The sequence below is a fragment of the Xenorhabdus miraniensis genome, from assembly GCF_002632615.1.
In genome coordinates this window covers 1-57,671 of sequence record NZ_NITZ01000015.1, presented here as the reverse complement: position 1 = coordinate 57,671, position 57,671 = coordinate 1, and the positions used below count along the sequence as shown (strand labels likewise).

The 57,671-nt window shown below is 43.2% G+C and carries 51 protein-coding genes, 1 tRNA gene and 1 other RNA gene (1 of these 53 running past the window's edge); 24 read left to right on the top strand and 29 right to left on the bottom strand.

Annotated elements, in window-relative coordinates:
• The 3 genes from Xmir_RS14385 to amtB form a co-directional block, all read left to right on the top strand.
• A protein-coding gene (locus Xmir_RS14385; RefSeq protein WP_099114907.1) for a SmdB family multidrug efflux ABC transporter permease/ATP-binding protein crosses the window boundary here: on the top strand, positions 1 to 1,589 show its 3' portion. 190 nt of this gene lie to the left of the window's left edge; only the last 1,589 of its 1,779 coding nucleotides appear in the window; the start codon falls outside the window, past its left edge; the stop codon is at positions 1,587 to 1,589.
• Between the two features lie 165 nt (positions 1,590 to 1,754).
• Entirely contained in the window at positions 1,755 to 2,093 is a 339-nt protein-coding gene (glnK, locus tag Xmir_RS14380) for a P-II family nitrogen regulator (RefSeq protein WP_099114906.1), read from the top strand.
• 14 nt (positions 2,094 to 2,107) lie between these two features.
• Complete coding sequence (gene amtB, locus Xmir_RS14375; protein WP_099114905.1) at positions 2,108 to 3,388, top strand: ammonium transporter AmtB; 1,281 nt, start codon at positions 2,108 to 2,110, stop codon at positions 3,386 to 3,388.
• A gap of 108 nt (positions 3,389 to 3,496) precedes the next feature.
• Here amtB and tesB read toward each other — a convergent pair whose 3' ends face one another.
• A complete protein-coding gene (gene tesB, locus Xmir_RS14370) occupies positions 3,497 to 4,351 on the bottom strand; it encodes an acyl-CoA thioesterase II (RefSeq protein WP_099114904.1) in 855 nt (284 codons plus the stop codon).
• Positions 4,352 to 4,861: 510 nt separating this feature from the next.
• Between tesB and ffs the strand changes: the two genes are divergently transcribed.
• An RNA gene (gene ffs / locus Xmir_RS14365) (signal recognition particle sRNA small type) lies at positions 4,862 to 4,958 on the top strand.
• Between the two features lie 92 nt (positions 4,959 to 5,050).
• On the opposite strand, the gene Xmir_RS14360 is transcribed toward ffs, so the two are convergent.
• The 4 genes from Xmir_RS14360 to Xmir_RS14345 form a co-directional block, all read right to left on the bottom strand.
• A complete protein-coding gene (locus tag Xmir_RS14360; protein ID WP_010845060.1) occupies positions 5,051 to 5,254 on the bottom strand; it encodes an HHA domain-containing protein in 204 nt (67 codons plus the stop codon).
• 47 nt (positions 5,255 to 5,301) lie between these two features.
• On the bottom strand, positions 5,302 to 5,670 hold the full coding sequence (gene tomB / locus Xmir_RS14355; RefSeq protein WP_099114903.1) for an Hha toxicity modulator TomB: 369 nt from the start codon (positions 5,668 to 5,670) through the stop codon (positions 5,302 to 5,304).
• Between the two features lie 641 nt (positions 5,671 to 6,311).
• A complete protein-coding gene (locus Xmir_RS14350) occupies positions 6,312 to 9,461 on the bottom strand; it encodes an efflux RND transporter permease subunit (RefSeq protein ID WP_099114902.1) in 3,150 nt (1,049 codons plus the stop codon).
• A gap of 14 nt (positions 9,462 to 9,475) precedes the next feature.
• Entirely contained in the window at positions 9,476 to 10,675 is a 1,200-nt protein-coding gene (locus tag Xmir_RS14345; protein ID WP_099114901.1) for an efflux RND transporter periplasmic adaptor subunit, read from the bottom strand.
• A gap of 141 nt (positions 10,676 to 10,816) precedes the next feature.
• Between Xmir_RS14345 and acrR the strand changes: the two genes are divergently transcribed.
• The 3 genes from acrR to mscK all read left to right on the top strand — a co-directional run bounded on the left by acrR (position 10,817) and on the right by mscK (position 15,406).
• Positions 10,817 to 11,467, top strand: a complete 651-nt coding sequence (acrR, locus tag Xmir_RS14340; RefSeq protein ID WP_099114900.1) for a multidrug efflux transporter transcriptional repressor AcrR — start codon at positions 10,817 to 10,819, stop codon at positions 11,465 to 11,467.
• 27 nt (positions 11,468 to 11,494) lie between these two features.
• On the top strand, positions 11,495 to 11,848 hold the full coding sequence (locus Xmir_RS14335) for a DsrE/DsrF/TusD sulfur relay family protein (RefSeq protein WP_099114975.1): 354 nt from the start codon (positions 11,495 to 11,497) through the stop codon (positions 11,846 to 11,848).
• A 192-nt stretch (positions 11,849 to 12,040) separates the two neighbouring features.
• Complete coding sequence (gene mscK, locus Xmir_RS14330) at positions 12,041 to 15,406, top strand: mechanosensitive channel MscK (protein WP_208620444.1); 3,366 nt, start codon at positions 12,041 to 12,043, stop codon at positions 15,404 to 15,406.
• A 76-nt stretch (positions 15,407 to 15,482) separates the two neighbouring features.
• On the opposite strand, the gene rsmS is transcribed toward mscK, so the two are convergent.
• The gene (rsmS, locus tag Xmir_RS14325) at positions 15,483 to 15,647 is read right to left on the bottom strand and encodes a pleiotropic regulatory protein RsmS (protein WP_099114898.1); all 165 of its coding nucleotides are present in this window, start codon (positions 15,645 to 15,647) and stop codon (positions 15,483 to 15,485) included.
• Between the two features lie 21 nt (positions 15,648 to 15,668).
• Positions 15,669 to 16,211, bottom strand: a complete 543-nt coding sequence (gene priC / locus Xmir_RS14320; protein WP_099114897.1) for a primosomal replication protein PriC — start codon at positions 16,209 to 16,211, stop codon at positions 15,669 to 15,671.
• A gap of 209 nt (positions 16,212 to 16,420) precedes the next feature.
• Between priC and apt the strand changes: the two genes are divergently transcribed.
• The 9 genes from apt to Xmir_RS14275 all read left to right on the top strand — a co-directional run bounded on the left by apt (position 16,421) and on the right by Xmir_RS14275 (position 26,865).
• Complete coding sequence (gene apt / locus Xmir_RS14315; RefSeq protein WP_099114896.1) at positions 16,421 to 16,972, top strand: adenine phosphoribosyltransferase; 552 nt, start codon at positions 16,421 to 16,423, stop codon at positions 16,970 to 16,972.
• 97 nt (positions 16,973 to 17,069) lie between these two features.
• Entirely contained in the window at positions 17,070 to 19,028 is a 1,959-nt protein-coding gene (gene dnaX / locus Xmir_RS14310; protein ID WP_099114895.1) for a DNA polymerase III subunit gamma/tau, read from the top strand.
• Between the two features lie 50 nt (positions 19,029 to 19,078).
• Positions 19,079 to 19,408 carry a YbaB/EbfC family nucleoid-associated protein gene (locus tag Xmir_RS14305; RefSeq protein ID WP_099114894.1) on the top strand — a complete coding sequence of 110 codons (330 nt, stop codon included), beginning with the start codon at positions 19,079 to 19,081 and terminating at the stop codon, positions 19,406 to 19,408.
• Complete coding sequence (recR, locus tag Xmir_RS14300) at positions 19,408 to 20,016, top strand: recombination mediator RecR (protein WP_099114893.1); 609 nt, start codon at positions 19,408 to 19,410, stop codon at positions 20,014 to 20,016. Before Xmir_RS14305 ends, recR begins: the two co-directional genes overlap by 1 nt.
• A 205-nt stretch (positions 20,017 to 20,221) precedes the next feature.
• Entirely contained in the window at positions 20,222 to 22,111 is a 1,890-nt protein-coding gene (gene htpG / locus Xmir_RS14295) for a molecular chaperone HtpG (RefSeq protein WP_167385994.1), read from the top strand.
• 172 nt (positions 22,112 to 22,283) lie between these two features.
• A complete protein-coding gene (adk, locus tag Xmir_RS14290) occupies positions 22,284 to 22,931 on the top strand; it encodes an adenylate kinase (protein WP_099114891.1) in 648 nt (215 codons plus the stop codon).
• Positions 22,932 to 23,092: 161 nt separating this feature from the next.
• Positions 23,093 to 24,070, top strand: a complete 978-nt coding sequence (hemH, locus tag Xmir_RS14285; protein WP_099114890.1) for a ferrochelatase — start codon at positions 23,093 to 23,095, stop codon at positions 24,068 to 24,070.
• A gap of 165 nt (positions 24,071 to 24,235) precedes the next feature.
• The gene (gene wzz(fepE) / locus Xmir_RS14280) at positions 24,236 to 25,339 is read left to right on the top strand and encodes an LPS O-antigen length regulator Wzz(fepE) (RefSeq protein WP_099114889.1); all 1,104 of its coding nucleotides are present in this window, start codon (positions 24,236 to 24,238) and stop codon (positions 25,337 to 25,339) included.
• Between the two features lie 215 nt (positions 25,340 to 25,554).
• Positions 25,555 to 26,865, top strand: coding sequence for an inosine/guanosine kinase (locus Xmir_RS14275; RefSeq protein WP_099114888.1), 1,311 nt, complete (start codon positions 25,555 to 25,557; stop codon positions 26,863 to 26,865).
• Between the two features lie 54 nt (positions 26,866 to 26,919).
• On the opposite strand, the gene ybaL is transcribed toward Xmir_RS14275, so the two are convergent.
• On the bottom strand, positions 26,920 to 28,635 hold the full coding sequence (ybaL, locus tag Xmir_RS14270; RefSeq protein WP_099114887.1) for a YbaL family putative K(+) efflux transporter: 1,716 nt from the start codon (positions 28,633 to 28,635) through the stop codon (positions 26,920 to 26,922).
• Between the two features lie 238 nt (positions 28,636 to 28,873).
• Positions 28,874 to 30,091: an MFS transporter gene (locus Xmir_RS14265; RefSeq protein WP_099114886.1), complete on the bottom strand. Its 1,218-nt coding sequence runs from the start codon at positions 30,089 to 30,091 to the stop codon at positions 28,874 to 28,876.
• 309 nt (positions 30,092 to 30,400) lie between these two features.
• On the opposite strand from Xmir_RS14265, the gene ushA reads away from it, so the two are divergent.
• Positions 30,401 to 32,062 carry a bifunctional UDP-sugar hydrolase/5'-nucleotidase UshA gene (gene ushA, locus Xmir_RS14260; RefSeq protein WP_099114885.1) on the top strand — a complete coding sequence of 554 codons (1,662 nt, stop codon included), beginning with the start codon at positions 30,401 to 30,403 and terminating at the stop codon, positions 32,060 to 32,062.
• A gap of 132 nt (positions 32,063 to 32,194) precedes the next feature.
• Here the strand turns inward: ushA and Xmir_RS29310 are convergent, their stop codons facing one another.
• From Xmir_RS29310 to copA, 5 genes are all read right to left on the bottom strand, one after another.
• The gene (locus Xmir_RS29310; protein ID WP_244170938.1) at positions 32,195 to 32,485 is read right to left on the bottom strand and encodes a hypothetical protein; all 291 of its coding nucleotides are present in this window, start codon (positions 32,483 to 32,485) and stop codon (positions 32,195 to 32,197) included.
• Between the two features lie 233 nt (positions 32,486 to 32,718).
• Complete coding sequence (locus Xmir_RS25665; RefSeq protein WP_167385992.1) at positions 32,719 to 32,886, bottom strand: hypothetical protein; 168 nt, start codon at positions 32,884 to 32,886, stop codon at positions 32,719 to 32,721.
• Between the two features lie 160 nt (positions 32,887 to 33,046).
• Positions 33,047 to 33,523, bottom strand: a complete 477-nt coding sequence (ybaK, locus tag Xmir_RS14250) for a Cys-tRNA(Pro)/Cys-tRNA(Cys) deacylase YbaK (protein WP_099114883.1) — start codon at positions 33,521 to 33,523, stop codon at positions 33,047 to 33,049.
• 66 nt (positions 33,524 to 33,589) lie between these two features.
• On the bottom strand, positions 33,590 to 34,402 hold the full coding sequence (locus tag Xmir_RS14245; RefSeq protein WP_099114882.1) for a TraB/GumN family protein: 813 nt from the start codon (positions 34,400 to 34,402) through the stop codon (positions 33,590 to 33,592).
• Between the two features lie 140 nt (positions 34,403 to 34,542).
• Positions 34,543 to 37,332 carry a copper-exporting P-type ATPase CopA gene (copA, locus tag Xmir_RS14240; protein WP_099114881.1) on the bottom strand — a complete coding sequence of 930 codons (2,790 nt, stop codon included), beginning with the start codon at positions 37,330 to 37,332 and terminating at the stop codon, positions 34,543 to 34,545.
• A 79-nt stretch (positions 37,333 to 37,411) separates the two neighbouring features.
• On the opposite strand from copA, the gene cueR reads away from it, so the two are divergent.
• Positions 37,412 to 37,816 (top strand): Cu(I)-responsive transcriptional regulator, encoded by a 405-nt coding sequence (gene cueR, locus Xmir_RS14235; protein WP_099114880.1) that lies wholly within the window; start codon positions 37,412 to 37,414, stop codon positions 37,814 to 37,816.
• On the opposite strand, the gene Xmir_RS14230 is transcribed toward cueR, so the two are convergent.
• The 5 genes from Xmir_RS14230 to tesA form a co-directional block, all read right to left on the bottom strand.
• Complete coding sequence (locus Xmir_RS14230) at positions 37,813 to 38,268, bottom strand: NfeD family protein (RefSeq protein WP_099114879.1); 456 nt, start codon at positions 38,266 to 38,268, stop codon at positions 37,813 to 37,815. The two genes, cueR and Xmir_RS14230, sit on opposite strands and share 4 nt — an antisense overlap.
• A gap of 2 nt (positions 38,269 to 38,270) precedes the next feature.
• Entirely contained in the window at positions 38,271 to 39,200 is a 930-nt protein-coding gene (locus Xmir_RS14225; RefSeq protein WP_047964242.1) for an SPFH domain-containing protein, read from the bottom strand.
• A gap of 47 nt (positions 39,201 to 39,247) precedes the next feature.
• Complete coding sequence (locus tag Xmir_RS14220; RefSeq protein WP_099114878.1) at positions 39,248 to 40,126, bottom strand: co-chaperone YbbN; 879 nt, start codon at positions 40,124 to 40,126, stop codon at positions 39,248 to 39,250.
• A gap of 91 nt (positions 40,127 to 40,217) precedes the next feature.
• Positions 40,218 to 40,994 carry an SDR family oxidoreductase gene (locus Xmir_RS14215; RefSeq protein ID WP_099114877.1) on the bottom strand — a complete coding sequence of 259 codons (777 nt, stop codon included), beginning with the start codon at positions 40,992 to 40,994 and terminating at the stop codon, positions 40,218 to 40,220.
• Positions 40,995 to 41,156: 162 nt separating this feature from the next.
• Entirely contained in the window at positions 41,157 to 41,789 is a 633-nt protein-coding gene (tesA, locus tag Xmir_RS14210) for a multifunctional acyl-CoA thioesterase I/protease I/lysophospholipase L1 (RefSeq protein WP_208620443.1), read from the bottom strand.
• On the opposite strand from tesA, the gene ybbA reads away from it, so the two are divergent.
• A complete protein-coding gene (gene ybbA / locus Xmir_RS14205) occupies positions 41,760 to 42,446 on the top strand; it encodes a putative ABC transporter ATP-binding protein YbbA (RefSeq protein WP_099114875.1) in 687 nt (228 codons plus the stop codon). The genes tesA and ybbA overlap by 30 nt on opposite strands.
• The gene (ybbP, locus tag Xmir_RS14200; RefSeq protein WP_099114874.1) at positions 42,443 to 44,875 is read left to right on the top strand and encodes a putative ABC transporter permease subunit YbbP; all 2,433 of its coding nucleotides are present in this window, start codon (positions 42,443 to 42,445) and stop codon (positions 44,873 to 44,875) included. Before ybbA ends, ybbP begins: the two co-directional genes overlap by 4 nt.
• A gap of 89 nt (positions 44,876 to 44,964) precedes the next feature.
• Here the strand turns inward: ybbP and Xmir_RS14195 are convergent, their stop codons facing one another.
• From Xmir_RS14195 to Xmir_RS14185, 3 genes are read right to left on the bottom strand one after another with little or no spacing between them, the layout of a single operon-like run.
• On the bottom strand, positions 44,965 to 46,020 hold the full coding sequence (locus Xmir_RS14195) for an LLM class flavin-dependent oxidoreductase (protein WP_099114873.1): 1,056 nt from the start codon (positions 46,018 to 46,020) through the stop codon (positions 44,965 to 44,967).
• 41 nt (positions 46,021 to 46,061) lie between these two features.
• Complete coding sequence (locus Xmir_RS14190) at positions 46,062 to 47,339, bottom strand: MFS transporter (RefSeq protein ID WP_208620442.1); 1,278 nt, start codon at positions 47,337 to 47,339, stop codon at positions 46,062 to 46,064.
• Positions 47,340 to 47,393: 54 nt separating this feature from the next.
• Positions 47,394 to 48,182, bottom strand: a complete 789-nt coding sequence (locus Xmir_RS14185) for an outer membrane protein OmpK (protein WP_244170937.1) — start codon at positions 48,180 to 48,182, stop codon at positions 47,394 to 47,396.
• 336 nt (positions 48,183 to 48,518) lie between these two features.
• Here Xmir_RS14185 and Xmir_RS14180 point away from each other — a divergent pair, with 336 nt between their 5' ends.
• On the top strand, positions 48,519 to 49,130 hold the full coding sequence (locus Xmir_RS14180) for a riboflavin synthase subunit alpha (protein ID WP_099114871.1): 612 nt from the start codon (positions 48,519 to 48,521) through the stop codon (positions 49,128 to 49,130).
• A gap of 94 nt (positions 49,131 to 49,224) precedes the next feature.
• Here Xmir_RS14180 and purK read toward each other — a convergent pair whose 3' ends face one another.
• The 4 genes from purK to ppiB all read right to left on the bottom strand — a co-directional run bounded on the left by purK (position 49,225) and on the right by ppiB (position 52,241).
• Positions 49,225 to 50,292 carry a 5-(carboxyamino)imidazole ribonucleotide synthase gene (gene purK / locus Xmir_RS14175; protein WP_099114870.1) on the bottom strand — a complete coding sequence of 356 codons (1,068 nt, stop codon included), beginning with the start codon at positions 50,290 to 50,292 and terminating at the stop codon, positions 49,225 to 49,227.
• Entirely contained in the window at positions 50,289 to 50,813 is a 525-nt protein-coding gene (gene purE, locus Xmir_RS14170; RefSeq protein ID WP_244170941.1) for a 5-(carboxyamino)imidazole ribonucleotide mutase, read from the bottom strand. Before purE ends, purK begins: the two co-directional genes overlap by 4 nt.
• A 165-nt stretch (positions 50,814 to 50,978) precedes the next feature.
• On the bottom strand, positions 50,979 to 51,701 hold the full coding sequence (locus Xmir_RS14165) for a UDP-2,3-diacylglucosamine diphosphatase (protein ID WP_099114868.1): 723 nt from the start codon (positions 51,699 to 51,701) through the stop codon (positions 50,979 to 50,981).
• A gap of 45 nt (positions 51,702 to 51,746) precedes the next feature.
• Positions 51,747 to 52,241, bottom strand: coding sequence for a peptidylprolyl isomerase B (gene ppiB / locus Xmir_RS14160; protein WP_099114867.1), 495 nt, complete (start codon positions 52,239 to 52,241; stop codon positions 51,747 to 51,749).
• 291 nt (positions 52,242 to 52,532) lie between these two features.
• Here ppiB and cysS point away from each other — a divergent pair, with 291 nt between their 5' ends.
• The gene (gene cysS / locus Xmir_RS14155; RefSeq protein WP_099114973.1) at positions 52,533 to 53,915 is read left to right on the top strand and encodes a cysteine--tRNA ligase; all 1,383 of its coding nucleotides are present in this window, start codon (positions 52,533 to 52,535) and stop codon (positions 53,913 to 53,915) included.
• Between the two features lie 132 nt (positions 53,916 to 54,047).
• Here the strand turns inward: cysS and sra are convergent, their stop codons facing one another.
• From sra to folD, 3 genes are all read right to left on the bottom strand, one after another.
• A complete protein-coding gene (gene sra / locus Xmir_RS14150; protein WP_099114866.1) occupies positions 54,048 to 54,284 on the bottom strand; it encodes a stationary-phase-induced ribosome-associated protein in 237 nt (78 codons plus the stop codon).
• A gap of 534 nt (positions 54,285 to 54,818) precedes the next feature.
• Complete coding sequence (gene ybcJ / locus Xmir_RS14145; RefSeq protein ID WP_099114865.1) at positions 54,819 to 55,031, bottom strand: ribosome-associated protein YbcJ; 213 nt, start codon at positions 55,029 to 55,031, stop codon at positions 54,819 to 54,821.
• A complete protein-coding gene (gene folD, locus Xmir_RS14140; RefSeq protein ID WP_099114864.1) occupies positions 55,031 to 55,906 on the bottom strand; it encodes a bifunctional methylenetetrahydrofolate dehydrogenase/methenyltetrahydrofolate cyclohydrolase FolD in 876 nt (291 codons plus the stop codon). Before folD ends, ybcJ begins: the two co-directional genes overlap by 1 nt.
• A 193-nt stretch (positions 55,907 to 56,099) precedes the next feature.
• On the opposite strand from folD, the gene Xmir_RS14135 reads away from it, so the two are divergent.
• Both Xmir_RS14135 and Xmir_RS14130 read left to right on the top strand, forming a co-directional pair.
• Positions 56,100 to 56,176 (top strand) — tRNA-Arg (locus tag Xmir_RS14135).
• Positions 56,177 to 56,341: 165 nt separating this feature from the next.
• Positions 56,342 to 57,556 carry a tyrosine-type recombinase/integrase gene (locus Xmir_RS14130; protein WP_099114863.1) on the top strand — a complete coding sequence of 405 codons (1,215 nt, stop codon included), beginning with the start codon at positions 56,342 to 56,344 and terminating at the stop codon, positions 57,554 to 57,556.
• Positions 57,557 to 57,671: the final 115 nt, after the last annotated feature.

Genomic DNA, 57,671 nt, shown 5'->3' with positions numbered 1-57,671 from the left:
TGCCGCTGGATATAGTCATTAGTCTTGCAGCCGTATTTTTAGTCTTACAACTTGTTTCGGCTGCTTTGCATTATTATCAGACTTTATTTTTTAATCAGGCATCGGTGGGAGTAGTCCAGCAACTTCGTACTGATGTTATGAACTCGGCATTACGCCAGCCATTAAGTGCTTTCGATACTCAACCTGTGGGTCAATTGATATCTCGTGTAACAAATGATACTGAAGTTATTAATGATCTGTTTGTAAATGTGATCCCTACTGTGTTTCGCAGCATTGCATTGATTGGCGCGATGCTGATAGCTATGTTTATTCTGGATTGGCGCATGGCGTGTGTTGCAATAGTAATATTTCCGGCTGTATTGCTGGTAATGGTAATTTATCAGCGCTTCAGTACTCCAATTGTGAGAAGGGTTCGTGGCTACTTGGCTGACATTAATGATGGTTTTAATGAGGTCATTAATGGAATGACCGTCATTCAGCAATTTCGTCAGCAAGCACGTTTTGGTGAAAAAATGCTGGCTACCAACCGAGCGCATTATCAAGCTCGTATGCAGGCATTACGGTTAGATGGCATCTTATTGAGGCCATTATTGAGCTTTTTTTCTACCGCAGTATTATGCGGTTTGCTTTTTCTGTTTGGGCTGAAAGGGTCCGAAATCATCGGCGTAGGTGTATTGTACGCCTTTATCAACTACCTTGGCCGATTGAATGAACCGTTGATTGAGTTGACTGCACAACAATCAGTATTACAGCAAGCTATAGTTTCAGGAGAGCGGGTTTTTGAACTTATGGATAGTCCCCAGCAGCAGTATGGGGGTGATCTGGAAGCGTTGGCTAGCGGAAGAATTGATATTGAAAATCTGAATTTTGCCTATCGAAGTGACAAGCGTGTCTTGAGTGATATTAACCTACATGTTCCCCCACATGGATTCGTGGCTTTGGTTGGGCATACGGGAAGCGGTAAAAGTACTCTGGCAAATTTGATTATGGGGTACTATCCGTGGCAAGACGGTGAAATTTATCTTGATGGGCGTCCGGTATCTTCGCTTTCTCATACTGTATTACGTAATGGTGTGGCAATGGTACAGCAAGATCCTGTGGTTCTGGCTGCTTCATTTTTCGACAATGTCACGTTAGGGCGGGATATTAGTGAAGAGAAAATTTGGGAAGTGCTGGAAATGGTTCAATTAGCTGAATTTGTTCATAGCTTACCAGATGGTTTGAATTCAGTATTGGGAGAACAAGGAAATACCCTTTCTGCAGGGCAAAAACAGTTATTGGCAATGGCCAGGGTTCTAGTGCAAACGCCACAGATCCTTATTTTGGATGAGGCAACCGCGAATATTGATTCGGGAACGGAACAATCAGTGCAGAAAGCGTTAGGGATAATCCGTAAACAAACAACGCTGGTAGTTATTGCTCACCGTCTTTCAACCATTATTGAAGCTGATTCCATACTCGTGCTGCATCGTGGTGCAATCGTCGAACAAGGGCGGCACCAACAGCTACTGGCACAGCGTGGGCGCTACTATCAAATGTACCAACTCCAACAGGTTGGTGAGATCTTGAATGAAACTGTGCACGCTTAATGTGCATATGGGGAGCGGATATGTTTGCTGCTCCCCTTTCTTATCCCTTCCTTAGAGATACTCTTCAGTAATATGTTGATTAAATATTACTTTTAACTTTTGGCATATCCCTTGCACGCAATCCCTGTGTAAACACAGCAAATACAGCAAAAAGTGGGGGGAAATATGAAGTTAATCACCATCATCATAAAGCCATTTAAGCTGGACGAAGTGAGAGAAGCGCTTGCTGATATAGGGGTGCAAGGTATGACTATCACAGAAGTAAAAGGATTTGGACGCCAAAAAGGTCATTCTGAGCTTTATCGAGGGGCTGAATATAACGTTAACTTTTTGCCCAAAGTTAAGATTGATATTGCTATCAGTGATGAGCGGGTTGAGGAAATTGTCGATATTATTCAGCAGACTGCATTCACGGGGAAAATGGGAGACGGAAAGATTTTTATCTTTGAGTTACAGCATGCCGTTCGTATCAGGACGGGTGAAACGAATGACTCAGCACTGTAAATAGGAGGTGAAAAATGAACAAGAAACTCTTATCCATAGTTGGCCTTGCAGTCAGTTTTCCCTCATTTGCTTTTGCTGCGGAAAAAACGCTTGATAAGGCGGATACAGTATTTATGTTTATAAGTACTGTACTGGTACTTTTTATGACGATACCCGGAATTGCTCTGTTCTATGGAGGGCTATTACGCCGCAAAAATGTTTTGTCATTGATGTCACAGGTGATTGTTAGTTTTTCATTGGTTTGTGTGCTCTGGGTTGTCTACGGTTACAGCATGACTTTTGAGGCAGGTAACCGTTTTTGGGGGGGATTAGATCAAGTCATGCTGAAAAATATATCTATAACTGACCTGAATGGAGGGTTCTATAAATTAATTCATGTTGTTTTTCAGGGGGCATTTGCTTGTATCACTGTTGCTTTGGTGGTGGGAGCTTTATGCGAGAGAATCCGTTTTTCAGCATTATTGATTTTTAGCGTGTTATGGCTGACGGTATCGTATATTCCGATGGCGCATATGGTGTGGGGAGGAGGTTGGCTCGCTGAAGATGGTGCTTTGGATTTTGCTGGTGGGACGGTCGTTCATATTAATGCGGCAGCGGCAGGGCTGGTTGGCGCTTATTTACTAGGAAAGCGTTCAGGATTTGGGCGAGAGGCGTTTAAACCCCATAACTTACCAATGACGTTTATTGGAATGGCGATCCTTTATATCGGCTGGTTTGGGTTCAATGTGGGGTCTGCTGGTGCAGTAAATGCCATTGCAGCACTGGCATTCGTGAACACTGTAATAGCAACAGCGGGGGCGGTATTATCGTGGGTGATTTCTGAGTGGTTATTTCGTCAGAAACCTTCGCTTTTGGGAGCATGTTCAGGGTGTATTTCAGGCTTAGTGGTAATTACGCCTGCTGCGGCAACGGTTGGTATCGGTGGCGCACTGATTATGGGGTTGGTTGCGGGTGTCGCTGGTTTATGGGGAGTGGTCGTACTGAAACGGTGGTTACGTGCAGATGATGTCTGTGATGTTTTTGGTGTGCATGGAGTATGTGGCATTGTTGGTTGTTTGTTGACCAGTGTTTTTACCGCGTCCATTTTAGGTGGAACAGGATTCCCTGAGGGAATGACAATGTTACGGCAGTTCGGTATTCAGGTGATTAGTATATTAGTTTGTATTATTTGGTCATCGTTGGCTGCTTATATTTCATTTAAGATTGCCGATAAACTGGTTGGATTACGCATTAGTATTGAATCAGAAAGGGAAGGGTTGGATATTACTTCACATGGTGAAAGCGCTTATAACTGATCATACTTTTCTTCCTTGAACACTGTGGGCCGTGCCGTAATAACGGGGCAATTCCAATGATACAGCACTTATTTCTGTTATTACGGCTTACAGTGTGTATTTAATTCATTACAGCTTTCTGATGACTCCTTCTTGAACCGTAGAAGCGATGAGTACACCTTGACGGGTATAAATATGCCCGCGTACAAAACCACGAGCTCCTGATGCTGATGGACTCTCGATCGCATAGAGCGACCAATCATTCATACTAAAAGGGCGGTGATACCACATTGAATGATCAATTGTGGCTACTTGCATATTACGTCCCATAAATTCTACGCCATGAGGCTGTAATGATGTTGGTAGGAAATTGAAGTCTGAAGCATACCCTAGTAAGCAGCTGTGAATGAATGGGTCTTCTGGCATTTCCCCATTGCTGCGGAACCAAACATAACGAACAGGGGCTTTGGGGGAATGATTAGGTAAGATGTGAGGTTTGATTATTTTCATTTCCAGAGGAGGTATAGAAAAAGCATTTTTTAGTTTGGCGGGAAGTGAGTCAGCCATTTTTTTTGCTATTACTTCTTGGGATTCTAACTCTTCTGGAGGGGGAACGACTGGCATGGTGTTTTGGTGTTCGAAACTTTCTTCATGACTTTGGAAAGAGGCCGTCATATAGAAAATAGGGTGACCATATTGTATTGCACTGACACGACGAGCACTAAAACTTTTCCCATCACGCAATATTTCGACATCATAAACGATAGGCTTACTGCTATCTCCCGGGCGTAAAAAATAGCTATGGAAGGAGTGAATCATTCTATCATCAGCAACGGTTTGCTTTGCTGCATATAGCGCTTGGCCTATCACTTGTCCGCCAAAAACTTGAGGAAATCCCAAATCCTCGCTTTGCCCTCGGTAAATTCCCTCTTCTATCTTTTCCAGATGTATTAAGTTAATTAAGTTTTGTAATGCTTGGCTCATAACATGCCTTTGCCTTTTAAGTGTGTAAAAAATGGATAAACGACGATTACAGCTAATAAATTTTAAATTATTTGAAAATAAATTCATAAATTTGTAAATAAAATTTATGATTATGTTTTTTATTCTGGGGATGAATTATCACGTTTAATTTTATCAATGCTTGTCAAATAATGCGGATGATATTGTTTTTCTGGTTTATTTGTTGATTTGTATGGCTGTTTTTTGTTTTGACGGACATGAAAAGAAAGGGGATATTTTAGTTAATTTGATATTTTAAATTATTGGCTTTTTGTATGATATAAAAGTGATTTATTGAGGTTACTTAATGTATTTGTTTATTCCTTTATCTATCTGTATATAGGGAATGTGCCATATTTGTGTCTATTTGGCGATTTTCACACCCATGCGCTCAATAAATAAGCATTCAAATGAAGTTTCCTTGCTATTTCATAACGTATGAAAGATAATGTCGACCGCTTCGCAATTGGAAGCGAATATCAATGAGGGCTCTGTTGGTTCTCCCGCAACGCTAACTTGTTAACTTGGTCAGGTCTGGAAAGAAGCAGCCATAGCAAGGGATGTGTGTGCCGGGATGTCGCTGGCAGGGCCCTCACCAGTTTTAAGCCCATCATTGACTTTAATTCCCGTCAGCCGATAATCGCTACCGGCTTTGGTCACTTCCTATCTGATCACTTCAGTTTAGCGGACAAATTTCCAAACAGACGATGGAATCTTATCATAGAGTTTATTCATGGTAAGTTCGGCTAAACGGTGGTCAGCAGCGGAGTAGAACAGTTCAAGTTCATCATCCGAGAGCTCATATTTATTTTTTTCAATTACGCGTTCCAGTGTTTCAATAGAAGTGCATTTTCTCAAACGCATCAGATAGTCAGTTTTAGTCATAGTCGCCTTATCTTATTTGGTATAAAAAATAGTTAGAAATATATTTATTAGGTTTTGCTTAAAGAAGCATTCAAATCATGTAACAGAATGTTAGTTAAGTGTTCGTTTGTTTTTTGCCACTTTGTAAGTTCAAGAAAGCTTATCTTATCACTTCCAAATAAATTATATGTTTCATCCAGATACTCATCAATTAAGGTACTAAGATCGTAGTTATCTGCGTATTTAATTTTAAAGCTCCAGACGAAAGCTGCAATGTGTTCGATCAATTCGTTTAATTTTAAGCTTTTTTCGGAACTTAGATCATGAATCCAATGATTGTCAGTACGATTCAGGACTGAAAGTGCCTCATGAATTAAATTTTCACATAAATATTTTAATTCAGCAATATCGTATCTTCTTGGTGAATATTCATCCATAATCACCTCCGTAAACAAGGCGCAGCTTATTTGAACTAAGGCTTATACATGCTATTTATTATAGTCATTCTTTTAGAATAGAGCCTATCAAAACATGATTATTATTTATTAATATTAAAGCCCTATATTGCGTATCTGACCAACTAGGGTTTTTAAAGAAGACTAATTTACGCTTAATTATGACAAAAATGCTTAGTTCTAGCAAAGCCTGATTTCGGACTATAGCTTAACAGTCTACTATAAAGGATAGTCATATCTGCATATGCTGTTAAATATATTGAAATAAGCTAATACAGTAGATGCTGTAGCAATAGCACAGAAGTCATTATAGGCGATTGTGTTGCGACTTTCAAAATCAATATAGCGCCATTATTACATATGTCACCATCGAGATGGAACACTTTTTACCGTTAAAGGTGTTATCAGAAGAAAAACAAGCAAGGTTACCAATTTATCTTCTATTTATTATAAAAAACAAAAAGATGCCGATTTTAAACATAACTCGGATTTCATAAGTGTTTATTTTGATTAGCTTATGGGTGTGTTTTAACGTAAATATTGTAAGGTTGATGGTTTGTTGTGTGAACTGATTCAGCTTCATTTAAAAAGGCCACACAAGTGGCCTTTTAACATAGTTGAATTTAGTGATGGGTTGAGATCTGTTCAATCTCCTCACTTTTCTTTGTAAATCGACGCTTAATGACAACGAAAAATACTGGAACGAAATAGATTGCCAGCGATGTAGCTGCAATCATGCCACCCAGTACCCCGGTTCCTACGGCGTTTTGTGCTCCTGATCCTGCGCCATTGCTTAATACCAGAGGCATAACCCCAAGCATAAAGGCCAAAGATGTCATTAGGATTGGGCGCAGACGCATTCTGACAGCATCTAAAGTCGCTTCTATTAATCCCTTTCCTTCCTTCTCTATCAGATCCTTAGCGAATTCTACGATAAGGATGGCGTTCTTCGCGGATAATCCGATAGTCGTCAACAAGCCAACCTTAAAGTAAACGTCATTGCCCAGGCCACGTATTGATGTTGCTAACAATGCACCAATAATCCCGAGAGGAACGACCAGCATGACTGAGAATGGTACAGACCAGCTTTCATAAAGTGCTGCCAGACAAAGGAAGACAACAATCAATGACAGCGCATATAGAGCCGGGGCCTGATTACCAGACAAGCGTTCCTGATAAGACATTCCAGTCCAGTCATAGCCAATGCCAGGTGGTAATTGTGATGCTAGTTGCTCCATCAGAGCCATTGCGTCACCAGTACTTTTACCTGAAGCTGCTTCACCCACGATTTCCATGGAAGGGAGACCGTTATAGCGTTCCAGACGTGGAGAACCATAAACCCAAGGTTCTTTTGATGTGTCTATGAATGCAGAAAACGGCACCATTTGGCTAAGATAGTTACGGACATATAGGTTGCTGATATCACTCGGCAACATGCGGTAATGTGCGTCAGACTGGATATAGACTTTTTTGACACGACCGCGGTCAATAAAGTCATTGATATATGTACCACCAAACATCGTACTTAATGTTGTGTTGATATTTGTGGTAGATACAGCCAATGCTTCCGCTTTTTCTTTATCGATATGGATGCGGTATTGCTGCGTGTCATCCTGTCCATTAGGACGAACGCTCGTGAGCATATCTGGATGTTGTGCAACCATACCAAGTAATTGATTACGTGCTGCTGTCAGTGCCTCATGCCCCAAGTTTCCTTTGTCAATTAATTGGAAGTCAAAACCACTGGCAGAACCCAGCTCTACAATTGAAGGAATATTAAATGCAAAGACGATAGCTTCCTTGATTTGAGCAAAATTCGCGTTTGCTCGCGCCACAATAGCTGGAACCTTATCTTTTTCATCTTTACGCAGTTCCCAATCTTTTAAGCTGACAAATGCCAGACCGGTATTTTGCCCCTGACCACCGAAACCAAAGCCGTTAACTGTAAACGCAGATTTAACAACATCTTTTTCTTTGGTATAGAAATAGTCATTGATTTGATCCAATACTTTCTGCGTCTGTTCCTGAGTGGAGCCTGGTGGTAATTGAACCATTGCCAATAAGACACCTTGATCTTCTTCTGGCAGGAAGGAAGATGGCATGCGGTCAAACATCCAGGCCATACCGCCTATCAATACGACATAGATCACCAGATAACGCCCGGTAGCACGCAACATCCGACCAACACTATCGGTATAATGATGGGTGCACTTTTCAAACATGCGGTTAAACCAGCCAAAGAAACCTTTCTGAGCGCCATGGCTGCCTTTAGCAACAGGTTTGAGCATGGTAGCACATAGTGCAGGAGTCAGAATTAAGGCTACCAGCACAGATAGCACCATTGCTGAAACAATGGTGATTGAGAACTGGCGGTAAATTGCCCCTGTCGCTCCTCCGAAGAATGCCATTGGGACAAATACCGCGGACAGTACCAGTGCAATACCGACAAGTGCCCCTTGAATTTGCCCCATCGATTTTTTGGTGGCTTCTTTCGGTGATAACCCTTCTTCCTGCATCACACGTTCGACGTTTTCCACCACAACAATGGCATCATCCACGAGCAAGCCGATAGCAAGCACCATGGCAAACATGGTCAATGTATTGATGGAATAGCCAAATGCAGCAAGAATGGCAAATGTGCCAAGCAATACGACCGGAACCGCGATGGTTGGAATCAAGGTTGCGCGGAAGTTTTGCAGGAACAGATACATAACGACAAACACTAGCAAAATGGCTTCTGCCAATGTTTTTACCACTTCGAAAATAGAAATTTTAACGAATGGAGTCGTGTCATAGGGATATACAACCGTCAACCCATGTGGGAAGAAAGGCGACATCTCAGCCAGTGCTTTCTTGACAGCTTTTGAGGTATCTAATGCGTTAGCACCTGTCGCAAGTTTAATACCGATCCCTGCTGAAGGTTTGCCATTGAACCGACCAATAATACTGTAACTTTCAGCGCCCAACTCAACGGTGGCGACATCACTTAAGTTAATGTGTGAGCCATCGGGATTCACACGCAGCAAAATATTGCTGAACTCTTCCGCCGAATTCAGACGGGTTTGTGCGATGATTGAGGCATTTAAGCGCTGACCCGGAATGGCAGGAGTTCCGCCTAATTGCCCGGCTGCAACCTGATTATTCTGAGCCTTAATCGCACTAATGACATCACTGATGGTCATTTTATAGTTGAGCAATTTGTCAGGTTTGAGCCAGATGCGCATGGCATACTGTGTACCAAACAGGGTTGTTTCACCTACGCCAGTAACACGGCTCAAGGAGTCTTTGATATTGGCGCCAACATAGTCTGCAATGTCATCTTGAGTCATGGAACCATCTTCAGAGATGAAACCTGCCACCATCAAAAATGAGCTGGTGGTTTTATCAACACTGATCCCTTGTTGCTGAACTTCTTGCGGTAACAAGGGCATTGCCAATTGCAATTTATTCTGGACTTGTACTTGCGCGACATCTGGATCCGTGTTCGCTTCAAAGGTCAGCGTGATATTCATCTGACCAGCTGAATCGCTGCTGGAAGACATATACACCAGGTTATCGATGCCATTCATGTTCTGTTCAATAACCTGTGTTACAGTATTCTGCACTGTTGTCGCGTCAGCTCCGGGGTAAGACGTTGAAATAGAAATCGCAGGTGGTGCAATTGCGGGGTATTGCTCCACGGGTAATTTCATTATTGCCAGCAGGCCAGATAACATGGTGATAATTGCAATTACCCATGCAAAGATTGGCCGCTCGATAAAAAACTTAGGCATGAATCACCTACTCCTTATTGAGGCTTTTTTGCAGGCTCAGCTTGATCAGCTGTAGGTTTGGCGTTCAGATCAGTTTCTGTTGGCTTAACCGTTATGCCTGGCATTATTTTTTGTAACCCTGTAACGATTACTCTATCCCCAGCTTTCAAACCCTCTGTTACCAGCCACTTGTTACCGAGTGCCTGAGCAGCATTGATATTACGCAATTCTACTTTGTTATCTTTATCAACAACCAATGTGGTTGCCTGGCCTCGAGGTGTTCTGGCAATTGCTTGCTGAGGAACCAAAATCGCATTTTGACGCACACCTTCTTCTAGCTTGGTACGGACAAACATACCCGGGAGTAATTCTTCATTTGGGTTTGGGAAAACAGCACGCATAGTAATAGAGCCTGTTGTTTCATCAACCGTAACATCTGAAAACTCAAGGTAGCCTTCTTGGCTGTACTCTTGGCCTGCGTCAGTAATTAGGCGAATTTTGTTTTTCTTACTCTCTTTCTGAACAGTTCCTCTTGCAACTTCATTTTTAAGCCGTAGATAGTCATCACTTGATTGGGTGATATCGACGTAGATAGGATCCAATTGCTGAACGGTTGTCAAAGCGGTTGACTGCCCTGCTGAAACCAATGCCCCTTCTGTGACGGTGGATTTACCCGCGCGACCAGAAATAGGGGAAGTGACTCTGGTATATGCCAAATTGATTCTGGCATTTTCCAGTGCAGCTTGAGAGGACTGAACATCTGCGTTTGCCTGTTCGTACTCAGAAGTTGCTTTATCAAACTCCTGTTTACTCACGTATTGTGTCCCTAACAAAGACTTATAACGTTCAACGGTTAAGTGAGATACGTTCGCATTGGCTTGTGCTCTGGCCAGATTTGCTTTGGCTTTATTGTATTCTGCCTGATAGGTTGCTGGATCTATTTGGTATAACGACTCTCCAGCAGTAACATCACTTCCTTCCTTATAGTTACGTTTCAGAATGATGCCGCTGACTTGAGGCCGAACTTCTGCAACACGATAGGCTGTTGTACGGCCTGGCAACTCCGTGATGACTGTAAGAGGTTCTGCTTTCAGCGTTACGATACCCACTTCAGGAACATGCTGGCCGATAGTCCCTTGCTGTGTATTTTGATTGTCATTACATCCTGAAAGAATGAAACTGCCTGAAAGTACCAGTAATGTGGCCAGAGGCAAAACTCCCCTGTTTTTTCGCATAAGTAAACCTCAATTTTTCAATGTCGATTCTCTAATCTAATAAGTGAAATCATTACTTTATTGATTAAGGGTGCTATAGTACAAACATACATGAATGTATGTAAATCAGCTTAAGTCAAAAACAAAGTTTATGGCGTAAAAATGGCACGAAAAACTAAACAACAAGCACAACAAACTCGTCAGCAAATCATTGAAGCCGCGATAAAGATCTTTTCTGAGTGTGGTGTTTCCGGTACCTCATTATCTGATATCGCAACTGCAGCCGGCGTAACACGCGGAGCAATTTACTGGCACTTTAAAAATAAAATGGATCTACTTTCTATTGTTTGCAAAATGCCAGCGCATAAAATAGACGAGTTAGAGAAAGAGTATCAAACAAAATACCCTAATAATCCACTCCTTGCGTTGAGATCTTTATTGATTTCTATGTTAAGAATGATGATTGATGATTTCCAAATCCGTCAGTTAATGGAAATTTTTTTCCACAAATGTGAGTTCGTTGGAGAAATGTCTTTATTAGCAGAGGAGCTTAGGGAGACATGTATTTCTGATTACCAGAAGATTGAAAGAATATTGTCGGATTGCATTAAATCAGGAGAGTTGCCCTATGATCTTGATCTCAGGCGTTCTGCCATCATGTTGAGGGCATTTATGGCGGGGTTACTGGAAAACTGGTTATTCTCACCGGACAGCTTTAATATTCAAGAACAATCTGCACATTTGGTGGATAGTTTCATTGATACACTTAAACATAGTCACCATCTGCGATGCAGTGAGAAAAATACACCCTGAATACAGGAATAACAGAAGTAAATGTCAATGGAATCCATCCTGATTATTGCCAATGGGGCGGCATATGGTAATGAGTCTCTTTTTAATGCGTTGAGACTGTCTATTGCTCTGAAAGAGCACGAGCCCCGCAACGAGCTGAAATTGTTCCTGATGTCTGATGCCGTAGTTGCTGGTTTGGCCGGGCAGGCCCCCAAAGAAGGCTATAATTTAAAGCAAATGCTGGAAATTTTGACAGCACAGAATGTCGAAGTTAAATTGTGCAAAACTTGTACGGATGCCAGAGGGATCAGTGAACTGGTATTGGTTGATGGTGTAGAAATTGGTACGTTGAGTGAATTGGCTCAGTGGACATTGGCTGCATCGAAAGTGTTATCATTTTAAAATTAACGCCTCAGGAAGTGCGAAATCAGGAATACCGCCAATGTTTCTGATAGTGAGCACTATCATTCCACTATCTGCAAATGACGAGTAGATGAGTTCATGGTTTCTGTTAACCGATACTTGGGTGTTTTGCTCAATAAGGGGGGGTTGTGCAACAAACTCCCGGATTTACTATTTTTTCGCTTTCTTTTGATGGTGGCGTTACTTTTTCTCCTGTTATTGTTCTTTTCTCCGGCGAATGCGGCTTTCAGCAGTGATGTTCCAACCCGCACTGATATTCAAAATCAGCTTAATACCCTGACAGAACGTAAAGAGCATACGGTTGAGGAAAAGATATCAATAGCTGATTTGGAAAAAGCCCTCTCTTTCTTTGATAAGATAGATTGGGTGAAGCAGGAATCCAATATACTGAAAAAAAATCAGCAAGAAGCACCGCAAAAATCACGCCAGGTTATAGCTGAATTGGAAAGCCTGAGAAATAACGCTGAGCAAAATGAAAATGCGTATAAACAGGCGTTGGGAACATTATCCCTGAAACAGCTTGAATCAAAACTGAATAACACTCTGTATAGTTTGCAGCGGGCACAAGAAAATCTTGCCAACTACAATAGCCAGTTAATCGGGCTGCAAACGCAACCAGAACGTGCGCAAAACGTACTATTCCACAATGTGCAAAGATTGCAGCAAATTCGTAATCAACTTAATAACGCATTGACTGAACAGCAGGAATCAAGCCGTACTCAGACGGAATTGTTGTTGGTAGAACAGTCTTTCTTGATGCAGCAAAATGATCTTCAAAGAGCATCCTTACAGGCGAATACGCAGCTACAATCGCTTTTACAGCAGCAACGGGATCACACGACGTTTCAAATTGGGCAATTGGAACGTTATGTCCAATTCATCCAAGATGTGGTGAGTGGCAAGCGCCTGATCCTTTCTGAAGAAAAAGCCAAAGAAGCACAAACGCAAGACGGAAAAAATTTACACATTCAGGATAATCCGCTGATTCAAGAAGAAATAGATAACAACCGTGAACTCAGTGAACGGCTGGTTGCTGCAACCCGTGATAATAATCAATTGGTGCAGAAAAACATTCGTGTCAAAAATTATCTGGATAGAGTTATTCAGTCTGAAAGGAATCTCAAAGAGCAGGTCAAGGTGTTACGTGGTAGCTTGTTACTATCGCGTATTCTGTTTCAGGAGCAGTTGAAAGTACCTCAAGATGTACTGACGAAGGATTTACTGACAAAAATTGCTGATTTACGCCTGGAACAATTTGAAATCACTCAGGAACGAGAACAGCTTTATCAAGATAATTCTTATGTCGATGATTTATTGAAAGATAATCACAATAGAATAGAGAACGAATCCCCTGAGATGCTGGAAGAAGTCCATAATGCTATTAACCAAATTCTGGACGTTCGCCGTGAGCTTTTGGATCAACTCAATAATCAGTTGGGAAATCAGATTACTCATGCCATCAACTTACAGACAGATCAGCAGCAATTGTCAGATGTTACCAAATCGCTGGAACAAACGCTTGTCCAGCAAATCTTTTGGGTAAACAGCAATAAGCCGATGAATTTAGCCTGGCTGAAATCCCTGCCTGAGCAGGTTCAAGGAGAGCTGAGCAACCTGAATATTCATTTGACGTTGAGTGACCTGATTATAGGTTTGAAGAACTCCATTCATTTTGTTATTCCGCTTTTGCTGGTGGGTTTGTTTTTGCGTTGGCAAACTAAAGGCATTAATGAGCAATTACAGAAAATCGCTGATGAAGTGGGGCAGTTTCGTCGTGATAGCCAGTTACATACTCCACTGGCACTGATCTTGACGCTGATAAAAACATTACCGCTTGCTTTTATTGTGCTGGCGGTGGGTTATTGGTATTCGAAATCAGGTGATGATTTAGGTGATTTGATTTGGGAGTTTTCCCGTCAATTGGCGCTATTTTGGATTATGTTCAGTTGTAGTTACCAAATTCTGGCTAAAGGTGGGATTGGAGAGCAACATTTTTCTTTGAACAGAGCTGATTGCACGTTATTCCGCAAAAATCTTGCACGCTTGTCAATTGCTGTGTTGCCTATTTTGTTCTGGATAACACTGGGCGTCAAACATCCCCTTCGGCTGTCTGATGATGTTATCGGCCAATGCACTGTATTGATCTGTCTGTTTTTTGTCTTTCTTTTTATCTTTCCATTCTGCCGTCAGGTATGGCGTGAAAAAAGTGTGCACATGATTCGCACCATAGTGGTGACAACATTAACGTTTGCGCCGTTGATTTTGATGGTGTTGATGGCATTTGGCTATTTCTACACAACCTTGCGTTTGGCAGAACGTTGGCTCTATAGCTTGTATCTGCTGTTCCTCTGGCATATCAGTTATCAGGCTTGTTTACGGGGATTGGGCATTGCCGCCCGCGGCATTGCCTATCGACGTGCAGTTGCCCGACGTCAATCTTTGGCAAAAGAAGGGACTGAAGGGGAAGTCATTGAAGAACCACCAATGGCCTTGGATCGCATTAACCAGCAATCATTGCGTTTGACCAGTATGGTGCTGTTTTTGATCTTTTTAGGTGCATTTTATTGGATTTGGTCTGATCTGGTGACAGTATTTTCTTACCTTGATGGGGTCAATCTGTGGCAGTACAGCACAACAACAGAGTTGGGCAATGTACTGAAATATGTGACCTTGAAGGATTTAGCATTGTCGATAGCCATGTTAGTGATTGCATGGGTCATGATGAGAAACTTGCCCGGATTATTAGAAGTGTTGGTACTATCCCGATTGCAGTTACAGCAAGGTTCTTCATATGCCATTAAGACGACACTCACTTATCTGATCATTGGGGTTGGGGGGATAACTGCACTAGGAACACTGGGCGTTTCCTGGAATAAATTGCAATGGTTGGCAGCGGCTCTTTCGGTCGGGTTAGGCTTTGGTTTACAGGAAATCTTTGCCAACTTTGTCTCAGGTTTGATCATTTTGTTCGAACGCCCTGTCCGTATTGGAGATACGGTAACAATAGGAACTTACTCTGGATCAGTCAGTAAGATCCGTATCCGTGCAACGACGATTACAGATTTTGACCGCAAAGAAGTGATCATTCCTAATCGGGCATTTGTGACAGAGCGTCTTATCAACTGGACACTTTCTGATACCGTTACGCGAATTATCATTAAGGTTGGCGTTGCATATGGCTCTGATCTGGATAAAGTGAAAGAAGTTTTGTTAAAAGCGGCGAATGATAATTCACGCGTGATGAGCGAGCCAGGGCCGCAAGTCTACTTTATGAGTTTCGGTGCCAGTACCCTGGATCATGAATTAAGGCTCTATGTACGAGAATTAGGTGATCGCAGCCGTACTGTGGATGAAGTTAATCGCAGCATTGATAAATTATGTCGGGAAAACGATATCAATATTGCGTTTAACCAGTTAGAAGTTTATTTACATAATAGGCAGGGTGAGAGTCTGCAAGAAGTCGACAAGCAACTGAACATCGGGAACCATCATTCAGATGGAAAACCTTCTTCTGGAGACAAACCACTCCTACCTTAATTTATTTTCTGGTTAAGCCATTCTTTTTAAAAATGGGGCCTGATGGAATAAAAAATGGAATCAGTATTAACCCTGCTTACTCTTCAGGCCGTTGAGATTGTTTTTCCAGTTTTCCCTGAAAGTCGCGTTTGACGATCTCCAAGGCAGCGAGAGCGATATCTGGAGGAATTTCATTGCATTCAAGCAAATAAATGAGATCGACAGCAAGTTGTACTTCAGATGATGCTTGTTCGAGAGTCATAAATGGATATTCCCTTTGTGGCTAATCTGAATTTTCCTGTTTTTCGATTGATTTTTCGATGCGCATCAAGGCTTGGCGACAGCGGGCTAATCTTCCCGCCAGAGCCGCGATTTCTTTTTGTAGTTTATACTTATCGGTAAGCGTGTTTTGCTTATTTAACTGTAATTCTCGGTCATCAATCATTGCGATTAAGCGGCGCTCATAATCTTGATGTTCAGCCAGGCGTTGATAAAGATCCTGTTCTTGTGATCTACGCTCAAACTTATCTTCTTGTTTTCGTAGTGATTGGGTTGATATTTCGCGTTTTAATGCTTCGATTTGTGTCACTAAACGTTCAGAAAGAAATTTAACTTGCTCAATACGACTATCGTTTACGCAGGTTTTTAATTGTTCCATATTCTGTTTGATTTCTTGCATATAGCCACCAAGTTTACTGCTGTGATGATGGAATAGCGCTTGATCAAAACGAGGAATGGAAAAAGGGGTATCAGACAGTAAGGTGAGATCTTTTTCCAGCATACTGATTTGTTTTTCAAGTGCACTTAATAAATTTTGTATGCCCATCAGCACCCCGTTATTGTTAATAATCTACTAGTAAAAGTCGATGTAACATCGGCCTATCGTTTTGGGTAGTAATAACATCTAATGCGATAAATGCAAAGCTTGACCTACATCAACAAAATATAGGCTGTCATTTGCTTTGCAGTTGCTTTTTCCCAGTAGTTTGAATAGATTTTACCGTTTTCGTTTTTTATAACTGGCTGGCATCGATTATGACCGCTAACGCACAACAACTCCAATTTATTAAAGATAGTATCGAAACGATCCCTGATTACCCAAAAGCAGGCATACTTTTTCGTGACATTACCACATTGCTGGATAATCCTGCCGCGTACCAAGCTACGATAGATCTGTTGGTGGAGCGTTATCAGGGAAAAGGCATCACGAAAATTGTTGGTACTGAAGCTCGTGGTTTCTTATTTGGTGCTCCTGTCGCACTGCGTCTGGGCGTCGGTTTTGTTCCTGTCCGCAAAAAAGGCAAATTACCGCGTGAGACGTTAAGTGAAACTTACGATCTGGAATATGGTACCGATACATTGGAAATTCATAAAAGCAGCATCCATGAAGGAGACAAAGTTCTGGTTGTTGATGATCTTCTTGCAACGGGTGGCACCATTGAAGCAACTGTAAGCCTGATCCGCCGTTTGGGTGGTAAAGTGTCTGAAGCTGCCTTTATCATTGGGTTACCAGACTTAGGTGGCATTGAGCGTTTGAAAAAGCAGGGCGTTGATAGCTACGCGATTATTGAATTCTCTGGCCACTGATTGCTCCGATTTTTGCATTATTGGTACATCAGCCTCGCCGTTCATGGTGAGGCTGTGCTAGCATGATAGACAGTCATGTTCAATTTCTCCGGTATTCATGAGCTATCAGGTACTTGCCCGTAAGTGGCGCCCACAAATATTTTCTGATGTAGTTGGTCAGCAACATGTGCTGACTGCACTGGCGAATGGTCTTGAGCACCAGCGCCTCCATCACGCTTATCTTTTTTCCGGCACTCGAGGTGTAGGTAAAACCACAATCGCACGTCTGTTGGCAAAAGGACTGAATTGCGAAACGGGTATTACAAAGACTCCGTGCGGTCAGTGTGCTAACTGTCTTGAAATTGAACAGGGGCGATTTGTCGATCTGATTGAAATCGATGCGGCTTCCCGAACAAAAGTAGAAGATACCCGCGAGTTGCTGGACAATGTTCAGTATGCCCCTGCCCGAGGTCGTTTCAAGGTTTACCTTATTGACGAAGTTCACATGCTTTCCCGTCATAGCTTCAATGCCCTGCTGAAGACGTTGGAAGAGCCGCCTGAACATGTGAAATTCCTTTTGGCAACGACAGATCCACAGAAATTGCCTGTGACTATTCTTTCACGCTGCTTGCAATTCCATCTGAAAGCGCTCGATGTAAACCAGATTAGTCGCCAGTTAGAACACGTCCTGCATGAAGAGCAGATAGAGAGTGATACCCGCGCCCGTCAGCTTCTTGCACGAGCGGCAGATGGCAGCCTGCGTGATGCCCTGAGTTTAACCGATCAGGCCATTGCTCTTGGGGGTGGAAAACTGACATCAGATATCGTCAGCCAGATGCTAGGAACTCTGAATGATGATCAACCGTTAGCGATAATTGAATCGCTCATTCGTGCTGATGGGCAACAAGTGATGGCTTTGGTTGAACAAGTGGCATCTCGTGGTGTGGATTGGGAGAATTTGCTGATCGAAATGTTGGCACAGTTGCACCACATTGCCATGCTCCAGTTATTGCCCCAGCAACCTGAAAGTGAATCCTCTTCAACGGAAGGGCGCTTGCGTCTGCTGGCAAGGTCAATTTCTCCGACTGATTTGCAGCTTTATTATCAGGCAATACTGGTGGGGCGCAAAGAGCTCCCTTATGCGCCAGAGCGTCGGATGGGGGTTGAAATGGCACTATTGCGGGCTTTGGCATTCCATCCTAAGGCTATCATTGATGAAACACCATCATCTACTGTGGAAATCCCTGTATTGCCAACAGGAGTTGCACCAGCAGCACCGCTTGTAGCCCAGTTTTCTCCCAAAAATGAGGGAAATGGACGAGACGAACAGAGATCGCCTCAATTAACAGGCACGGCACCCACAACGAACAGCCCAACAGCAAAATTATTGCAAGCAAGGGATTCGCTGACTCGCCAGGGAAAGATCCCACCAAAAAAGCCTGAGCCGGCAGAGTCTGCAAGGGCAAAGCCGGCAAGTTCGGCGCTGGAACGCTTGGTGGCCGTTGCTGAACAACGGCCTCAATCTTATATCCCTAAAGTGCAAGAGACTAAACCGGTAAAGAAAGAGGCATATCGTTGGCGGGCAACTAATGTTGAAGAAAAGCAGCAGTCAGTCACGACGCCAAAAGCGATAAAAGCAGCGTTAGAACATGAGAAGACCGCAGAATTAGCAGAGAAGTTGGCTATTGAATCGAAAGAGAGGGATTCATGGGCCGCGGAAATTGATAAACTGCATATTCCTAAGTTGGTTCAGCAGGTAGCGCTGAATGCGTTTAAAGAACAGATTGGTGAAAATCGACTCTGTCTGCATTTACGTTCAAAACAGCGCCATCTTAATTCGGCGTCAGCACAGAAATCGTTGAGCGAGGCATTAAGTGAGTTACATGGAAAACCTATTGAACTCAGTATCGTTGAAGATGATAATCCTGCGGTAAAAACGCCTTTGGAGTGGCGACAAGCCATTTATGAAGAAAAATTGGCACAAGCACGCCAATCCATTATTTCGGATAGAACGATTCAAACACTTCAGCAATTATTCGATGCAGAATTGGATGAAGAAAGTATCCGGCCTGTTTAACCGCCACAGTGTACCTTATTATGCTGTGGCTATAGCGAAGAGAGAGAATTATGTTTGGTAAAGGTGGTTTGGGCAATTTGATGAAACAGGCCCAGCAGATGCAAGAAAAAATGCAGAAAATGCAGGAAGAAATTGCAAGTCTGGAAGTGACGGGTGAATCTGGCGCGGGTCTGGTTAAAGTGACTATTAATGGTGCACACAACTGCCGCCGTATTGAAATCGATCCAAGCCTGATGGACGATGACAAAGATATGCTGGAAGATCTGATTGCTGCTGCTTTCAATGATGCGGCTCGCCGTATTGAAGAAACCCAGAAAGAAAAAATGGCAAGTGTTTCCAGCGGAATGCAATTACCGCCTGGCTTTAAGATGCCATTCTAATGCAAACCAGCCCTCTTCTTGAATCGCTGATGGAAGCACTACGCTGTTTACCCGGCGTAGGCCCTAAGTCTGCGCAGCGGATGGCATTTCATCTATTACAGCGGGAACGCAGTGGTGGAATGCGGCTGGCGCAGGCATTGACGCGAGCGATGTCTGAAATTGGTCACTGTCAGGATTGCCGGACATTCACTGAACAGGAACAATGCGCTATTTGTGCCAATCCCCGCCGTCAGCAGAATGGGCAGATTTGTGTGGTAGAAAGCCCGGCTGATATTCATGCCATTGAGCAGACAGGTCAGTTTGCAGGGCGTTACTTTGTCCTGATGGGGCACTTATCGCCTCTGGATGGCATCGGGCCAATGGATATTGGTTTGGATCGTTTAGAAGAACGATTACCTTCTGAAACATTGTCAGAAATTATTTTGGCAACGAATCCAACGGTCGAAGGAGAGGCGACAGCAAACTATATTGCAGAAATGTGTTCGCAGTATGGCGTGACAGCCAGCCGAATCGCCCACGGTGTTCCTGTTGGTGGTGAGCTTGAAATGGTGGATGGTACAACGCTATCCCATTCGCTGGCTGGCCGCCAAAAAATCACTCAAGTGTGATTTCTTGCCTAAGTTTTTGTAGTAAATTCAAATGGATGGTGTTGCGGAACATGCCGCCATCCATAATAAATTTACACGTTGACTGGACTAATTTTACATTATTCTTGTTGTTCTAACTTGAAACCCTCCGGATCTATCCCCATTTGATTACCATCGTCCGATTTTACATATCTGAACTGGATTTAGATTGAGGTAATAAATGAACATGAAAGATCAGGAAACCCGTGGATTTCAGTCTGAAGTCAAACAGCTGTTGCAGTTGATGATCCATTCTCTCTATTCCAACAAAGAAATTTTTCTCCGTGAATTGATTTCAAACGCATCTGATGCGGCAGACAAATTACGTTTCCGTGCATTATCCGCGCCTGAACTGTATGAAAATGATGGTGAATTACGTGTGCGTCTGGCTGTTGATAAAGAGCAAAAAACTATCACCATCAGTGATAATGGTATCGGTATGTCCCGCGATGAAGTGATTGATAATCTTGGAACAATTGCAAAATCCGGTACTAAAGCATTTCTTGAATCCATCGGTTCTGATCAGGCAAAAGACAGCCAATTGATTGGTCAATTTGGCGTAGGTTTCTACTCTGCGTTCATCGTTGCGGATAAAGTGACTGTACGTACCCGTGCAGCGGGTGCGGCGGCTGAACAAGGTGTGTTCTGGGAGTCCACCGGTGAAGGTGATTACACCGTTGCAGATATTGAAAAAGCAGGACGTGGCACAGAAATCACCCTGCATTTGCGTGATGGGGAAAGTGAATTCCTCAATGACTGGCGTCTGCGTTCAATCATCGGTAAATATTCTGATCACATTGCCTTACCGGTTGAAATCGAAACACAAACTAAAAACGAAGAAGACGATTCGGTCACCGTTACATGGGAAAAAATCAACAAAGCTCAAGCTTTGTGGACCCGCGGTAAAGCAGAAATCAGTGACGAGGAATACCAAGAGTTTTATAAACACATTTCCCATGATTTTACCGATTCTCTGATCTGGAGCCATAACCGCGTTGAAGGTAAGCAGGAATATACCAGCCTGTTATATATTCCTTCCCAGGCACCATGGGATATGTGGAACCGTGAACATAAACATGGCCTGAAACTGTATGTACAGCGTGTATTCATCATGGATGAAGCTGATCAGTTCATGCCAAACTATCTGCGTTTTGTTTGTGGCCTGATCGACTCCAACGATCTGCCGTTGAATGTTTCTCGTGAAATACTGCAAGACAGCACAATCACTCGCAACTTACGCAGCGCGTTGACTAAACGTGTATTGCAGATGCTGGATAAACTGGCAAAAGACGATGCAGAAAAATATCAGACTTTCTGGCAGCAATTTGGATTAGTGCTGAAAGAAGGGCCTGCTGAAGATAGCTCAAACAAAGAGGCTATCGCCAAATTGCTGCGTTTTGCGACAACGCACGATGATGGTTCAGCACAAACCGTTTCTCTGGAAGAGTACATCGGCCGCATGGCAGAAGGGCAGGAGAAAATTTATTACATTACTGCGGATAGCTACGCTGCGGCGAAGAATAGCCCACATCTGGAGTTGTTCCGCAAGAAAGGTATTGAAGTTCTGCTGCTGTCTGACCGTATCGATGAATGGATGATGAGTTATCTGACTGAATTCGACGGTAAATCATTCCAATCTGTTAGCAAAGCTGATGAGTCTCTTGACAAATTGGCGGATGAAAACAAATCTGAGCAGGAAGAAGCAGATAAAAAACTGGAACCATTTGTTGAACGTGTTAAAACATTGCTGGGTGAGCGTGTGAAGGAAGTGAAGTTAACTCATCGCCTGACAGATACACCAGCAATCGTAACAACCGATGCGAATGGAATGAGCACCCAAATGGCGAAGTTGTTTGCTGCTGCTGGTCAATCTATGCCAGAAGTAAGCTATAATTTTGAGCTGAATCCAGAACACAACTTGGTTAAAAAAGCGGCTGATATTGAAGATGAGATGCAGTTTGCTGATTGGATAGAATTGCTGCTGGATCAAGCACTGTTTGCGGAACGTGGCACATTGGATGATCCAAACCAATTCATTCGTAGAATGAATCAATTATTATTAGCTGAAAAAGCTTAATCTCGTCGAGATTATGATAAAAAACCACGCTTCAGCGGAAAATGGAGCGTGGTTTATTTTTTTATAATGCGAAAACGTTTACCTGTTTTCTTGAGCCATGCCCTATTCAAATGTTATGGTGGTACGTTTTCTTTAAAAAATACGAAAAGCAAATAGCAAGGGGATTTACGCAATGCGTATTATTCTGCTGGGCGCACCAGGCGCCGGTAAGGGGACTCAGGCGCAATTTATCATGGAGAAATATGGGATCCCTCAGATTTCGACAGGTGATATGCTGCGTGCCGCAGTTAAAGCTGGCACAGAGTTGGGTTTGAAAGCAAAAGAATTGATGGATAATGGCAAGCTGGTCACTGATGAACTGGTTATTGCCTTGGTTGAAGAGCGCATCAAACAAGATGACTGCCGTAATGGCTTCTTGTTGGATGGGTTCCCACGTACCATTCCACAGGCTGATGCCATGAAAGAAGCGGGTATCAAGATTGATTCTGTTCTGGAATTTGATGTTCCTGACGAAATCATTGTTGAACGTATTATTGGCCGCCGTGTACACGCGCCATCGGGCCGCGTTTACCATATCAGATTCAACCCACCAAAAGTGGAAAACAAAGATGACGTGACTGGTGAAGAACTGACCATTCGTAAAGATGATCAGGAAGACACTGTCCGCAAACGTCTGGTTGAATATCATGCGCAAACTGCACCTCTGGTTTCTTACTACCAAAAAGAAGCGCAGGCAGGTAACACAGAATACTTTAAACTTGATGGTACTCGTCAGGTATCTGAAGTCAGCGCAGAATTGACCAAAATTCTGGGCGAGTGATTTAGTGTATTTTTGAATTGTTGGAACAGGCGGTATTTATGCCGCCTGACTTTTTTGCACTCTACCGCACTCTATGAGAAATTCACTCCATGAAATGTTATATGTGACTATAACTCATGTTTTATACTGGATTGTCAGTCAATTAAATGGGGTACTGAGGAATGAGTAGCAAGAAGTATGGTGTTTTATTGGTCAATCTTGGTACGCCGGATGCACCAACGCCAGCAGCGATAAGGCGTTATCTGGCTCAGTTTCTGAGTGACAGAAGGGTGGTTGATATTCCCCCACTGATTTGGAAGCCGATACTGCACGGGCTCATTCTTCCTTTCCGTTCTTCTCGTGTTGCCAAACTTTACCAAGAAATTTGGATGGAAGAGGGTTCTCCTCTGTTAGTTTACGGTCTCCGTCAGCAGAAATTGCTGAGTGAAAAATTGGCGGATAATCCCGTTGTTTTGGGAATGACCTACGGCTCACCTTCTTTATCTCAGGCAGTAGATAGTTTGTTGCAACAAAATATTGATGATTTAATTATATTGCCGCTTTATCCTCAATATTCCAGCACAACATCAGCAGCGGTATTTGATAGCATTAGTAAGATATTGAAGGGATATCGTACAATCCCCACACTGCATTTTATCCGTAGCTACGCATCACATCCTGCTTATATTGCAGCATTAAGGGAATCCATTGAAGAGAGTTTTACAAAACATGGTCAGCCTGATCGTCTAATCCTTTCTTATCATGGTATTCCCGAGCGTCTGGCAACAATGGGAGATGTTTATCCGCAGGATTGCAAAGTGACGACTCAACTCTTAGTTCAAACCTTAGCTCAAACATTGGACTATCCGGCAGATAAAATCATGATGACGTATCAGTCTCGTTTTGGTCGCTTACCGTGGTTATCACCCTATACAGACAAAACAATGGCATCATTGCCAGAACAAGGCGTGGAGCATGTTCAAGTGATATGTCCGGGATTTTCAGCCGATTGTTTGGAAACATTGGAAGAAATTAAGCAACAGAATAAGACTATCTTTTTGAATGCGGGTGGGAAAAAGTTTGAATATATCTCCGCACTTAATGATAATGAGCGCCATATTTCGTTGTTCGAAAATTTAGTAAATAATATCATTCAATAAGTTGCAATTGCTTGTTATAGGGGAATAACTCACAGGGTGAGTGGCAAGCATTGTTGGTTGTATAATTTTTAAGAATACTGTTTTTAATCAATGAGTACTGTGAGCAAGAGAGAAGCTCGCGTATCATCAAGAAAAGCAAAACTATTTGGATTGGATATAGAGATAATGAGTGACAAACCTATTAAACACCCCGATTTTTATGAAGAACATTCAAATTATTACCATCCTGCGCAGGAAGATGAAATCGATTTGTTTGAGCTATTTTCCGTACTCTTCCAATCAAAATATTTGATAATTGCAGTTTCGTTTGTTTTTGCGGTTGTTGGTTTCGGTGTTGCATCATTTATGCCACAGAAATGGACCAGTACCGCTGCGGTGGTTAAACCGGGGTTGGAAGAGTTTCAGCCATTGAAAAATGCGTTGACAGGGTTGCACGTTCTGAACCTTGAGCCAAAAGTGACAGAAGAGTCCCTATATCAGCGTTTTATTGAAAACTATAACTCGCGTGTATTGCGAGAAGAGTATTTGGTCAATACCGATTACTTTAAGGCCTTGCTTGCCAGGAATGATGATATTTCTGAGCAGGAAAAAAGAAGGCTAATCGAGAAAATTGTCAATAAAAGCATCTCTGCATCATTGCCTAAGAAAGATGATGAAGATAATGAGTCCACGCTCTCTTTCAGTGCAGATAACTCAAAGGATGCTTACAATCTGTTGACGGGCTATATCAGATTTGTCTCTTCAGTTGTTCGTGATCAAATAAAAGATGAACTCACTGACATGGTTCATCAGAAACTGGAATATTCGCAGAAGCTTTATGCTATCGACTTGGAACGTATTGCCAATATGCGAAGTGTAAATATTGAGCGATTGAAATATGCGATTTCTATTGCTGACTCGGCAGGTGTTAAAAAGCCCGTATCCAATGGTGGGGCAATGATCAAGGATGACCCAGATTATTCGATTGCATTAGGCTCTGATGCTTTGCAACGTAAACTGCAAGTTACTGAAGAAATTACCGATCCAACAAAAATTGATGCTGATTTGCGTAACCGTCAGCTATATATCAAAAATCTGGAAAAAATAAATGTCAACACGGTTAATTTTGAACCATTCAAATTTATGCAGGAACCTTATGAACCGACATCAAAAGACTCACCTAAGCGTTTATTGATCCTGATTGGTGCGGGTTTTATAGGATTTATTCTTTCTGTTATGTTTGTTTTGCTGAGTCACATGGTACGTAGTCGCCAGAAACAAGCAGCTTAACATGATAATCTATTCAATAGATTTCAAGTTGCAGCACAGCCAATAAAGCAGTTGCTTGAAAGCTAAATAATATCGCTAATATCCGGCAGCCAATGTTATTGCAACATTGGCTGTCTGTATTTTTTGTCGTGTTGTTTTTTGTTCTGTCCCAGTATTGTGTCACACCATATTGTGCTAACATGCCGCATGTTTTGGCTCTATAACAGCAATTAATTATGAAATTCCCTGGTAAACGTAAATCTAAACATTACTTTCCTGTCAGCTTAAGAGATCCTCTTCTCCAGCCCATCAAAGAAATGATGGACACTGAAAATAACCGAGCCTATATCGTCGGCATTGACCAAACACTGGTGGATATTGAAGCTAAGGTTGATGAGAGTTTTATCCAACGTTACAACTTGAGCCAGGGGCATTCGTTAGTTATTGAAGATCATGTTGCCGAGGCTCTCTATAGGGAACTGACAGATAATAATCTGATCAGCCATGAATTTGCCGGTGGCACTATTGGCAACACCCTGCATAATTATTCCGTTTTAGCCGACGACAAATCTGTACTGCTTGGTACTATGTGCAATAACATCCAGATAGGAAGTTATGCGTATTGTTATCTTTGTAATACATCCAGTCGCATGAATTTGAACCACTTACAGGGCGTTGATGGCCCAATTGGTCGTTGCTTTACTTTAGTGACAGAAAATGGTGAAAGAACCTTTGCTATCAGCCCGGGTTTGATGAACCAGCTTCGTCCAGAAAGCATTCCAGAACATATTATTGCGGAAGCATCAGCATTAGTGATTACCGCGTATCTGGTACGTTGCAAACCGGGTGAACCCATGCCGGAAGCAACGATGAAAGCCATTGAATATGCAAAAAAACATAATGTACCGGTTGTGCTGACATTAGGAACAAAATACGTCATTGCTGATGATCCTCAATGGTGGCGTGATTTCCTGGCTGAAAATGTTTCAGTGGTAGCAATGAATGAAGATGAAGCTCATGAGCTGACAGGCTTCAGTGATCCTTTACTGGCGGCAGATAAGGCGCTTGATTGGGTCGATTTGGTGTTGTGCACGGCAGGGCCTGCTGGGTTATATATGGCGGGTTATACCGAAGAAGAGTACAAGCGCCAAACATCCCATCCTTTATTACCTGGTGCAATTGCGGAATTTAACCGTTATGAATTCAGCCGCGCGATGCGCAAAGTAGATTGTCAGAATCCAATGCGAGTCTATTCCCATATTGAACCTTATATGGGCGGCCCTGAAAAAATAATGAATACCAATGGAGCAGGCGACGGCGCATTATCCGCATTGCTGCATGATATTACTGCCAACAGCTATCATCGCATGAACGTGCCTAATTCTAGCAAACATATGCGTTCTTATTTAACGTACTCTTCTTTAGCTCAAGTGTGTAAGTACGCAAATAGGGTAAGTTATCAGGTATTGAGCCAGCATGCTCCACGCCTGACACGAGGATTGCCGGAAAAAGAAGATAGTTTGGAAGAATCTTACTGGGAACGTTAATACTGGAAACTGGGAATATCCCCTTAATCAGGGGGATATTCCTTGAACAGCAAATTATGTTGTTGATGGTGGGGCTGCTGGTGAAAGGGATGATGGTGGCTCTATCGGACAACCTTCTTCATATTCAGGAAGTACATCAGCCATTGCCCTTGCTATTTCATGCTCACCAATAATGATCTGGTTAGTACCACGCTCCGTAATATAGGCAACTTCATCATCATAATGGGCGCGCACGATGATACTAATATCTGGCCTAATTTCTCTGGCATTCGCAACAATTTCACCGGCTTCGTAGCCATTAGGGATTGTCAGGAATAACGCACAGGCGCAATCGAGCCTTGCCAGAGCCATAATATCTTTATTGGCTGCATTACCCATCACGGCACTAATACCCATTTCTCCCAATTCTTCAAACCGAGCGCGTGTATCTTCAATAACCACCACAGGAAAGTTTTTTTCTTGTAAACGCTGGCAGAGTAGACGCCCAACCCGACCATAGCCCACTATAATGGCGTGTCCGCAGATATCAACGGAGATCTGGGTTTCTTCTTCCAGCGTTTCTTCGAGTAATTGTTCTTCAATCGTCTCTGTTTTTTCCAAATAGCGATCCAGCAGACTGAACAGAACAGGATTCAGCATGATGGAAATGATGGCACCAGCCAGTACAAGATTACGCGCTTCCCCATCTAAAAATCCATGTATGACACCAAGACCTGCCAGAATAAAGGCGAACTCACCAATTTGGGCGAGGCTGGCAGAAATAGTCAGGGCTGTACGTCGTGTATGACCAAACATTCTGACTAACAACATAGCTGCCAATGACTTGCCAATGATAATAATGGCAAGTGTGCCTAAAATAGCGAGAGGCTGCTGGAGCAGAACCATTGGATCAAACAGCATACCAACGGAGACAAAGAAAAGAACCGCGAACGCATCCCTTAGCGGCAGAGTATCTTGTGCTGCCCGATGGCTCAATTCTGACTCATTCAGTACCATGCCGGCAAAGAATGCTCCGAGAGCAAATGAAGCATCAAATAGTGTTACGGCACCATAAGCAACACCCAGTGCAATCGCAAGCACCGCCAGTGTAAATAATTCACGGGAACCTGTACTGGCCGTTTTCGCCAGTAGCCAAGGTATCACTCTTCTTCCAACAAAGATCATTAATAAAATAAAGGCAACAACCTTACCAATTGTAATGGCTAGCTTAAGCAGAAGCTGACCAATATTGGCATCCTGATTACTCAGAAGGCCGGCTATTGCGGGGAGTAATACCAGCGCCAGCACCATCGCCAGATCTTCTACAATCAACCAACCAATGGCAATTTGTCCCCTTTGGCTATCAATGAGCTGTCGTTCTTCTAGTGCCCGGAGTAATACTACTGTGCTGGCGGTGGACAAACAGAGGCCAAAGACAATACCGCTGGATAGATTCCACCCGAGTAATGCTGATAATCCTGCTCCCAATAAGGTAGCAACAGCAATCTGGGCAATAGCCCCAGGAATGGCAATTGATTTAACGGCTAACAAATCCTTGAGTGAAAAATGCAGACCGACACCAAACATCAGTAAGATCACGCCAATTTCTGAAAGTTCTGGAGCCAGAGAAGTATCGGCAACAAAGCCGGGTGTAAAAGGCCCTGCGAATACACCTGCTATAAGATACCCTACCAGAGGTGAGATTTTTAGGCGCTGTGCAAGCATGCCAAGCAGATAGGCGAGAACAAAACCACCAACAATGGTCGTGATAAGAGGTGTCGAATGCTCCATCAAGGCTCCTTCTGGGGTAGAGAATATTAAATTGTGTGGTTGGGTAAGGTAATAAATATATTTTATAAGTACTTAGAGATAAACTTGCTAAAAAATATACTGAGTGGTGAAAATAAGGGTAATCTGCATAAATCCTATTTTAATGTAAATTTATGTGGACTTTGTCATTATTTACGCTTGTTTACAAAGAGAGATAATGTAATAACCATTATCTCTAGCTATTGATTTTCCTGTTTTTTTATACTTTCTTTTCTATATTTGGTAGAAACAGTGTGAATATACCAAGAAGTGGTAAGAAAGCACAAATTTTGTAAACCAATTCTATATTGGTTTTATCTGCAACATAGCCAAGAATTGCTGCTCCAATTCCCCCCATACCAAATGCCAAGCCAAAAAATAAACCTGCTATCATGCCTGTTTTGCCGGGAATGAGCTCTTGAGCATAAACCAAAATAGCAGAAAATGCAGATGCCAAGATTATGCCAATTATGATCGTCAGTATGCCTGTCCAGAATAAGGAAGCATAAGGTAATATCAGGGTAAAAGGTGCAACACCGAGAATGGAACCCCATATAACATATTTTCGGCCTATTTTATCTCCGATGGGGCCGCCAATCATGGTGCCTGCTGCAACAGAAAATAAAAAAACAAACAGATGGATTTGGGCGTTTTGTATTGATACACCAAATTTTTGGATCAGGTAAAAGGTGTAATAGCTGCTGATACTGGTGAGATAAAAATATTTTGAGAAAATCAGTATGAGAAGAATGGCAAAAGAACGTATAACGGTTTTTCTGGATAAAGTTGGCAGAGAGACATTGCGTAAGGATTGGGGAGGGACGGTTCTGTGCTGCATTTTATACCATTGACTAACTTGCAATAGGATCACGATTGCAAGCAGTGCTGCCAATGAGAACCAACCGACATTTCCTTTGCCGTAAGGTGCAATGAAAATAGCTGCTAGCAGAGGGCCAAGAGAGCTTCCCAGATTTCCCCCTACTTGAAATAAGGATTGAGCCAGCCCATGGCGTCCGCCGGATGCCATTCTTGCGACTCGTGAAGACTCTGGATGAAAAACTGATGAGCCAGTACCAACGAGAGCGGCAGCCGCTAATATAACAGGGAAATTTTCTGCATAAGCCAGTAAGAGCAGCCCTGATAGGGTAAATCCCATACCGACAGGCAGTGAATAAGGTTGCGGATGTTTATCTGTATAGAGTCCGATGAGCGGTTGCAATAGGGATGCTGTTATCTGATAGGTCAAGGTTATCAACCCAACCTGAATGAAACTCAGCGTAAATTCAGATTGCAGCAGTGGATAAATTGCCAGAATCAGCGATTGAATCATATCATTCAGTAGATGAGATAAGCTGATCGCTCCGAGTACTGAGAAAACCGTCTTGCGTGTTTTTGTTGACGAGGCTGGCAAAGGTTTTGTGTTGCTTTGTTCACTCATGATTATTCGCTTATTTATCTAGCCCGTAGGGGGATGTCAGGTGATTAATGTGAATTTTGTTTGGTGTTTACACCATAGTACCTCTTAGTCTGCTAACAAAAATTTTATTTATATTGATATAATTTGATGGCTATCTCAAAAAAGTGAAAGAAGACATTATTTAATGATACAAGTATGTAATCCTGATCAGAAAAATGCGGTATAGCGTCGCATGCCATCATTTGTATCCCATTTTGGGATAATGTATAAAATTCATATCATTAACCACAATCGCATAACTAATAACACTTAAAGAACATGGAGATACCCATGAAATTTTCGTTTAAAGCGTCAGTATGTGCTCTTGCCGTTTCCTTGTCGTTGACGCCGCTAATCGCCACTGCTTGGGAGCAAGATAAAACTTACGATATTACTATTCTGCATACTAACGATCATCATGGTCACTTCTGGCATAACGATCATGGTGAGTATGGTTTGGCTGCACAAAAAACAGTAGTAGATTCCATCCGTCAGGAAGTTGCTAAGCAGGGAGGCAGCGTATTGCTGTTGTCTGGTGGTGACATTAACACAGGTGTACCGGAATCAGATATGCAGGATGCTGAACCAGATTTTAAGGGGATGAATCTGGTCGGTTATGACGCAATGGCATTGGGGAATCATGAGTTCGATAAGCCTTTAAATGTATTGCACCAACAACAAAAGTGGGCGAATTTTCCATTCTTATCTGCCAATATTTACCAAACCAGCACAGGTAAACGTTTATTTAAGCCATATGTCATGTTTGATAAACAAGGCGTGAAAATTGCCGTTCTTGGCCTGACAACGGATGATACGGCGAAAGTAGGTAACCCTGCGAATTTTCCGGATGTTGAATTCCGTGTTCCCGCAGCAGAAGCCAAAAAAGTTATTGAAGAGCTGAAAAAGAACGAAAAACCGGATGTTATCATTGCTGCAACCCATATGGGGCATTATGACGATGGTCACCATGGCACTAATGCTCCGGGAGATGTTGAAATGGCACGTAGTTTACCGACGGGCTATTTAGATATGATAGTGGGTGGTCACTCACAAGATCCGGTCTGTATGTCTTCAGAGAAGAAAAACTATAAGCAAGTGAATTATGTGCCGGGAACGCCGTGCTCGCCAGATCGTCAAAACGGCACATGGATTGTTCAAGCCCATGAATGGGGAAAATACGTTGGTCGTGCTGACTTCCAATTCCGTAATGGTGAACTTAAGTTAGTTCATTATCAATTGATTCCCATCAACTTAAAGAAAAAAGTGACAAAAGAAGATGGCAGTACAGAGCGTGTTTACTATGCACATGAAATTCAGCAAAATCCTGAGATGCTTAACCTGTTGACACCTTATCAAAGCAAAGGTGGCCAGGTACTTAATGTCAAAATTGGTTCGGTAGATGACAAACTAGAAGGTGATCGTAGTAAAGTTCGTTTCGTGCAAACTAATATGGCGCATCTTGTGCTGGCCGCTCAAATGGAACGGACAAACGCTGATTTTGCAGTGATGAGTGGTGGTGGTATTCGTGATTCTATTGAATCAGGGGATATCACTTATAAAGACGTTCTGAAAGTTCATCCATTTGCTAATCAACTGGTTTATGTGGATTTTAAAGGCAGCGAGGTTTTGTCATATTTGACAGCCGTTGCGAATATGGAAAAGGATTCCGGTGCTTATGGACAATTCTATAATGTGAGCTTCGTGATTGATGGTAAGAATATCAGTGATGTAAAAATTGGTGGTAAGCCATTAGATCCAAATAAAACTTATCGGATGGCGACCTTGAATTTCAACGCGATTGGAGGTGACGGTTATCCACGCATTGATAATTTACCGGGTTACGTTGATACAGGTTTTGTCGATGCTGAAGTGTTAAAAGGTTATATTGAAAAACACTCCCCATTGAAGGCCTCTGATTATGATCCGAAAAGTGAAGTTTCGTATAAAAAATAATAACTGATTAATTGATTATAGTTAATTAGTCGTATAAAAAGACCATCTGAAAAACAGATGGTCTTTGACTTACTATCAGTAAGGACAGCTACGCATAATCTAAAATAGGGATGGTTGAAACTGAATAATAATCTAATTACTAAATAGCATGGTAATTAATGAATTGTTATCTCTTTTTGTCGTTAATTTTTCGAGCCCATTTTTCTCATATAAAGTAATAAGCTTAGATTTATTCTGGCACTCTAGGATAGTCACTCTTCCTCCTATTAATTCTTGTGCTTTTTCAATGGTGATATTAATGTGAAATAAAATATCCTTAAGTGTTATTGGGTTTTTGCTTAATGAGTGGTTTTTGGCTATTTGGCCAATTAAGTAAACCTTTAATGACGTTGCATTTTTACTGATTCCATTTAGTTTTTTCATCTTCGTCTTTGAAATAGCAAGGTTTTTTGTTGATATCTCCTTGAATGTTAATGAAAAATAAGCAAGGATAAACCCTTCTGCATCTAAAATTAAGTAGGTTCTTGTGGCATCTGCTTGTTCAAATCTAATTGCTTTTAAATGTAAAAACGATTCTACATCACGGTTTGATGGGCAGGAAAAAGAGAGTAAATACTCTTTTGTTCTGTCATCACCAAAAACTGATACTATTTTTCCTATAGTGAGAATTTTTTCTTTAATATTTCTATCGCCTCTTTTTGTTGCGCCTCAAAATCTATTTCTTCAAAATGCTTTTTTCTTGGCTTTCTATTAGCTCTCCTTAGCATTTTAATTGCTTTGGGATCAGTAATAACAATTTGGCGGAAAAATGATGAGGTAGCCATTTTATTCCTCTTCTATTTAGATTAACTAAGTTACTTGAAATAGTAATTAATGTTTTTTCTCTGTAAGGAAAGTATATCGGTATTGCCATATAGCACAAGACTCTGTTTTAAAGAAAACAGAGCCAGCTCGAAAAATTTCAATAAAAATTGAAACTTATTTTCAACGTTTAGCGATATCAGCAAATGAACAATTAAGTAGTTGGCATAAGTCAGTGGGTGATAATTCAATATCTAATCCACGCTTGCCACCAGAAATAAACAGAGTTGGTAAAGTTTGTGCTTGAATGTCAATCACAGTCGGTAGGCGCTTTTTCTGCCCCAGTGGGCTAATGCCGCCAACGAGGTAACCTGTAACTTTTTGTGCCAGCAGAGGGTCGGCCATATCTGCTTTCTTAGCTTTAAAAACTTTGGCGATTTTTTTCAGATCGAGCTGCCCGGAAACAGGCGTAACGGCGACAGCAAGGTTTTTGGCATCGCCATTCAATGAAACCAGTAGTGTCTTAAAAACCTGATTGGCATCTAAGCCGAGTTTTTTAACCACTTCATCACCGAAATTATGTTCATTGGCATCATGTGCATAAGGATGAAGTTTGAAATTAATTTTTTGCTTTTCCAGCAAAACAATAGCGGGAGTCATGTTTTTTCCTGTAATTTATTTACCTATCGTTATTTATCTACAAAAGTGGGATAGATGAACGTATTGTTATTTCAGCGGTTTTAACAGCATTTGCTGTAAGTTATTCTCGCCGTGAAGATGTAAGGCTCCTACAGCAACCAGATATTTTCCTTCTGATAAGCGATGTAATTGCTCACTCCATTGATGGTTGCGTTCAATCATTAAACTTTGGTAAATCTCTTCACAGAATGTCATCGGCAGTATCTGATCCTGTTGCTCAGGTTTATAATTCATCCACCAGCTAATCATAGTCTGCAAGGCACGGGCATTGGTATGCCAATGGATAATGGTATCTTCCAACAGAGAAAGGCCGCCATTTGGCAGGCTGGTGAGTAGATTAACCTGCGTTTCCGTTCCTTCCAACTCGATAATAGGTTTATTGATAGCTTTTGCACTGTTCAGTAATTGGTAATCAATGCCATATTGAGGGCGTAATCCTAAATATTGGGCTTGGGCGGCCTGTAATACCAATGCGACTTGCCATGACGGTAATGAATCAAGAAGGGCAACAGGATGCTGGATCTCCCGGCAGTAGTGCTGTAAGCGGTCAAAGTGTTCGGAAGATAAACGTTGTGACAGAGCAACTTGCTCAGGAAACTGTTCTTTGAAAGGAGAGTCAACCTGTGTGATATCAGCTTCGACAATCAGAGCATCAGATTGCTCTAGTTGATCGAGCAGTACTTCCGAAAGTGGGAACATATTCTCTGCTCCCATATGAATACTGCCAATAACATGTAATTGTATGTTTTGATTAAGATTAATGTCAAAAGCAGGATAGGGGTAATGCCGTTGAGAATTTAGTCCTAATATTTTGTTGAAATATTTCATTAATTTTCCCACGTTGCATACTCCGCTGGTTGGCATTGAAGGTATGCTAACTCGTTAAGAGTTAACAGGAAAGGGGGAAAAGTGCGGGATGAAAAGCCAAACTAAATATGTTTAGCTTTTCATCGGTTAGAGAAAACGCTCTAAATGTTATTTTAGGATTTTGTCTTGAAGCGCAATAATCGATTGGCATTACTCACGACAGTAATTGAAGATAGTGCCATGGCTGCACCTGCAACAACAGGATTCAGTAATGTGCCTGTGAAAGGATATAAAATACCTGCTGCAATTGGGATGCCTAATGTATTGTAGACAAAGGCCCCAAACAGGTTCTGTTTCATATTGCGCAATGTTCCTCTGGATAATTCAACCGCATCAGCAACACCGTGCAGGCTATGGCGCATAAGAGTAATCGATGCCGTTTCAATGGCAATATCACTGCCTCCTCCCATGGCGATGCCGACATCTGCCTGTGCCAATGCGGGGGCATCATTAATGCCATCACCGATCATGGCTACTTTTTTACCTTCTGCCTGGAGCGCTTGAATGGCTGCTGCTTTGCCCTCAGGCAGGACACCGGCAATCACCTGATCAATCCCGGCCTCTTTAGCAATGGCATTGGCTGTCACTGGGTTATCTCCTGTCAACATAACCAAACGATAGCCTTGATGGTGTAAACGTTGCAGGGCAGAAATAGTATCTTGACGCAGGGGATCCCGGATGGAAAATAGGGCTGCGACTTTCCCATTAACAGCCAGGATAACGGGAGTGATGCCTTTTCCTGCCTGTGTGGCAATGAATGGTTTTAATTCTGCTGTTTCAACCTGATTTTGCTCAAGCAACTTTTGATTACCCAATAACAGAGTGGTGTCACCAATCTCTCCGCGTATTCCGAGTCCCGTTAATGTGCGGAACTGTTGTATTTCAGGTAACTTTTGTCCCTCAACTTTATCTAAAATAGCTTTTGCCAGAGGATGATTTGAACCGTTTTCCAAGGCACCAGCCCATACCAATACTTGTTCTTCGGTAAAGCCGTTAAGGGTATGAATCTCTGTCACTTGTGGCATACCTTCGGTTAAGGTGCCGGTTTTATCGAAGACAATCGTATCCAATTGACTGGCTTGTTGCAGGGCATCAGCATCACGCACCAGTACACCTAACTCTGCTGCCCGTCCTACCCCAGAGATGATGGACATGGGTGTTGCCAGCCCAAGTGCGCAGGGGCAGGCGATAATCAGCACTGTAGTCACGATGACCAATGCGTACATGATTTGTGGTGCTGGGCCGATAAAGTACCAGATAGCGCCTGCAATCAGGGCGATGGCAACAACAACAGGCACAAATATTGATGATATTTTATCTGCCAGTTGGCCGATTTCTGGTTTACTGCTTTGTGCCTGACGCACTAATTTAATAATGCGTGACAGCGTGGTTTGGCTGCCGACCGCATTGGCTTTAAACAATACGGTTCCATCCTGAACAACGGTACCTGCATGTACAGCATCCCCGATGGATTTTTGTTGAGGAATGGGTTCTCCGGTCAACATGGCTTCATCCAGCCAAACCGTACCCTGGATGATTTCGCCATCTACAGGAATACGGTCTCCTGTTACCAGACGTAATGTCATATTGGGCTTAACATCAGCGAGTGGCAGTGTTTTTTCGCCTTCCGTAGTGACCACACGTGCTGTTGGAGGCGTTAAATCTAATAATCGTTCAAGCGCTTTGGAAGAACGTTGACGGGCCCGTTGTTCCAAGGCATGACCAAGGTTGATTAAACCGATGATCATGGCGCTGGCTTCATAATAAAGATGACGAGCTTGTGGAGGGAAGATTTCAGGCCACAAATTGACGCTTATCGAATAGAGCCATGCTGCGCCAGTACCGAGGGCTACCAATGTATCCATAGTTGCGCTGCCATTTTTCAGGCTTTGCCATGCGTTGCGATAAAAGTGCCCGCCAGCAAAGACCATGACAGCAAGTGTCAATAGCCCAATAGTCAGCCAAATAGCGTGGTTTGACGGGGTGAGCATCATATTATCACCCATCATGCCCCAGATCATGACAGGCACCCCAACGATTAAAGCAAAGGCTGATTGCCAGCGAAAACGGTGCATATTGGCTTGCGCTACTTGTTGCTGGCGTTCACGGCGTTCCGTTTCATCCTGAATGATTTCTGCGCCATAACCGGCTTTGATGACCGCTTCAACCAAGGCATTTGGTGAGGCATTGCCTGTGACCAACGCACTTCTTTCCGCAAGATTGACTCTGGCGTGCTCTACACCATCAACGGATTGCAGTGCTTTTTGTACCTTGCTAACACAACTGGCACAACTCATACCATCCAGTAATAGCTGAACACTGTCATCATCAATAACGTTGATGTTATTGTGCTCAATTGGTGCTGTTTCAATTGCACTTGTTTTTATTGGAGACGCTTTTACCGGAGACGCTTTTATTGAGGAGGAAAATGTTGCCGCTGCCAAAGACTCCGGAGTTTGTGGGACAGATGTTGCCAGCGGCTCAGTTTTTGGGAAGGCTACTGCCGTGGCTAATTCGGCTTGGTATCCGGCTTGTTTGACGGCATTAATTAAAACGCTGCCCTCTGCTTTACCGTAGATCTTTGCAGTTTGAGTATCGACTTCCGTCGCGATGACACCTTCGACAGCTTCTAATGCTTTTTGTGTCTTACCTGCACATCTCATGCAGCTTAAACCTGACAGCCGCAATTCAATATCAGGTTGCGTAGCAACAGAAGCGGCATAACCTTCGGCGATAATTGCTGCAATTAATACATCAGATGAGACATCACCGATAACTTTGGCATAATTTAAACTCACATCGGCCTGTTCAACACCGGCTATTTTTTCCAGCGCTTTTTTGACCGTACCGACACAATGTATGCAAGTTAAGCCTTGAAGTGCAAGAATGGTTGTTGTGGACATAACAATATCTCCTGGTACAGAGTGATATACTTATCATTAAGGCTAAACCTTCCTGCAAGGGGAAGGTCAAGGGGGAATGATGAATATCAGTGAAATTGCCCAGAAGACCGGTTTGACCAGCAAAGCTATCCGGTTTTATGAAGAAAAAGAGCTGATTACTGCGCCGGAGCGGGGAGATAATGGCTATCGTTATTATCAGCAAAAGCACATTGATGAGTTGGTACTCCTGCGTCAGGCGAAAGAAGTTGGATTTACGCTGGAGGAGTGTCGCGAATTGTTGCGGTTATTTCGTAACCCCAGTCGTCACAGTGCAGATGTAAAAACAGCAACTCTACAAAAAGTGGCTGAGATAGAAAAGACGATCGCGGAATTGCAAAAGATAAAGAAAAAGTTGCTGGTATTGGCGGCTGAATGCCCGGGAGATGATGGAGCGGATTGCCCCATCATTGAGCATTTATCTGGCTGCTGTTTCCATCACGGTTAATGGGGAATCGGTCTCACCTTTAATGTGATTCCGTCAACGGCGATGACTTCAACTTCGGTATTGGCCGGAAGCTCCCGGTCACAATGAACGCGCCAACTGCCATCAGCCAGTTTGACTCGCCCAAAACCGTTTTCGGTATCCGTGATTAAATGGGTACGCAGGCCAATCAATTGGTGATTTTTCTGATTAAGAACTTTATCACTCGCTTGGCGTGGTCGGTGACGTAGCCAGCTACGCCATGCAATAACAGAAAGCAAGGTCAGAACAGCAAACAAAATGCCTTGCAGTTCCCAGCCCATACCAGGGAAAATCCATGTGATCAGGGCAACAACGACGGCTGCGGTTCCTGTCCACAATAGATATCCCCCTGCTCCCAGCAATTCCGCAATCAGAAGCAGTCCACCAAAACAGAGCCAGAACCAAGCTGGCTGAGTGGCGATCTGTTCAATCATGGTTATTTATCCTGTTTGCTCTTTTTGCTTTCGCCAATTAATTCAGCAATACCACCGATGGCTCCCATCAAATTGCTGGCCTCAAGCGGCATCATAATAACTTTGCTGTTATTTGCTGCACCAATGTTAGTGAGGGCATCAGTATATTTTTGGGCGACGAAGTAGTTAATTGCCTGCATATCACCATCGGCAATGGCGTCAGAAACCATTTTAGTTGCACGTGCTTCTGCTTCTGCGGCACGTTCACGGGCTTCCGCTTGAAGAAAGGCAGATTGACGTTCACCCTCTGCTTTCAGGATTTGTGATTGCTTTTCCCCTTCCGCTTTCAGAATGGCCGCCTGACGAATACCTTCCGCCTCAAGAATATCCGCACGTTTGGTACGCTCAGCTTTCATCTGAGCATTCATCGCAGAGATCAGTTCCTTAGGTGGACGCACATCGCGGATCTCAATACGGGTGATCTTGACTCCCCAAGGGTTGGTGGCTTCATCAACGATTGTCAGCAGACGGCTGTTGATAGAATCACGCTGAGACAGCATTTCGTCCAGTTCCATTGAACCCAGCACGGTACGGAAGTTGGTCATCGTCAGGTTAATGATGGACAACTCCAGATTACTGACTTCATAAGCCGCCCGTACCGGGTCGACCACTTGAATAAAGCAGACTGCATCAATGGTCACGTTCGCATTATCGCGAGAAATGACTTCTTGTGATGGAATATCCAGAACTTGTTCCATCATATTGATTCTACGGCCAATGCGATCAACAAACGGCATGATGATATGCAGGCCGGGCGTCAATGTACGGGTATAACGCCCAAAGCGTTCAACCGTCCATTGATAGCCTTGTGGAACAGTCTTCACACAGGTAAAGACGATAACGACAGCAATAATGATGAGGATTGGTACCGCACCAAGAGAGAGTAAATCCATAAAAATTCCCTTATTTGTTAATTATGGAATATATAAGTTTTATTTACTTAATAGAGTAAGGAGTATACATGACGACGATATTTAGATGCCAGTACATCCCCGGTGCCCAGTGCAGAAATAATATCCATCATTGTCTTTTTCACTGCACCATCGGCAGCCGCAAGATCTTTTTTCAAAAAGCTGAACAGCAATTCAAGCGCTTCTTCATCACGACCGACTTCGTGTAATTTTGAGGCAAGTTGAATGGCGAGTTCTGCATTTTCTGGTTGAGTCGCCAACTCTTGCTGTAGTTGTCGAATCTCAGGTGAATCTGCGGCCTCTTTCTGGGACTTAATGTGTTCAAGTAACGTATGATAGCGTTCGTCTTGCTCTTCTAATGGAACGGTATCCAGCAATTTTTGGGCATCTTCAAGGTGATTGAGCAAAAGATACACTTGGGCTAACAATAAAGTAATCTCAGTATCTTGAGGCGTTTCTTTGTGAATTTCTTTCAGTAAAGACAATGCTTCCTGATTTTTGCCTTCGGCAAGAAGATCATCCACTTGCTCTAACGGTGATTTTTCCTCTTGGATCAGAAGCTGGGAAAAAATTTTTCTGATAGATTCATCTGTTTGAATGCCTTCAAAGCCTTGAACAGGCCGTGCTTCTTGCACAAACAGTACCGTAGGTAAACCACGTACCCCAAATTGTGCAGCGAAATGAGGAAGTTGGTCACAATTGACTTTAGCCAGAATAAATTGCCCGGCATATTCGTGTGCGATTTTATCAAGGGTCGCTTCTAATTCATGGCAATGCAGATTTTGCGGAGACCAAAAGTAGAATACGACGAGTTGGGTGAGTGAGTGCTGAACAATTTGAGCAATATTTAATTCATCAATATTAATGATATAGGCAGTACTATTGTTTGTATTCACTGTGGGTTCCATGGGCGTTTCTCTCTGATTCTTTGCTAGGCGATTACATGAATAAATAAGACCCGTTTGTACGTTTTTCAATGTCTATTCGCTTTTATTAATCTTAGCTTTGCCACCGTACAATTTTATCGAGCCATTTTTCCGGGAGTATACGACGCGACACTTTTACGGCGTGAGTTAATAATGTAACAGAATAACGTAACTTAGGGTTGGGACTTTCCAGGGCGTGAATCAGTTTCGACACAACATTTTCAGGCATCAGTGTAAAACGGCTGGCAAGGCTTGGATTTTCGACAGGATTATCCTGCTGCATTTGATTTACATTCTCCGTAAAACGTGTATTGATTGGGCCCGGCTCTATCAGGCTGACTTTAATGCCTGTTTTTGCCAGTTCTCCCCGCAAGGCATCTGACCATGCTTCGAGGGCATATTTACTGGCAGCATAGGCCCCACGTCCAGGCGTTGAAAGTAGCCCCATAACAGAACTGGTTTGGACAATCCGTCCTGCGCCATAAGCACGTATGGCTGGCAGTAATAAGCAGGTAAGTTGATGAGTACCAAAAAAATTTGTGGAAAATTGTTTTTCCATCTGTTCACGGGAAATGCTTTCTAATGGGCCATAAACGCCGAATCCGCCATTATTGAATAGCCCAAACAAACGGCCATTGGTTAATTCGATTACTGTTTTGGCTGCCCGGTCGACACTTTCTTTATCGTCTAAATCCAGTTCAATTGGTTCGAATCCTAACTCACGCATATGGGCCAAATCATCAGGCTTGCGGCAAGCGGCAAGCACACGGTAACCACGTTGATGGAGTGTTTTGGCCGCAGCTAACCCGATCCCACTGGAACACCCTGTAATAAGAATAGCTTTTTGCATAAATTTACCTGTTTATCTGCATTAATTTATGGAAATAAATGATTTACTATTGAGAAATATTTTGATTAAACGCCTACTCTCAGTAAGCATTTATTGTTGCAGATAGCCTGAATACTGACTGCGCACAAAACGACAAATAAAATAGCCCCTTGGAGTAAGCTATTAAGGGTGGTTGATATATGCCGACAGTTTGTTGGACATCCAATTAGCAATAAAAGGCTGCGCAGATTGGTTGGGGTGCAGCCCATCGTCTTGCATCCATTCTGGTTTAATAACAACGTGCTCCATGAAAAATGGTAGCAGAGGAATTTGGTTGCGTTCAGCCAGTGCAGGATAAATTTTTGCAAAGGATTCGGTATAACGTTTTCCATAATTAGGTGAAATCCGACCCTGCATTAACAGTGGTTGCGCGCCGGCTTGTTTGATCAAAGTAATGCCCTGTTGCAAATCTTGCTCTATGTTTTTAATGGGAAAACCACGCAATCCATCATTTGCACCAAGCTCTATCAGAACCCACTTGGGATTGTGTTGTTTCAATAATTCAGGCAGACGTTCAAATGCCTGTGCTGTCGTATTACCGCTGATGCTGCCGTTAACGATGGTTGTTTTTTTTCCGGCTTGCTGCCATTGCTTTGCCATTAGTCTGGGCCACGAATGTTCAACGGGCAGACGATATCCGGCACTGAGGCTATCACCCAATATCAGCAGGGTATCAGCCGCCACCGCTTTGGCGCTGCATAGAACCAACAATAAAAGGAAAAATACATGGCTGTAGAAAGTATTCTTGAAGTTCATCATCTCACTAAACATGTCGGTCAAGGGGAAGAGGTAATTAATATATTGCAAGGTATTGAGTTGGTTGTCGAGTCAGCGCAGACAATTGCATTAATTGGTGAATCAGGATCGGGCAAATCAACCCTTTTGGGCATTATTGCCGGACTGGATGATGGTAGCGGGGGAGAGGTTCACCTGTTGGGGCAAAATATCAGCCGCATGAATGAAGAAGAGAGGGCGCAATTAAGGGCAGAAAATGTTGGTTTTGTTTTCCAATCGTTTATGTTGATCCCTACTTTGAACGCGTTAGAGAATGTCCAGCTTCCTGCGTTGCTGCGTGGTGAGTCAGAAAATCAAAGTCGTCAGCAAGCCATCGAATTACTTGAGCAGTTAGGATTGGGAAAACGTCTGAAACATATGCCAGCCCAACTTTCAGGCGGAGAACAGCAGCGGGTGGCTTTGGCCCGCGCGTTCTGTACCCGTCCCAAAATTCTGTTTGCTGATGAACCAACAGGTAACCTCGATCGCCAGACAGGTGATCGCATTGCTGATTTATTGTTTTCCCTCAATCATGATTACGCCACGACCTTGATTCTGGTGACCCATGACAGTCAACTCGCTGCCCGCTGTCAGCGTCGTTTACGTTTGGTGGATGGCAAATTGCGGGAGGAAGCATGATCTGGCGCTGGTTTTGGCGTGAATGGCGTACCCCGTCTCTTCTGATTGTCTGGTTGTCCCTGACATTGGCTGTCGCATGTGTGCTGGCATTAGGGCGGATTAGTGATCGCATTGATCAAAGTGTGCATTATCAGAGCCGTGACTTTCTGGCGGGCGATCTGGTCTTAAGGGCTTCGTATCCCGTTGATGAAGGTTGGCTTAAAAGAGCGCAGGAGCAAGGGCTGACACTGAGTCGTCAGCTCTCTTTTTCCACCATGACGTACGCGGGAGATATTCCGCAATTGGCTCAGGTGAAAGCGGCTGATGATCGTTATCCGTTGTATGGAGAGCTGGAAACCTACCCGCGGGGGTTAAAACCGGAAAAAGGTTCTGTGCTGGTGCCGCCGCGATTGCTGACATTATTGGGTATTAAAGTCGGGGATGAAATTGACGTGGGGGATACCACACTAAAAGTGAGCGGAGAATTGCTGCAAGAGCCTGACAGTGGCTTTAGTCCATTCCAGATTTCTCCCCGAATCTTAATCAATATTGAGGATGCCAAAGCGACAGGGGCAATCCAACCGGGTAGCCGATTGACTTATCGCTATATGTTTTCGGGTTCTCCACCGGCTATCCAATCCTTCCAGCAATTCGTTGATCCGCAATTAAAAGCAGATCAACGTTGGTTAACGCTAAAACAGGATAATAGTGCATTAGCGCAATCTATTGAGCGTGCCCAGCAATTTTTACTCTTATCAGCCTTATTGACGTTATTGCTTGCCGTGGCTGCGATGGCGGTTTCCATGGCGCATTATTGCCGCAGCCGACATAATTTAATTGCCATCCTGAAAACATTGGGAGCAGGGCGTTGGGCTTTGCGGCAGTGGATTATTGGGCAATGGCTGGTGATCTTGCTGGCAGCGATTGTGGTGGGTTCTGTTTTAGGTCTGATTTTTGAGTCTGCCTTGATTCGGATTTTGGCTGGAATGCTGCCTAAGATGTTGCCGGAAGCGGGAATATGGCCGTGGATATGGGCGATTAGCACCTTGTTTGGTATTGCCTTGTTGGTGGGAATTCGCCCTTATCGCCAATTAATGGCTACCCAGCCTTCACGCGTATTGAGAAGTGATGTTACTGCGACTATCTGGCCATTGCGTTACTACCTGCCAGCAGTAGCCTTGATGGTGACAGGAGGGTTGGTCTTACTGGCAGGAACTAAGCCTCTGTTATGGTCATTGCTGGCGGGAGTACCCGTTATCGCATTATTATTGGCGCTGTTGGGATGGGTCGGCTTATGGATCTTGCGCCGCGTGACATTCAGCCAATTAAGCCTGCGTTTGGCCGTTAATCGTCTATTATGCCGCCCATTTCAGACCATGACACAATTGGCTGCATTTTCACTGTCATTTATGCTGTTGGCCTTGCTTATTATGGCAAGGGGAGATTTATTGAATCAGTGGCAACAACAGTTGCCGCCTGATAGCCCAAATTATTTCCTGCTTAACATAACTAAACCGCAAATTGCCCAGGTTAATGATATGTTGAACAAATATCAGGTCAAACCCACTGAGTTTTACCCTGTGGTGTTGGCGCGCCTGACGGAAATAAATGGTCAATCATCCATTGAATGGGCCGATGAAAAGCATCCCAATAGTACAACGGTACGTCGCGAACTGAACTTAACATGGAAATCAGAATTACCGCCTTTTAATACCCTCGTTGAGGGAACATGGCCACCGAAGTCAAACGAAGTTTCCATGGAACAGGGGGTTGCTGAACGGCTACAAATCAATGTGGGAGATAAACTCTCATTCACCGGTGATACCCGGATATTCCAAGCTACGGTAAGCAGTATTCGTAAGGTGGATTGGGAAAGTGTGAATCCGAACTTCTTTTTTATCTTCTCTAAAGAGACATTGGAAAATCAGCCGGCAATGTGGCTGACCAGCTTCCATTATGAAGGTGATGGGCGGTTGCTGACGGAGATTAACCGGCATTTCCCGACAATCAGCATGTTAGATGTTGGTTCGATAATCAAACAGATACAAGGTATTTTGCAGCAAGTTAGCAAGGCGTTGGAAATCATGGTCGTTCTGGTTATGGTTTGTGGCGGATTGTTATTACTGGCGCAAATTCAGGTCGGTATGAGCCAGCGCCAGCTTGAATTGGTGGTATACCGTACATTGGGGGCGAGCAAAAAACTTCTGCGCCGTACACTGTGGAGTGAATTTGCATTGCTTGGCTTTATGGCGGGGGTGGCTGCGGCATTTGGTGCAGAAATTGCACTCTGGTTATTGCAAACCCAAGTCTTTAATTTCCCATGGCAACCACAATGGCAGATGTGGATTTTACTTCCCATGATTAGCAGCTTACTGCTTTCATTATGTGGAGGTTGGTTGGGGCTCCGGTTATTGCGGGGACAAGGGCAATATCGGCGCTTGCCTGAATAATTTCTGCATATTTTCGGTTTATCATTAACAATGATGAAATAAACCTCGTTTGAAAAAACGAGGTTTATCAGCAAACTGGCTGGAAACTATCAGGCAAATTCCTCTCTTAATTTAGGCAGGAGCTGATCCCCGAAAACCTTTAACCCCTTTATGTAATCGGGGAAAATCAACATAACACCATCCAAGTCACAAGTACGAATTAAATCAACCAATTGCTTGTAGCAGGTATCTGGCGTACCAATGGCAGTATGGGTCATAAAGGCGTTTTGTGAGCGCTCTACCATCGCATTACTTTTTCCATCCATATCGACGCCAAAACTGCGCATCATATTTTTGACGGCTTCCACATCCAACCCTTGACGGTAGAACTGGGCAAGGGTTTCTGCATAGGCATCGGTTTCGGCACAAATGACGGTACACATACAGAATGTTTTGGTGGTTGTGTTGTATTCGGCGGCGATACGCTTTGCAGTTAAACTGATATTGCGAGTTTCTGCCTCATCCTTGCCACCGATAAAACAAACATCGGTGTGGCGTACACTGAAACGCAGCCCTTGCTCGGACTGGCCGGCACAAACTAAATAAGGACGCGGAAGGGAAAGCGGTTTGGGCTCAGAAACACACTGTTTTAAATGAAAATAAGTGCCTTCATGAGTGACTTGTTTTTCACGCCAAAGTCGTTTGATCAACTGAGTCCACTCTTCAGTCATGGCATAGCGTTGGTCATGATCCAAACTGCCATCCCACTCACCCATTTGTTCAAATTCATCCCTGAATGAGCCGGAAACAATATTCAGCCCGGCGCGTCCCTGGCTAATATGATCCAGAGTGGCGATCATTTTAGCGGTGACTGCCGGATTATGTAGCCCGGCGTGGACTGTAGCGATCAATTTTGCGCGGTGGGTAACTTCGGCAATGCCGGCCATCATGGTGACAGATTCAAGTGAGCAGCCCCAATGATCTGTTTCACCACCGAATCCACGCCATTTACCCATGGACATAATGAAATCAAGGCCAATCTGGTCAGCCAGAATGGCAGCCTCACGGTTTTGTTTATAAGACGCATCCAGTGGTGGCGTGTTTTTGGAGATGATCCACCCACCTTTGGCGATGGGCAGAAATACACCGAACTCTTTCTTTGGCATCACTATTTCCTTGTTTATTGTTGTTTCAGTTCATTTTGGCCCTATTCAGTAAATTGAGTGTCTTCGATTGAGCGCTTTTTCATTTTCTGAGCAGGTGGTTTCATCATCAATGTTACGACAAGAACAACAAGTACGGGGATAGCAATAATTAAGAATGCTGAAGTAAAACTACCTGAATAATCTTTGAGGGCACCGGCAAAAAAAGGTGCCAGACACGCCAGTGTAGAAATCAGGTTCATGATTGAGAACAGTTCCAGATAAGGCTTGCGGCCAAAATAGTTAGCCAGCAATACACTGGAAGCGAGGAACGTCATCCCGTAGCCCATGCCGACAAACAGGGTAAATGCAATCAAGAACGGCCATGAAGAAGCGATACTCAGTGCAATCAGGCCAAGAATGATGATAGTCAGGCTGCCAATAAGTAATTTTTTCGGATCTATCCATTCCCCGACGGCACCACCGGCCAATCGGGAAAAGGCATTAATAAAAGCCATCGTGCTCAGTAGCCCTGCGGCAATGGCTTCGCTGAAACCATTTTCGATAATATGGGCAACTGCAAAGCTATTGACCGTGATACCACACCATAAAAACGCAGTATAAGTGGCTGCAATCACGTAGAATTGCCATGTCCGCAGTGCCTGATGCGCAGTCCAGCGCTGCTTAGTGCGATAAATACCGGAGGTATCCTGGCTGTTATGTTTTTGATTTACGGCCTTGGCGTGGGCAATTTCCCGTTTTCCTTCCCGAAGGGTAATAATCGTCAGGATAACGAAAATGGTGAGTACAATGGCAGAAATCATCCAGTGCATCCGCCACGTTCCCCAAATCCGGGTTGCCAGAAAATAGATCCATGGGCCAATGACGCCGCCCAATCCACCAATCGTGAAATAGAAGCCAAAAGCAAGAGATTGCTTCTCATATAATCGCGAAATCACATAAGTGCCCGGAACGGTAGCCAAAAAGGTAAAACCGATGCCGATTAAAGCCGTACCAATAAAATATGATGAAATAACATGTGTGTGATAAAGGTTGTAGAAACCAGCCAGAAAAATCAGCAGGCCAATGAACAAAGTAAATCGAACACCAGCCTTACGGATGAATATCGTTGGCAAAAAACTGGATAGCCCGCAGGTCAGCCCAAGCAGGGTGAAGCCTAACCCGGCATTCGTCCAACTCCAGCCCAGTTCATAAATCATGCTGGGCAGGACAACACCCAATGACGTAAAGGTCGTTGCTGTGGATAAAAAATAGACCATGCCTAAGAGTATCAGCAAAAACCACTGATAAGTACGCCCGAATTTGTCGTGTTGAATGGACATTGTGACCCCATCAAGGATATAAACCATTAAAAACGGCACTATTTTATGTGTTTATTAGAAAAAGCTGTATCGAATAAACACCCCGTAGCTAAATTGATTCGTGCGAAAATCAGATGTATCTTTTATTTTGTACTTATTTTTAACCGGATTCACAACCATCCCTGTCCATAAATGGCCGGGCTGATACCCTAATTTTTTTCCCAAGTCGTAATGTAATTCAGGCTTGAAATCGATCATTTCAGGATTATCGCCTAACCCCAATGTATAGTCGAAAGTTCCGACGATGCGGAAATCCCCCAATTGGTTGCTGAAAGGAATACCATAATCAATGTGGATGCGCTGATCATCCCAACTCCCTTTGGCATTATTTTCAAAATAAAAGATAGTACGCAACCAGCTGAACCCGCCCACTTGCCAATCAAGACTGATACCGGGGAAATAATCATGTCTTACGTTCTTGGTTTTAGCAATCCACTGAGCAAACAGCACATCTTTTAATGGGCCATAGGAAAAATCATATCCTGTGATTTTACTGGCACTGAATCTTGGTACGAACTTATAGTAATAGGTGCTCTTATCGCCTTTATAGTCATGTTGCAGTGAGTTTTGCCAAATACTGTAGACATACATATCGCCGATTTTGTAATCACCAAAAGCTTCTACAATGGGAGAAATGGTTTTCTGGGGAGCAACTTTGTTTTCGAATTGAAAGTAGAGGCTGGTATCAACTGATTGAAAATTGACAAAATCACTTGCTTGGACGCCATTGGCAATGGATAGCAATAAGGAAGGAAATAAACCCATTTTAATTATATGGTTTTTTAGCTTGTTGATAAATTGCAAATGATTTCTCCTTTCACGTTATGGCAGAGCGACGGACAGTAGCATCGTGCTAACAGGGTAATTTTGTCAAAGTTTTTTTATTCCTGAAAAAACAAAATAGCTTAAAAATATTATTCATATAAAAAGAAAAGTAAATAAATGATTTTTATAAGGTGGCTTTTTTTTAATTTTTTAATTACAAAGATAGTTTTAGTGCTAATTAGCGCATAGTGTTACTGTATATATTACTAAGCAAGAGCATGTCACAATTATTTAATTATCATTAAATAAAACCTATAAATCATGATAAAAAGATTGTGTTTGAAATAACATTATATTTAGCAGAAGAGAGGAATTATGTATACAGGCATTGTACAAGGTAAAGAGAGCGTATTATCACTCAATAAAAATAACGGATTCAGTACGCTGATTGTTAGCAATCACAATCATTTTTTTGATGATGTTACTGTCGGAGCCAGTGTCGCCATTGATGGCACATGCCTGACTGTCACCCAATTCAGTGGAGATCGCGTTTCTTTTGATATTTCCGATTTCACTGCTGACACCACTACGTTAAAGTTTCTTTCGATTGGTGATGAGGTCAACATTGAACGCTCACATCAGATGAATAAAGAAAATGGCGGGCACAGTCTTTATGGGCATATAGAGGGTATGGCAGAAGTCGTAGAGTTTACTGCAACAGGTGAAACCTACCAGCTAGTTATCCGGATCCCTCAAGACAATATTAACTATTTCTTCCTGAAAGGTTTCATTGGGCTTCATGGTTGTAGTTTAACTATCAACGGAATTGATGAAGAAAACAAGACGATGACTTTAAACCTGATCCCGGAAACGTTAAGGATGACGAACCTCAGTAAGATTAAAGTAGGTGATTTTCTCAATTATGAAATCGATCAGACGACAAGAACGATTGTGGATACTCTTACCAGGACACTATCAAGAAAATAATAGTGGGTGATAAAAACAAAATAGGAAGCGGTGATAATTACCGCTTCCTGACAATGGTTTTGCTATTCCTCTGTTATGGAATATGGAAAGCTGATCAACTTAATTTATTTTGTGCCCATTCCAGACCGCTTTGGTACTCTGCCGGCAATAATGGCGCTAACGTTTGCAATGCCATTTTCAAGGTATCCCGATCAGAATGAACCAAATTCAAATGTCCTACCTTACGAACCGGACGAACTTCCTTTTCATACCAATGTAAACGAACCAACGGTAACCTGAGCCACGCGGGATTTACCTCTGTGCCGATCAGATTGATCATAATGGATGGAGAAAATATTTCTGGCTGAGGCATGGGCAGATCCAGAATTGCCCGTAAATGAAGTTCAAACTGGCTGATAGAAGCACCATTTTGTGTCCAGTGACCACTATTATGAACCCGGGGTGCCAGTTCGTTGATCAACAAATTATCACCGACAATAAAGCATTCCATCGCCATCACACCGATATAATTCAGGTGATCCATGATGGTAGCCAGCATTTTTTCTGCTTGTTGCTGTAATTTCTTATCCGTATCAGGCAAAGCAACACTGGTACGCAAAATGCCTTCCTGATGCAGATTGTGAGTCAGCGTATAAAATACCGATTCCCCTTGGGCATTACGGGCACCCACCAGAGAAACTTCCCCTGAAAACGGGATCCCTTTCTCTGCAATACACTCACCATAAATTTCAGGTGGTAATTCTGCTTCATCACCCGGTCGTATACGCCACTGACCACGCCCATCATAGCCGCCCGTCCGGCGCTTAACGATGATGAAGTCACCTAATTCAGCGAACAGTTGTGGCCATTGGCTTGGGTCGGAAAGCAGTTTCCAGGGGGCTGTTGCCAGACCCAACGTATCCATCAATTGTTTTTGTGGCAAGCGATCGGCCAATTGCGGGAAAATATCGCGATTAATAAAAGCATTGTGATGTGCCAGCTCGCGAGTTAACGCAGTTTCCGGCCAACGCTCGATTTCTGCGGTAATCACACTGCTCTGATAAGGCACTGCTTCTGGCTCTGCATCCAACCCGACGGGGTAAACTGCAATCCCCAATGGCTCACCGGCTTGACGCAACATCCGGCCCAACTGACCATTACCCAATACACAAACAGGCTTCATGCACCCTCCCGTGGATCAGGATTCTCCAAAACATCCTGTGTTTGTGCTTGACGCCAGCCTGACAGACGCTGAAACAGGGCATCATCATGCAGAGCCAGCACCTGGGCTGCCAGCAAGGCTGCGTTTGCGGCTCCGGCTTTACCTATAGCCAATGCGCCAACAGGAATACCCTTTGGCATTTGAACGATCGAATACAGGCTATCGACACCACTCAGCGCGGCGCTTTGCACCGGAACCCCAAACACAGGCACTAAGGTTTTGGCTGCCAACATTCCCGGCAAATGTGCTGCACCTCCTGCACCCGCGATAATCACATCAAAACCGTTTTCTTTCGCGTGTTCGGCAAAATGAAAAAGTTTATCGGGGGTTCGGTGTGCCGAAACAACCTCAACATGGAAAGGAATATCAAGAGAGGTCAAAATATCGGCTGCGTGCTGCATGGTCGCCCAATCACTTTTTGAACCCATGACAATGGCGATTTTGGCGTGGTGCTGCGTCTCTATTTCTGTTGTAGAAGTCATAGCTGTTGTGGGATCAGAGCTGGCCGTCATAAATCAGATGCTCCTGTATAGAGTGTCTACCAGAACAAGGTGATGTTTAAGGCGACGGATCATATCACGCGAATTGCACAAGGAAAACGTTTGCGTTACCTGATTTGTCTATTTTTCCAAAATAAATAACGCAATTCAAAATGGGAAAGATATCAACTCAATGGATGTTTCTGTGACTTTAAACATCGAACCGTGATGATGCCATGCGCCCAATACACCGCGATGCACCGCTTTATTATCGATTTGAAGATCATGTATTGCCGGGCGATGGGTGTGCCCGTGAATCATCCAATCGGCCTGATGTTTTTCAAAGTGTTCGATAACGGTTTGTTGATTGACATCCATGATGGATTCAGACTTCTGGGTGTTGGCGTATTGGCTGCCCGCCCGCATTTTGGCAGCGATTTTCAACCGGATGAATAAAGGAAGAAGTAAGAACAGACGTTGAATCCACGGAGTGTGTACCCGCTTGCGATACTGCTGATAACCAATGTCATCAGTGCATAGTGTATCGCCATGCAGAATTAAAATACGCTTGCCATACAATTCCAGCACGTTTTCCTGTGGCAGTAGGATCAAACCGCTCTCTTTGGCAAAGCAGGAGCCCAGCAAGAAATCACGATTACCGTGAATGAAATAACAGGAAATCCCTTTCTGTTTCAGTTCATTGAGTGCGTGGGCAACTTTAGTATGTAGAGGGTTGGGATCATCATCACCAATCCAATAATCAAAAAAATCACCAAGGATATAAAGACGCTCAGCATGGATTGCTTCTTCACGCAAAAAACGAAGAAAACCGGCAGTAATTGCCGGTTCTTGCTCACTGAGATGTAAATCTGCAATAAACAGTATGCTCATGTAACGATTAACTATTCTCTGACAGTTATTATTATCTAACAGTCATTATTCGCTAACGGTAACGCGTTCAATGATCACATCTTCGCGTGGTACATCTTGGTGCATACCGCTGCGGCCAGTGGAAACGCCTTTGATTTTGTCAACCACATCCATGCCTTCAACCACTTCGGCGAATACGCAATAACCCCATCCATCAGGACGTTCTGAACGGAAGTTCAGGAAATCGTTATCAACAACGTTGATGAAGAACTGGGCAGTTGCAGAGTGCGGATCATTGGTACGCGCCATTGCAAGGGTACCACGGCTGTTTTTTACGCCATTGTTTGCTTCGTTCTTGATAGGATCTTTTGTCACTTTCTGCTTCATACCTGGTTCAAAGCCACCGCCTTGAATCATAAAGCCATTGATCACACGATGAAAAATTGTGTTGTCATAAAAGCCTTCAGAGCAGTAATTTAAGAAGTTTTCAACAGTTACCGGCGCTTTATCCGCGAAGGTATTGATCACGATATCGCCAAAGTTGGTGTGGAAAGTCACCATAATAAAAATCCTAATAATAGTTTTGATTGACCCTGTATTCTAGGGGGTTCGGAACAACCGCTGTTATATCATATATGAGATTTTGAGTCAGTACTCTGAAAGCGCATCGAAATAAGGTGATTTGCGGCACTTGCAAAGCACTGCATATCAAGGTGAAATACTTTGTCTGGCTTCTCTATATTCTGGTTTATTTATATCGCTGATAAAGAGGCCTATAATCAGCGAATTCATTCTATTTTATACACGTATATCTTTAATACACGTACATCAATTTTTACGGAAAACCCCCCGATGCTAAAAATTTTCAATACTCTCAGCCGCCAAAAAGAAGAATTTAAGCCGATTCATGAAGGGAAAGTGGGCATGTACGTGTGTGGCATTACCATTTATGATTTGTGTCATATTGGTCATGGCAGAACGTTTGTTGCATTTGATGTTATTGCCCGTTACCTGCGTTATCTGGGATACGATCTCACCTATGTCCGTAACGTCACTGACGTGGATGATAAAATCATCAAACGTGCAATTGAAAATAATGAAAGCTGTGACGATTTGACCACACGCATGCTGGCAGAAATGCACAGTGATTTTGACGCGCTGAATATCCTACGCCCGGATTTAGAGCCTCGTGCCACGCAGCATATCGCAGAGATTATTGAAATCGCGTCAGCGCTGATTCAACGTGGGCACGCTTATGTTGCGGCGAATGGCGATGTGATGTTCTCCATTGATACCAATCCTGATTACGGTTTGCTTTCCCGTCAGGATCTGGAGCAATTACAAGCTGGAGCGCGTGTTGAAGTCGCAGATGTAAAACGTAATCCAATGGATTTTGTGTTGTGGAAAATGTCCAAGCCGGGTGAGCCTAGCTGGGAATCTCCGTGGGGAGCGGGTCGTCCGGGTTGGCATATTGAATGTTCTGCCATGAACGGCAAAACGCTTGGTCACCATTTTGATATTCACGGCGGCGGCTCTGATTTGATGTTCCCGCACCATGAAAACGAAATCGCGCAATCCACCTGTGCTCATGATGGCCCTTACGTTAATTACTGGATGCACTCTGGCATGGTCATGGTGGATAAAGAGAAGATGTCCAAGTCTTTGAACAACTTCTTTACTATCCGCGACGTGCTGGAATATTACGATGCTGAAACTGTGCGTTATTTCTTGCTGTCTGGTCATTATCGTAGCCAATTGAACTACACAGAAGAAAACCTGAAACAGGCTCGTACTTCCCTTGAGCGTTTGTATACTGCTCTGCGCGGTACAGATAAAACCGCTCAACCGGCTGGTGGAGAAGCATTTGAAGCTCGTTTTACTGAAGCGATGAATGATGATTTTAATACACCAGAAGCGTATTCAGTCCTGTTTGATATGGTTCGTGAGATCAACCGCCTGAAGGCAGAAGACGTTGCTGCGGCGAATGGTCTGGCGGCTGAATTGCGTAAGCTGGCGGGAATTCTTGGTCTTTTGGAACAAGATCCTGAACACTTCTTGCAGGGCGGCGCGCAAGCGGACGATGACGTAGCTAAAATCGAAGCACTCATCAAACAACGTAACGATGCCCGTAAGAGCAAAGAGTGGGCATTGGCAGATGCGGCGCGTGATCAGTTGAATGAAATGGGCATTGAGCTGGAAGATGGCCCACAGGGAACAACCTGGCGTCGTAAGTAACCGATTTTTGATTGATTGAACGTTGTTATATCTCAGAACCGCCCTTGATATGGGCGGTTCAACTTTTTTGGATTTACGTTTTTACAGCAATATTTTTATTTGCAATACATGAGCGGAATAAAAACGTCAGATTTATCGATGAGTATTCAGATAATCAGGATAGAAAGCATTTCCAGTGTGATACGTGGTTTTTCCAGAAACTGAGTCTCGTTTCATGGCAACAAAAGAAGCATTATTGAGATGTTCTGGTACTTGATGTGTGCTATCACTGGAAGCAAGATTAAGAAGAGAAATTGTCACTCTACGTTTAGAGTTACTTAATTTATAAGACATACCCAACAACCTTCTTGCAGCTCGATTACTTAACATAATTAACCCCGTTTCAGTTGTACGTAAGCTTCCCAGTATAGCAACTTATTAGAAAATCAAAACATTGCTGGTATGATTGTTTATCGAGATATCGTCAGCATCACATATTTTGTGGATAAAACCAGATGAATCTATTGCCAGTAACTATTGCCAGTAACTATATATTGCCAGTAACATCAATATCATGATGCCTATTTTTGAGTGAAGCCTGTTTATCCCAGATAGCAACAGCAAGGTCTTATATTATTAATATTATATTTATTTAACAGCTCCTTAATATTGTTAAATAGTTTTTGAAGTTTTACACTGCGATTTTCCCAATAGAGTATTTCTCTTGCATTTATTCTTGGCTTAATATTTTCAGGATCTTTTCTTGGTATTCTTTTGATTTTTTCTAATATATTACGTTGTAAATCAGGTTGATGAAAAAATCATTGCCATTTATAGCATGAAAAAAAGCACCTGAATTTATACATTTCAGGTGCTTTTTTCGAAAAGATAGTCTTAGTGGTAATTGTTACCTACTCTACTGAGTTACTCTTCAACGCGAACAGATTCGCCATTAAAGGTTACAACTTTACCCGCAGTAATTTTGCAGCGCTTGCGTGTCTCAAGTTGACTATCAACCTGTACCAAACCTTCTGCAATCATAGCCTTTGCCGCTGCACCACTTTCGCACCACCCTTGTAATTTCAGCAGGTCGCATAATTCGACATAAGGGTGACTATCTAAATAAAAAATTTCCATCAGTATCCTTCAGTTGTATCTACATCATGGTATTCCTCGCAAGCCTGCAAGGTATTTTGAATCAATGTTGCAACAGTCATTGGGCCAACACCGCCCGGAACAGGAGAGATCCAGCTAGCACGTTCCGATGCGTTATCGAAATCTACATCACCAATGACTTTGCCATTTTCCAGCCGATTAATACCAACATCAATCACAATCGCGTCTGGTTTAATCCATTCACCGGGAATAAAATTTGGTTTACCGACAGCCACGACCAATAAATCTGCTTGTTCAACATGCTGGCGTAAATTTTTGGTAAAGCGATGAGTGACCGTCGTTGTACAGCCAGCCAATAGCAACTCAAGGCTCATTGGACGCCCGACGATGTTGGAAGCGCCGATAATAACGGCATTTAGGCCATACGTATTGATATTGCAGCGCTCGAGCAGCGTAACAATCCCACGGGGGGTACAAGGGCGCAGCTTCGGCGCTCGTTGGCACAGACGGCCAATATTATAGGGATGGAAACCATCGACATCCTTATCGGGATGAATACGTTCCAATACTTTGACATTATCAATGCCGGCAGGTAAGGGAAGTTGCACCAAAATACCGTCGATTTCAGTATCGGCATTCAGGTTATCGATCAGGGAGAGTAATTCGGCTTCGCTGGTGGTATCAGGCAGGTCATAAGAGCGGGACATAAAGCCGACTTCTTCACAGGCCCGGCGTTTGCTTGCGACATAAATCTGAGATGCAGGGTTTTCTCCCACTAAAACGACGGCAAGACCCGGCGCTCGTTTTCCGGCAGCTACACGCTGTTTAACTCTTTCTGCAACTTCACTTCTGATTGTCTGCGCAATCGTTTTCCCATCAATAATTTTTGCTGACATGTATTTAAGATTCCATCATCAAGTATAGGAATAGGGGCTATTTTGTCAGAACATAAACCGTCTGTCAGTTTTATTAATAGTCATAAAATGAACATACGAACGAAAAGGGCATTGACTCAGGCCATTATGCCCGTATAATCCGGTGCTGCATCAACGCATTAATGATGTTTCTTATTTACATATCGCACAAAATGCGCCCTTAGCTCAGCTGGATAGAGCAACGGCCTTCTAAGCCGTAGGTCACAGGTTCGAATCCTGTAGGGCGTACCATCCATTCATATCGTAACGTCTTCCGAAGTCTACAAAATCCCAATAAATACGCAGTGTTGGCCTTTTCCCGTTCTCCTATAGTCTAGTAAGATATGTTGAAATCTGCAGATCTCTGGGGGCATAATAGGGGGCATTGTTAGGTTCAATCAAAATGGATGCCCCCAAATGAAGTTGACAGCCAGACAGATAGACACCGCAAAGCCCAAAGATAAATCGTACAAACTCTCCGATGGTGGGGGCATGTACTTAGAAATTTTTCCGAATGGTTCCAAATGTTGGCGGTTAAAATATCGTTTTGTAGGTAAAGAGAAGCGATTAGCATTTGGTACTTATCCCACTGTAACGTTGGCAGAGGCCAGAAACAAAAGGGAAGACGCCAAAAAGATATTGGTAAATGGCGATGATCCAGGGCAAGTTAAAAAGCAGGAAAAAAGAGAAAAGGCTCTCATCGTAAATAACAGCTTCGACAAAATCGCCCTTGAGTGGCACGCTTACAAGGCTCCCAACTGGTCAAAGGGTTACGCAGAAGACCTTTTAGAAGGCTTCACAAAAGATATTTTCCCTTACATCGGTAAGCAAGCCATCACTGATATCAAACCCTTAGACATGCTTACAGTCCTGCGTAAAATGGAACAACGCGGTGTGCTCGATAAGTTGAAAAAAATCAGACAGGCATGTAACCAAGTTTTCAGATACGCAATTGTCACAGGAAGAGCAGAATATAATCCTGCTGCTGAACTGGCTGGAGCATTAGCAACACCGAAAGCCAAACATTTCCCACATTTGAATGTTGATGAATTACCCGCGTTCCTACAAGCACTTTCCCTCTATAGCGGAAGTAAGATTACTCAAATCGCTACCAAATTACTTTTACTTACGGGACTAAGAACAATAGAACTGAGAGCCTCTACTTGGGAAGAAATTGATTTCGATAAAGCAATTTGGGAAATCCCACAAGAACGCATGAAAATGCGTCGGCCTCATATTGTCCCACTTTCTGAGCAGGCTCTGGCTTTGCTGAGAGAGTTGAAGGCGATCACAGGCAGATTTAACTTTGCTTTTCATGGCAGGAATGATGCAGGTAAGCCAATGAGTGAAGCCGCTATTAATCAGGTTCTTAAACGTATTGGTTATGGTGGAAAAGCCACAGGTCATGGATTCCGCCACACCATGAGCACTATCTTACATGAACAGGGCTATAACACAGCTTGGATTGAAACACAGCTTGCTCATGTTGATAAAAACAGCATACGAGGCACTTATAATCACGCCCAATATCTGGATGGTCGTCGGGAAATGCTGCAATGGTATGCGGATTATATGGAAGCACTCGAATTAGGAGAGAATGTGATACATGGAAAATTTAAGAAACGTGCTTAACTGAATCAATATAAAATAATTAACCCGAATTCTGGATAAGGAATTGACGAGGGGCCTGTTCCAGGAGCAATGTTTTGGTGCACGCCGAAACAGCTCTGGGGAGGAACAGGCTATG

Bases quoted from the DNA above. Each gene is read 5' to 3' on its own strand.
- glnK (WP_099114906.1), top strand. From the start codon at position 1,755: ATGAAGTTAATCACCATCATCATAAAGCCATTTAAGCTGGACGAAGTG.
- amtB (WP_099114905.1), top strand. From the start codon at position 2,108: ATGAACAAGAAACTCTTATCCATAGTTGGCCTTGCAGTCAGTTTTCCC.
- tesB (WP_099114904.1), bottom strand. From the start codon at position 4,351: ATGAGCCAAGCATTACAAAACTTAATTAACTTAATACATCTGGAAAAG.
- Xmir_RS14360 (WP_010845060.1), bottom strand. From the start codon at position 5,254: ATGACTAAAACTGACTATCTGATGCGTTTGAGAAAATGCACTTCTATT.
- tomB (WP_099114903.1), bottom strand. From the start codon at position 5,670: ATGGATGAATATTCACCAAGAAGATACGATATTGCTGAATTAAAATAT.
- Xmir_RS14350 (WP_099114902.1), bottom strand. From the start codon at position 9,461: ATGCCTAAGTTTTTTATCGAGCGGCCAATCTTTGCATGGGTAATTGCA.
- Xmir_RS14345 (WP_099114901.1), bottom strand. From the start codon at position 10,675: ATGCGAAAAAACAGGGGAGTTTTGCCTCTGGCCACATTACTGGTACTT.
- acrR (WP_099114900.1), top strand. From the start codon at position 10,817: ATGGCACGAAAAACTAAACAACAAGCACAACAAACTCGTCAGCAAATC.
- Xmir_RS14335 (WP_099114975.1), top strand. From the start codon at position 11,495: ATGGAATCCATCCTGATTATTGCCAATGGGGCGGCATATGGTAATGAG.
- mscK (WP_208620444.1), top strand. From the start codon at position 12,041: ATGGTGGCGTTACTTTTTCTCCTGTTATTGTTCTTTTCTCCGGCGAAT.
- rsmS (WP_099114898.1), bottom strand. From the start codon at position 15,647: ATGACTCTCGAACAAGCATCATCTGAAGTACAACTTGCTGTCGATCTC.
- priC (WP_099114897.1), bottom strand. From the start codon at position 16,211: ATGGGCATACAAAATTTATTAAGTGCACTTGAAAAACAAATCAGTATG.
- apt (WP_099114896.1), top strand. From the start codon at position 16,421: ATGACCGCTAACGCACAACAACTCCAATTTATTAAAGATAGTATCGAA.
- dnaX (WP_099114895.1), top strand. From the start codon at position 17,070: ATGAGCTATCAGGTACTTGCCCGTAAGTGGCGCCCACAAATATTTTCT.
- Xmir_RS14305 (WP_099114894.1), top strand. From the start codon at position 19,079: ATGTTTGGTAAAGGTGGTTTGGGCAATTTGATGAAACAGGCCCAGCAG.
- recR (WP_099114893.1), top strand. From the start codon at position 19,408: ATGCAAACCAGCCCTCTTCTTGAATCGCTGATGGAAGCACTACGCTGT.
- htpG (WP_167385994.1), top strand. From the start codon at position 20,222: ATGAAAGATCAGGAAACCCGTGGATTTCAGTCTGAAGTCAAACAGCTG.
- adk (WP_099114891.1), top strand. From the start codon at position 22,284: ATGCGTATTATTCTGCTGGGCGCACCAGGCGCCGGTAAGGGGACTCAG.
- hemH (WP_099114890.1), top strand. From the start codon at position 23,093: ATGAGTAGCAAGAAGTATGGTGTTTTATTGGTCAATCTTGGTACGCCG.
- Xmir_RS14275 (WP_099114888.1), top strand. From the start codon at position 25,555: ATGAAATTCCCTGGTAAACGTAAATCTAAACATTACTTTCCTGTCAGC.
- ybaL (WP_099114887.1), bottom strand. From the start codon at position 28,635: ATGGAGCATTCGACACCTCTTATCACGACCATTGTTGGTGGTTTTGTT.
- Xmir_RS14265 (WP_099114886.1), bottom strand. From the start codon at position 30,091: ATGAGTGAACAAAGCAACACAAAACCTTTGCCAGCCTCGTCAACAAAA.
- ushA (WP_099114885.1), top strand. From the start codon at position 30,401: ATGAAATTTTCGTTTAAAGCGTCAGTATGTGCTCTTGCCGTTTCCTTG.
- Xmir_RS29310 (WP_244170938.1), bottom strand. From the start codon at position 32,485: ATGAAAAAACTAAATGGAATCAGTAAAAATGCAACGTCATTAAAGGTT.
- Xmir_RS25665 (WP_167385992.1), bottom strand. From the start codon at position 32,886: ATGGCTACCTCATCATTTTTCCGCCAAATTGTTATTACTGATCCCAAA.
- ybaK (WP_099114883.1), bottom strand. From the start codon at position 33,523: ATGACTCCCGCTATTGTTTTGCTGGAAAAGCAAAAAATTAATTTCAAA.
- copA (WP_099114881.1), bottom strand. From the start codon at position 37,332: ATGTCCACAACAACCATTCTTGCACTTCAAGGCTTAACTTGCATACAT.
- cueR (WP_099114880.1), top strand. From the start codon at position 37,412: ATGAATATCAGTGAAATTGCCCAGAAGACCGGTTTGACCAGCAAAGCT.
- Xmir_RS14230 (WP_099114879.1), bottom strand. From the start codon at position 38,268: ATGATTGAACAGATCGCCACTCAGCCAGCTTGGTTCTGGCTCTGTTTT.
- Xmir_RS14225 (WP_047964242.1), bottom strand. From the start codon at position 39,200: ATGGATTTACTCTCTCTTGGTGCGGTACCAATCCTCATCATTATTGCT.
- Xmir_RS14220 (WP_099114878.1), bottom strand. From the start codon at position 40,126: ATGGAACCCACAGTGAATACAAACAATAGTACTGCCTATATCATTAAT.
- Xmir_RS14215 (WP_099114877.1), bottom strand. From the start codon at position 40,994: ATGCAAAAAGCTATTCTTATTACAGGGTGTTCCAGTGGGATCGGGTTA.
- ybbA (WP_099114875.1), top strand. From the start codon at position 41,760: ATGGCTGTAGAAAGTATTCTTGAAGTTCATCATCTCACTAAACATGTC.
- tesA (WP_208620443.1), bottom strand. From the start codon at position 41,789: ATGAACTTCAAGAATACTTTCTACAGCCATGTATTTTTCCTTTTATTG.
- ybbP (WP_099114874.1), top strand. From the start codon at position 42,443: ATGATCTGGCGCTGGTTTTGGCGTGAATGGCGTACCCCGTCTCTTCTG.
- Xmir_RS14195 (WP_099114873.1), bottom strand. From the start codon at position 46,020: ATGCCAAAGAAAGAGTTCGGTGTATTTCTGCCCATCGCCAAAGGTGGG.
- Xmir_RS14190 (WP_208620442.1), bottom strand. From the start codon at position 47,339: ATGTCCATTCAACACGACAAATTCGGGCGTACTTATCAGTGGTTTTTG.
- Xmir_RS14180 (WP_099114871.1), top strand. From the start codon at position 48,519: ATGTATACAGGCATTGTACAAGGTAAAGAGAGCGTATTATCACTCAAT.
- purK (WP_099114870.1), bottom strand. From the start codon at position 50,292: ATGAAGCCTGTTTGTGTATTGGGTAATGGTCAGTTGGGCCGGATGTTG.
- purE (WP_244170941.1), bottom strand. From the start codon at position 50,813: ATGACTTCTACAACAGAAATAGAGACGCAGCACCACGCCAAAATCGCC.
- Xmir_RS14165 (WP_099114868.1), bottom strand. From the start codon at position 51,701: ATGAGCATACTGTTTATTGCAGATTTACATCTCAGTGAGCAAGAACCG.
- ppiB (WP_099114867.1), bottom strand. From the start codon at position 52,241: ATGGTGACTTTCCACACCAACTTTGGCGATATCGTGATCAATACCTTC.
- cysS (WP_099114973.1), top strand. From the start codon at position 52,533: ATGCTAAAAATTTTCAATACTCTCAGCCGCCAAAAAGAAGAATTTAAG.
- sra (WP_099114866.1), bottom strand. From the start codon at position 54,284: ATGTTAAGTAATCGAGCTGCAAGAAGGTTGTTGGGTATGTCTTATAAA.
- ybcJ (WP_099114865.1), bottom strand. From the start codon at position 55,031: ATGGAAATTTTTTATTTAGATAGTCACCCTTATGTCGAATTATGCGAC.
- folD (WP_099114864.1), bottom strand. From the start codon at position 55,906: ATGTCAGCAAAAATTATTGATGGGAAAACGATTGCGCAGACAATCAGA.
- Xmir_RS14130 (WP_099114863.1), top strand. From the start codon at position 56,342: ATGAAGTTGACAGCCAGACAGATAGACACCGCAAAGCCCAAAGATAAA.